We start from the raw sequence: 57,671 nt of genomic DNA, 5'->3' as shown, positions 1-57,671 counted from the left end.
GAGGTAAATCTGTCATTGCAAGAAGAAGACTTCGAGAAAGAAAAAAATTATTAGAAGACATAAAAGATGCTGCAGGGCCTGCAGTATAAAAGATACCTTGTTTTTCACTAGTAAAATCCTGGTCCTTCATTGGGCTGGGATTTTACATTTTAGTAGGGAAGAGGGATGCTGGAAGAGGGACGTAGTGAAAGACGGTTTATAGCTATTTGTTTTATTTCAAACCTTTACTCCAAAAGAATTTATTATAACTTGTATTGATTACAGATCATCAATAACTTCCAGCTCCCTTCTTCCAGCTTCCATCTTTAAAAAATTAAAATTATACATTTTGTTATTTTTATTCTTTCTAAATAAGGATTATCTTTGTGAGATTATAAAACTTTGAAGTAGAAAGAATGAAAAAGCAGTATGCATTCATAGGTCTTTTGGTTTCGGGAGTGATGATTTCCCAGACCGCTAAAGATTCTATTGCCTCTAAAGGTATTGAAGATGTGGTGATTGTAGCCTCCAGAAAACCTACAAAAATCTCTGAAGTTCCGGGAACAGTGTGGGTAGTACAGAAAGAAAAGATTCAGGAACAGGCTAAAAGCGGAGTTCCCATCAAAGAAATGTTGTCGATTCTTATTCCTTCTATGGATATTGGTCCACAGGGAAGAACCAATTACGGGCAGAATATGAGAGGACGTTCTGCGCTTGTGATGATCGATGGTGTTTCTCTGAACAGCATCCGTGCCATCAGCCGCCAGCTGGATGCTATTGATCCCTTTAATATTGAAAGAATAGAGGTGCTTTCAGGAGCAAGCTCAATTTATGGAGGTAATGCGACTGGTGGGATCATCAATATTATTACAAAAATCCCTTCCAAAAAAGGAATCAGTGGAGAGACAGAACTGGGAGTGCGTACCGGATTTATGGGCAAAGACGACCATGATTTCCGTGCAGCTCAGTCTATTGCGGCCAAAGGGGATAAGTTCTTCGGAAGATTGGGAGTAGCTTATCAGCAGAATGGTGGTGTCTATGGCGCCGATCAGAAACAGCTCTTCACAGATATTACCCAGACTGACCTTCAGTATAACCAGTCGATTGACATTTTGGCTACAGGAGGATATCAGTTTAATAATAAACATAAAATAACAGCTTCCCTTCAGTATTACAATTCTAAATTTAATGGTGACCGAAGTTTATTTTTAGGGGAAAACCTGAGTGCATTTACTACAAAAAATGCTTCATTGCTGGAAATGAGAGATGGCTTTTCTTCCGATAAAAATGTAGGAACAGAACGTTATATGGCAACTGTAGCTTATAATGCAAACGGAATCTTAGGCGGGCAGGATTTGTATGTACAATTGGCTACCCGTGGTGAAAAATTAGGATTCTACCCATTTCCTGGAAATGTTACCCTTCAGACAGGAAAAATACCTTATATGTCCTCTTCGCAGCAGGATACCTATTATTCTGGGATTAAAGCTTTACTATCCAAATCATGGCGAGGACTGAATGTTACCTATGGAGCCGATTTCGATTTTGAAAAGTTTGAAGGAACACAATCTGTTTATGATATTGGAAAAACAATGTCTAGCGGAGGCTTAGTCAACGAGACCAAATATAGTTTGGGAAGATACCCAACCAATCACTCACAGAGTTATGCCGGATATGTTCAGGCAAAATATAATATCCTGCCGAAATTACAACTGAATGCAGGAATCCGTTATCAGCATATCAATGTAAAAATGGATGAGTTTGTCGGTTCAGAACAGCAGACACAGATGGCGATGGGGTATGGAAGCTCAGCATCTGCAATTCCGGGAGGTGAAAGTTCTTATAATGTAACCTTAGCCAATGCCGGATTGTTGTATAAATTCAATGAACAGCATCAGATTTGGGGAACATTTTCTCAGGGAGCAAGCTTAGCTGATCCAGCCAAGTTTTATGGAATCGGGCAATATAAACTGGTGGGAACAAATTGGGATGTGGTATCCAGCATCAATGTAAAAGAGCAGCCTCTGCAGGCGATCAAAACCAATCAGTTTGAAGTTGGGTATCGTATCAACAGAGGTGGATTAAAGGCTCAGATTGCGGGATTCCTGAGTAATTCTGATAAAACGGTTGCCGTTGATAAAAAGACCTTCCAGATTCTTGTGAATGATTTGAAATTAAGAAACATGGGAATAGAAGCTGAGGTTTCTTACGCTCTAAACAATGGAGTTTATTTTGGAGCAAGCGGACTTTTGATCAAATCTGAAGGAGATAATAAAGGAGAATGGCAGAAACAGGAAATTTACAATGCCTCTCCTTCAAAATTGGTAACGTATATCGGATATAACATTAAAAACTGGTCATTCAGATTCCAGTCTTTGCAGAATTTCAAACAGAAAGACGAGCTTAATAATGTTGTGGAAGGTTATAATACTTCAGACCTGATGATGGGATACCGATTCAACTGGGGAAAATTCAATCTGGGAATCCAGAACCTGTTTAATACCGATTATCAAACCATCTGGAGCAAGCGTTCCCAGGTATTGTATTCTACGTACGGACTTCCGGAACTGTTTAATTACAAAGGAAGAGGAAGAACATTCAACCTTTCTTACACTTTTGAATTCTAGAAAATAAGATGAAGGTAAAAATGCCTTGATCTGAAAACATATTGTATTTCAAATCCGGTTTCTGATATTGATCGGAAACCGGATTTTAATTAAAAAAATCAGTTATGGCTAAAATTTCAACAGGGTAGGAATCAATGGCATAACGTAAATTTCTTTTAACGCTGAGACTGCAAAGTTTTTTAATCCGACCTGAAAATAATTTCGTTCGCAAAGGCATTTCATTTAGCTAAGATATTACTGTTTCATTGCTGAGTGAAACGCCTTAGCGATCTTAAAGAATACGCGCATCCTTAAAAAATTGCGATCTATTGCGTTATAATAATAGCACCCAACCGCTATTATGAAAAACAACAAGAACCGGTAACTCGAAAACCTGAATCACAAACTTTGAACTTTAGTTTCTGAAGCTGTATCTTTGCACTATGAAAGATTTAATGGGCAGAGCGATCTGGGATTATTATCACAATGAAAATCCGGAGGATCTGCAGACTGAAACGTCAATTTCTGAGCTGGATGAACTTCCGGTGGATTATTTATTCAGAGAGTTTGACGAAATGAATGATATTGAACAGAAAGCACTGGAGTTATCCGAAGGAAAAGTTCTGGATATCGGAGCAGGAGCCGGTTCTCATTCTTTATTCCTTCAAAACGAAAGAAACCTTGATGTGACTGCATTGGATATTTCACCAAAATCTGTTGAGGTTTGTAAACTGAGAGGAATTAAAAAGGTCGTTTGTGAAAATATGCTTGATTTTTCCGGAGAAAATTTTGATACCATTTTATTGTTGATGAACGGTACCGGAGTTTTTGAAAGCCTGGCGAAAATTGATACTTATCTTCAGAAACTGTACACCTTGTTAGATGATAAAGGGCAAGTCCTGATCGACAGTACGGATATCCTTTATATGTTCGACCGTGATAAGGATGGCGGAGTGTATATTCCAGCAGGAGGCTACTACGGAGAACTGGAGTATGTGGTTCATTATAAAGGAGAGTCTGAAGAACCGATTACCTGGCTGTATCTTGACTTCAATACATTGAAAAATGCGGCTCAAAATAACGGCTTCAAAATAGAAAGAGTTTTGAAAGATGAAGATTCTTATTTGGCAAAACTGACTAAGAAATAATTTACAAGAAGCCATTGCAAGCTGAAAGCGAAGCAATCTCAAAATAATAGAGTCATTCTGTAAACCGGGATGACTTTTTTTGTGCTTCTTTCCTAGCCCCGATAGAAACGGTTACCCCACAGCAAGGATTGGAAATCTTTGGTTAAGCTCAGGGTGGCAGCGCGGGCGCGAGGAGTAAAAGTGGATAGCGGGAATCAGCTTCTGATTATGATCTGAATAAGCGAATAACCGTTGATAACGGAAAATAAGAAAACCATTCCTGAAAATTGAAATACATCAGAACAGCAGTTGCAGCACATAAAATTACGGGAAAGACATAAGATTCTGCACGATAAGGAAGTTTTTTGGGAGTGGCTAAAACGCTTATGAGAAGTAAACCTAGAGCTCCCACTGAAAGAACTCCTATTTCCGGACTGTATCTGGATGTTATTCCGAAATCAAAATGGGAAATCAGAACGTATTTTTGAAATACAAAAAAAAGAAAACCAAATACCAGCGTAAAAAAGGCGGCAAGGTATTTTTTGAGTTTGATTAAATTCAGAGATAATAAAATCGCTCCGGGAATCGGACTAAACAAAATACTGCTCACGAGAATAGTTGATCTTGAATAAAGCTTAATGGCATCAGGATCTTCTGTAATATGATCTCTCCAGACTTCTGCCTCTTCTGTACGTTTCGCTTCTTCTGCGTCTTTTTTACGCTGAATCAATTGCAGAACGGCTGTTTTTTCCTGTTCACTGAAAACGCGCCCTCTTTCTTCCAGAATTTCAAAAGCCATCTGAACGGCTTCCGGAACAAAGCGGTTGCCTTCTTTTAAATATCCTTCTAATTCCTGACTGGAAAGCTTTCTTAAAACATTTTTACTGACCATAAACTGTATATAAAAGAAAGGCTGCTTCTAATGAAACAGCCTTTGATCTTTATTGTGAAGTAAATTATCCGATCTCAATACCGTTTTCAACATTGCTGTCGTCCGGTGTTACGAAAGATAATTTTCCGTCTGGTTTTGTTGTTAATAATAACATTCCCTGAGATTCAATTCCTCTGATCTTTCTTGGAGCAAGGTTCAGAAGAATCATTACCTGCTTCCCGATTACTTCTTCCGGAGTGAAGCTTTCTGCAATACCAGAAACAACAGTTCTTACATCTACTCCTGTATCTACAGTAAGTTTTAATAATTTATCTGCTTTTTCTACTTTTTCAGCTTCTGTAATGGTTGCTGTTCTAAGATCTATTTTAGTAAAGTCATCAAATGTGATTTCTTCTTTCATAGGGTTTGCGTTAGAGTTTGTTTTTTTATTGTTTTGTTTGGTGTCTTCCAGTTTCTGGATCTGAGCTTCAATAACATCATCTTCAATTTTTGAGAAAAGGAGAGAGGATTCGTTGATTTTATGACCAGTTTCAATTAATACGGATTGATTTTCAATCGTATTCCAGTCTTTCTTTTCAACATTGAACATGTTCAATAGCTTTTCAGAACTGAAAGGCATGAAAGGTTCAGATAGCTGAGCTAATGCAACTGCTATTTGTGCCCCCACGAATAAAGATTGAGCCGCTTTTTCCGGGTTATCTTTAATGGTTTTCCAAGGTTCTTCTGTTTGAAGATACTGGTTTCCAAAACGAGCAAGATTCATTAATGCCGTTAATGAATTTCTGAACTCATAATTTTCAAGGAATCCTGAAATCTCTTTTGCAGACTTACTTATTTCCTGCAATTCAGGGCTGTTGATATCACCTTGTGGAATAACACCATCATAATATTTGTGAATAAGAACGGCAACTCTGTTGATGAAGTTTCCGAAGATTCCTACCAATTCAGAATTATTCTTAGTCTGGAAATCCTTCCATGTAAAGTTATTATCCTTTGTTTCCGGAGCTGATGAAAGAAGAGCATATCTTAAAACATCCTGTTGTCCCGGGAAGTCTTCCACATACTCATGAGCCCATACTGCCCAGTTTCTTGACGTTGAGATTTTATCGTTCTCAAGGTTCAGGAATTCAAAAGCAGGAACATTTTTAGGCATGATATAATCTCCGTGAGCTTTCATCATTGAAGGGAAAATAATACAGTGGAATACAATATTATCTTTTCCGATAAAATGTACCAGGTCACTGTTTTCACTCTGCCAGTAATCTTTCCAGTCTTTTCCGTTTTTCTCTGCCCATTCTTTAGTGAAAGAAATATAACCGATGGGAGCATCAAACCATACGTACAATACTTTTCCTTCAGCATTCGGAAGTGGAACCGGAACACCCCAGTTAAGGTCTCTGGTCATGGCACGAGGTTTAAGGCCGTCATTCAACCATGATTTAACCTGTCCGTATACGTTAGGTTTCCAGTCGTCTTTATGACCTTCAATGATCCATTCATTGAGGAAATCTTCGTATTCGTTTAATGGAAGATACCAGTTTTTTGTTTCTTTAAGGATAGGAACATTTCCGCTAAGCATTGATTTCGGATTGATCAGCTCAGAAGGAGAAAGGGTAGAACCACATTTCTCACACTGATCCCCGTAAGCATTTTCGTTACCACAATTAGGACAAGTTCCTACAATATAACGGTCAGCAAGGAATTCTCCTGCCTGCTCATCAAAATACTGCTCAGAAATTTCTTCCGTGAATTTTCCTTTCTCGTATAAAACCTTGAAGAAATCCTGACTGGTTTCATAATGGTTTTTAGACGTTGTTCTTGAATATTCATCAAATGAAATTCCAAGGTCAGAAAAAGATTTTTTAATGATCTCGTGATATTTGTCAACGATATCCTGAGGAGTAACTCCTTCTTTTTTGGCTCTTATGGTAATAGGAATTCCGTGCTCATCTGAACCACAGATAAACGCTACATCTTTTCCTAATCTTCTCTGAAATCTTGCGTAAACATCCGCAGGAATATAAACACCTGCCAAATGTCCTATATGAACCGGACCGTTTGCATAAGGCAAAGCTGCCGTAATCATCTTTCTGTTTGACATTTATAGTAAAGTTTTGACTGCAAAGATAAGGAATATCTGTTGAATACCGCTATTGAAGGTATTATTATGCCGAAGAAAGCAATTTTCAAAGGCTGAATATGAAATTAAGTTAAACGGTTGTTTAACCTTTTCTTAATTTAAAACAAATATTATGTAATGCATAGGACGTTCTAAATTATTGGATTTTAAAAAACTAACTAAAATCGGTTTCGTAATATACATAATTTTAACTAAAATTATATTAAATTTATAATAATTCTAATTTTTTTTTAAATTGCGAGTCTGGCTTTAGGCTAAAATAAGACTGAAAACGAAACTATAAAAAAAATAAGATTGTGAAGAATTTTGCAACAGTATTAAAAATCGCACCTGCTTTTTTACTGGCAAGTACAGTAATGCATGCGCAGAAAACGGATTCTCTTCCTCAGGAGAAGAAAATTGAAGAAGTGGTTTTGATCGGATATGGAAAACAGAAAAAATCTGACCTTACCGGTTCTATAACTTCCGTCACTGCTAAAGACTTCAACGGGGGAGCTACTTCCGCCGGGCAGCTGATCCAGGGGAAAACTCCAGGGGTACAGATTACCAATAACAGTGGAGCGCCAGGTTCCGGAACAAAAATCAGAATCAGAGGGACTTCTTCTTTAAGTGGAGAAAACTCTCCGTTGATCGTCATTGATGGTGTTCCTCAGGATTTCGTAGGAATGAATGGTGTTTCGGATCCTCTATCTTTAATTAACCCTAATGATATTGAAACATTTGATATCCTGAAAGATGCTTCTGCAACTGCCATCTATGGTAACAGGGCTTCGAATGGGGTTATTCTCATTACCACTAAGAAAGGAACAGCAGGGAAGTTCAAAGTAAATTTCTCAACAGTGACTTCCGTTTCTACTAAAATGGGTAAAGTAGATGTATTAAATGCTCAGAAGTTCAGAGATTTTGTTAATACTTATGCACCTGCAGGGTACAAAACAAAACTTGGAAATGCCAATACCGACTGGCAGGATCAAATTTACCAGGCAGCATGGGGTACAGATAATAACGTAGCCCTTTCAGGAGGTATTAAAGGTTTGCCATACCGTTTATCATTAGGGTATAATGAGCAGAACGGTATCGTAAAATCAAATTCTTTCCGCAGAACATCCGTAGGATTGAACTTAAATCCTAAGTTCTTTGATAACCATCTATCAGTAAACGTAAACGCAAAAGGAACATTTACCGATAACAGATTTGTAGACGGAGGAGTAATTAAGTCCGCTACTTATTTTGATCCTACTCAACCGGTATATTCAGGAAACTCTAATTATGGCGGTTATTATGAATGGCTGGATTCCGGATCTGCAACAGGATATAATGTAAACGCCAACTCCAACCCGCTTGGACTGATCAATGGGATTAGAGATGTGTCTTCTGTACTCAGAGGATTGGGTAATATTCAGTTAGATTATAAGTTTCACTTTCTTCCGGACCTGCATTTCAATGTGAACGCCGGATATGATTATACCAAAAGTGACGGACATAAATTTAAAGATGCCCGCCTGAGACCAGGTTTCGAAGATAAAGGAAGCTCAAATTTCTATTCTATGGAAAAGAAAAATAAGCTTTTGGAAACCTATTTTAATTATGTGAAAAACATCAGTGCCATCAAAACAGGGGTGGATATTACCGCGGGTTATGCTTATCAGGATTTCAATATTTTACTTCCCGGAGCTATAACGTATAGAGGAACAGGGATCAATTCACAAGACTTGAACTTTGAAACTCAAAATACATTGATTTCATTCTATGGAAGAGCCATTTTTACCATAGATAATAAATATGTTATTTCAGGATCAGTTCGTAAAGATGGTTCTTCAAGATTCTTTAACGGAACCAGAGATAATGTATGGGGTGTTTTCCCGGGAGTTTCCCTGGCATGGAAGCTTAATGAAGAAAACTTCATCAAAAATATATCATCTATCAGTACATTAAAGCTGAGAGCAGGATGGGGTAAAACAGGTCAGCAGGAATTACCTGCACTTAATGGTAACAAGCCGAACAATTACCCGGCCTTTGCAGCGTACAATCCAAGTTATCAGGGAGCAGGATATCAGTTTGGAAATGAATTCTATTTCATGTTCAGACCTGCTAACTATAACCCGAATCTTACCTGGGAAACAACTACTACCAAGAACTTAGGATTAGATTTTGGTTTTAATAAAAACAGAATTACAGGATCAATAGATGTCTTCAGAAAAGATACCAAAGATCTTTTGGTATATGCTGACGAACCTGCGGGAGGCTTAAGCAATGCAAGCTGGCAGAATGTTGGTGATATGAAAAATGAAGGGATTGAAGGAAGTATTACCGTAATCCCGGTTAAAAACCAAAATACAACCTGGGAAGTAAGCTTTAATGCTACTCACTATAAACCGGTGGTCACTAAGCTTAAAGACAGAGCTGATGAATCATTTAATATGGAAGTAGGAGGTATTGAAGGAGGTTCAGGGAACAGAATTCAGGCTCATGCTGTAGGATATGCACCCAATTCATTCTGGGTATACCAGCAGGTATATGATAACAATGGAAAACCTGTTGATGGAGCCTTTGTAGACAGAAACGGAGATGGAGCAATCAATACGAAAGATATGTATTATTACAAATCTACTACACCTGATGCCATTTTAGGTTTCTCTACCAAAGTATCTCATAAGAACTGGGATTTTGCATTAAGCGCAAGAGCTGTATTAGGAAATTATGTCTATAATAATGCTGCTTCAAATAGTTCACTCCAATCAGCATCTACCAACGAATATCTTCAAAACGTATTCTCTACAGCACCTCAGTATCAGTTTGCTGTTCCTCAGTACAAGTCTGATATTTATGTTGAGAATGCTTCATTCCTGAGGCTGGATAATATCAATGTAGGATACAATTTCGGGGAAATTTTCTCGAAAGGAAGCAATCTGAAAATATATGCGATGGCTCAGAATGTTTTTGTGATCACTAAATACTCAGGCGTAGATCCTGAAGTTTTTGGCGGAATAGATAACGGTTACTATCAAATGCCTAAAATTTACTCTTTAGGTCTTAACTTCCAATTTTAAATAAGAATTCAATGAAACTAAATAGAATTAAACTTAAAAATATAGTATTGCCTCTTTCGGCAGTATTTTTATTGACGGCAGCTTCTTGTGTGAAAGATCTTGAAAGAGAACCTATCACAGATGTTACTTCAGCCAGTATTTATAAAGATTTTGCCAATTATAAAAATGTTCTGGCAAAACTTTACGGAGGACTTGCTATGGGAGGTCAGGTAAGTGGAGATGGTGATCAGCCGGATAGTGATATTAACGGAATTAATGGTGGTTTTTCCCAATATACCAGATTAATGTACACCCTGAACGTTGTTACAACCGATGAAGCTGTGATTGGATGGAATGACGGAAACCTTCATACCCTTCATAAAATGACCTGGGATGCTTCCAACGAATTTATTGCGGCGATGTACTATAGAGTATATACAGAAATTGCATTTTGTAATGAATTTCTAAGAAACGTAACAGATGAAAAATTGGCTTCCAATAATATTACAGGAGATAATCTTGCTCAGGCAAAATTAATGAGAGCGGAAGCCCGTTTCCTGAGAGCGCAGTCGTATTTCCATGCCATAGATATGTTCGGGAATGTTCCTTTTGTAGATGAATCCTATTTACCGGGTTCTATCAATCCGCCACAAAGAATAGAGAGAAAAGCATTATTTAATTATATTGAATCTGAATTACTTGCTATCGCAGGAGAATTAAAAGATCCTAAAACCAATGAATATGGAAGAGCTGACAAAGCAGCCGTATGGTCATTATTGGCAAAACTATACTTAAATGCTGAAGTCTATACAGGAACTCAAAGAAATACAGACTGTATCACCTATTGTAACAAAGTAATTGCAGCTGGATATTCTTTAAAACCAAAATATGACGATTTATTCCTTGCGGATAATAATATCAACAATCCTGAACAGATTTTAAGTGTCAATTTTGACGGAATCAATACACAGACCAATGGAGGAACTACTTATCTGGTACATGCTGCAATAGGCGGAGATATGAAAGCTGCTGATTTTGGAGTGAATGGTGGATGGAGTGGTTTAAGAACTACAAAAGCATTTGTAGGCCTGTTTCCAACGAATGGAAGTGATAAAAGAGGAAGATTCTTTACTTCAGGACAGAATTTGGAAATTAATGATTTAGGTTCATTTACAGATGGTTATGCTTTTATCAAATTTAAAAATGTTAAAAGTAACGGATCTGTTGGAGCTCATACCAACTGGGTTGAAGCTGATATCCCATTATACCGTTTAGCAGATATCTATCTGATGTATGCTGAAGCTGTATTGAGAGGAGGAGCTGGCGGAAACCAGGCTACAGCAATCGGTTATATTAACCAGTTGAGAGAACGTGCCTATGGAAATACAAGTGGAGATGTATCTTCTATCAATCTCAACTTTATTTTAGATGAGAGAGGAAGAGAGTTATCTTGGGAAATGACCAGAAGAAGTGATCTTATCCGTTTCAACAAGTATACAACGGGAGATTATCTATGGCCATGGAAAGGAAATGTAAAAGATGGTAAAGCAGTGGAAAGTTATAGAAACCTTTTCCCGATCCCTGCTAAAGACATCGTAGCAAATCCTAATCTGATTCAGAATCCTGGATATTAATTTAAAATCCTGTTAAAAATGAAAAATCTATTCAAAATATTAGCCCTGGTTTTTACCGGACTTTTAGTTTTTTCCTGTGAAAAAGACGAGGATCAGGCCATTATTAATGAAACATCTGCAGGTAAAATAGCTGCCGATAAAAGTGCAATTGTCCTGAATGAGCTTAATGCCAATACTGCAGTAATCAGTTTTACATGGACAAAGCCAACCTTTAATATTGCCGTAGTTCCCAATCAGAAAGTAGAATTCGGAATCAAGGGGAACAGTTTCAAGAAAAGTGCTGCTGTGGACTTTTCCAATGATATGACTTCAGGCTCTGTTACTCATGCAGCAATGAATGCCGCTATGTTTGCTATTGGAGCTACACCGGATGTTGTAAATGATATCGAGGTAAGATTAAAGACTTCTGTAGGATCAGCAGTTTTTTATTCCAATGTCATTGCACTTAAAGTAACTCCTTATACTCCAAATCCGGATTTGGTATATCCTAAAATTAATGTTCCGGGTAGTTATGCCGGAGCAGCAGGGTATGCAAACTGGACTCCTGCTAATTCACCGAACTTGTTTTCTCCAGGAAAAAATGATGAATACAGAGGGTTTATCTGGATCAATACTGTTTCTGGTGATGATGATGGTAAATATAAATTCTCTATCAACGAGGATTGGCCTGGAAATAAAGGAGACGATGGAACCAATACCGGAAAATTGAAGCTAGATGGAGCGAACGTAAAAGCACCTGCAGTAGGAGCTTATTACATTAAGGTAAATTGGGCCGCAAATACTTATTCTTCCGTGTTGGCAAACTTCGGAGTTATTGGTGATGCAACGCCTACGGGATGGGGATCAGATACAGATTTTGTATATAATCCTGCAACCAAAACTTTTGTGATCAATTCTATTGCATTATCAAGTACCGGAGTATTTAAATTCAGAGCCAATGATGATTGGGCAATGAAATTTCAGCCAAAAGATGCAGATCAGACTCTGGTTTCCGGAACTGCTGTTCAATCTTATTTAAGTGCAGAGAACACGGTAACAGGAGATCCTGCCTATAAAGTTTCGCAGGCAGGAAATTATAAAATTGAACTGGATTTGCACAATTCAGCATATTATAAGTTAACCATTACAAAATTGTAAATCAAACTAGAATAAAGCAAAGTGCTGCTTTACCGCGGCACTTTATCTATTTTTTAAGTTAATAAATAGTCATTATGAAGAAAATTACAGTTGGAGCCCTTTTGCTCTCAATGATGTTTACAGGTGTGAAAGCCCAATCTTTAAAATCTCCGGACGGGAAGTTCGAAATGAATTTTCAGCTGAAGGAAGGAGTTCCTTACTATAACCTGAAGTACAACGGTGCAGTAGTAGTAGAAGATTCTAAATTGGGATTGAGATTATTTAAAGACACAGCCATAAAATTCGCTTCTGAGATTGCCAAACCAGAAGATGCAAAATACGATCTGAACAACGGTTTTGCGAAGACAGATGAAAAAAGAGACTCCAAAAATGAAACCTGGCAACCGGTTTTAGGAGAAAAGAAAAATTATATCAACCATTACAATGAACTGGCAGTTACCCTGAATCAGGCTTCTACAGACAGAAGTATTGTAGTGAAATTCAGATTGTTTAATGATGGTTTAGGGTTCCGATATGAATTCCCGCAGCAAAAGAACCTTAATTATTTTGTGATCAGAGAAGAAGATTCTGAAATTGATTTCCCTACCGATATGAAGGCTTGGTGGATGGTAGCAGATTATGACTCTCAGGAATATCAGTATCAGGAAACTAAAGTTTCTGAAATTCCGGCAAAATGGGATAAAGCTTTTGATGCCAATGCTTCCCAGTCTTTGGTGAAAAATGCAGTTCAGTCTCCTTTAATGCTTAAAAAAGAAGGAAAAGAACCTTTGTATATCAATGTTGCAGAAGCTGCAGTGCTGGATTATCCGGCTTCACACCTGGAAGTAGATGCACAGAATTTTAAATTCAAAACGCATTTAACTGCCGACAGACAAGGAGCGAAAGGATATATTCAGACTCCGTCAGTAACCCCATGGAGAACCATTATTGTAGCTCCGAAAGCAGAGCAGGTAATGGATTCTAAAATGATCTTTAACCTTAACGAGCCTACAAAATATACGGATACCTCTTACATTCATCCTACAAAATACATGGGAGTTTGGTGGGAAATGATTATCGGAAAATCACAATGGGCTTATTCTACTGCTGAAAACGTTCATTTAGGGAAGACTGATTTTGCGAAATTGACTCCCAACGGAAAACATGCAGCCAACAATACAAAAGTTAAAGAATATATTGACTTTGCTGCAGAAAACGGGTTCCAGGGCTTATTGATTGAAGGTTGGAATGTAGGTTGGGAAGACTGGTTCGGACACTCAAAAGAATTTGTTTTCGATTTTATTACTCCTTACCCGGATTTTGATATCAAAATGTTGAATGAATATGCGCATTCAAAAGGAATTAAACTGATCATGCACCATGAAACTTCAGGTTCTGCAACGAACTACGAAAGATGGGCAGACAAAGCATTCCAAACGATGAACAAATATGGATATGATGCTGTGAAAACCGGATATGTAGGAGATATTATTCCTAGAGGAGAACATCACTATTCTCAATGGACTATCAACCACTACTATAGAATTGCAGAAAAAGCAAATGACTATAAAATTATGGTTAATTCTCATGAATCTGTACGTCCTACAGGAGAAAGCCGTACTTATCCGAACTATATCTCTGCAGAGGCAGCCCGTGGTACAGAGTATGAAGCATTCGGAGGAAATAAGCCTGATCACCAGACGGTTCTTCCGTTTACAAGATGGATGGGAGGTTCTATGGATTATACACCGGGAATTTTCCAGACGAAGCTAGACTACTATTTCCCTGGAGATAACCGTTTTGTAAAAACTACGCTGGTAAAACAGCTGGCTCTGTATGTAACAATGTACATGCCGCTTCAGATGGCTGCAGATCTTCCTGAAAACTACAAAAAGCATATGGACGCATTCCAGTTTATCAAGGATGTGGCAGCAGATTGGGATGATACCAAAATTTTATCAGCAGAACCTGGTGATTATGTAGTTACAGCGAGAAAAGCAAAGGGTACTGAAAACTGGTTTGTAGGAGGTATTACCGATGAAAACAAACGTGAATACACAGTAGATTTCTCTTTCTTAGACAAAGGAAAAAAATATGAGGCAACCATCTATGAAGATGGAAAGGATGCTGATTATATTGATAATCCTCAAAGCTATAACATCTATAAAAAAGAGATTACAAGCAAGTCAAAAATTAATTTTAAAATGGTAAGAAGCGGTGGTTTCGCAGTTTCAATTAAACCAGTAAAATAATTTTAAAGATACACTAAGGTGCCCTGGTTCATTAATTTCTAATGTTCCGGGGTATTTTTTATTTATCCTCTGTCTGTTGAATGAGTTGGGAATATTGATTTTCAGATTCTGAAATCTGTTCTTTTACTTTCAGAGGTGTTCTGCTTTTTATTTTCTCTTTATATTCTTTCTGATACTGTTTCACAGTTTTTCCAGTGCCGTCATGCCTCCATCCCGGTGAATAAAAAAGATATTTTATCCGGTTTTTGAAGGAAATTCCCGGCTGTCTGATGTCTTTTCCTATTCTTCTCCACTCATAGAAAAGCATGGTAGCAGGATCTTTGGATTTTATTTTGGGATAAACTCCATATTTCACAGGAACTTCAGGATCTTCTTTTTCAAAAGTTCCGAAAATTTTATCCCAGATAATCAGTCCCATTCCCATATTGCGATCCAGATATTTGATGTTGCAGGCATGATGCACCCTGTGATGGGAAGGAGTAACCAGAATGTATTCTAAAAATCCCATACTTTTAATAGATTGGGTATGTACAAATGTGCCGTAGATCTGTATAGAAGAGTAGGCTACCAGAATATGCCATGGATGAAAACCCATGAAAGCTAATGGAGAGAAAAATAAATACCTGTATAATGGCTGAAATACAGGACTTCTGAATCCCGTACTGATATTGAAATAATCAGAATTATGATGGGTAATATGTACTGCCCAGAAAACACGGGAATGATGATCCACATAATGATGAACATAATAGGCGAAATCCTGGGCAAGGAATACCGCAATCCAATACCATATTCCCTCCTGCCAGTCGAAAAGACGATGCTGGTAAAAAAACATCATAACAAATAACGAAAAGCCTTTCATGATGATGTCTAACCCATAATTAAGCAAAGCAAAAAGAACGTTTGTTGCTACATCTTTAGTCTCATAAATTTTCTCTTTATTAAAGTGGCTGTAGGCCATTTCTAAGAAAATAATTGTAGCAAACACAGGAATTGTCCATGTGTAAACAACATCCGGTCCTTCCGTTTTAAATATATTGCTGAAATCCAACATTTTTTCTATAAAACTAAAGATAAAAAGCATGAAAAGTTAATTTTTCACATGAATTTTTTGTGAAAAAGTTAATTATTCTTTATAAAAATTAAAATAAGGATATTTAATCTTGAAATTTTGCATGAATGAAGATCAAAAAAGAGACTTTCTCTTGTATTTTTGAACGTATATATGAAAATTTAATGCTAAATTGAACACTAATATGAAGACAATATATGCAGCATTCGCCCTTTCGATAGCTTCCGTTGCTTTTTCCCAGAAAAATCTGGAAAGAGTAGAACCGGCTTTCTGGTGGAAAGGGATGAAAAACCCTGAGCTTCAGATTCTTGTTTACGGAAAAGAAGTGGGGAATAATGAGATTACGCTTTCAGATGGAATTCAGATCAAAGATATCCGGAAAGTGGATAATCCCAATTATGTTTTTATTACAGTCAATACCAACGAAATAAACGTTCCGAAGTTTACCATCAATATTAAAAAAGGTAAAAAGAATGTTGGCTCATATTTCTATGAACTGAAACAAAGAAATCCGGGATCTGCAAACCGCGGGTCTTTTACTTCAAAAGACTTCATGTATCTGATCATGCCGGATCGTTTTGCCAATGGGGATGAGAAGAATGATTCAAAACCGGAACTGACTGAAAAAGCAGATCGAAGCCTGCCCAATGGCAGACATGGTGGAGATCTCCGTGGAATCCTTAACAACCTTGATTATATTCAGAATCTGGGAGCTACCGCTGTCTGGCTTACTCCTGTGAATGAAGACAACGAAAAAGTGTATTCCTATCACGGCTATGCCCAGACCGATCTGTATAAAATAGATGGCCGTTACGGAACGAATGAAGACTATAAAACTCTATCTCAGGAGCTGAATAAACGAAATATGAAACTGGTGATGGATTATGTGACCAATCACTGGGGAGGCTCACACTGGATGATTAAAGATCTTCCTTCCAAAGACTGGATACACTGGTTTGATGAAGGAGAAAAAGGATTTAAACGTTCTAATTATAAAACAACAACGCAATTTGATACCAATGCTTCAGACATTGATAAAAAATATGCACTGGACGGATGGTTTGATACGACCATGCCTGATATCAATCAAAAAAATCCATTAGTCCTGAAGTATTTAATCCAAAATGCAATCTGGTGGATTGAATATGCTGAACTGGGAGGATTTCGTGTAGATACTTATCCTTACAATGATAAAGAGGCCATGGCAAAATGGGCTAAGGCGATCACCGATGAATATCCCAAATTCAATATTGTAGGAGAAACCTGGTTGTATACAGCTGCACAAATTGCAGCTTGGCAGAAAAATTCTAAAATAGGAGAGATAGAAGGATACAATTCAAATTTACCCTCGGTAATGGATTTTATGCTCTTTGAAAATATGCCCAAAGCTCTTAAAGAAAAAGAAGGCTGGGATAAAGGAATGATCCGCATTTACGATTCTTTTACCAGCGATTTCCTTTATCCGGATATCAATAATATTTTGGTTTTCTTTGAAAATCATGATACCGAAAGATGGAATGAAATCTTCAATGCAAGTCCCGATGCTTATAAAATAGGACTTGCTATGATCTCCACAGTAAGAGGAATTCCACAGATCTATTACGGATCAGAAATAGGAATGAGAGGAGATAAGAAGAAGGGAGGTGATGCAGATATCCGAAGAGATTTTCCGGGAGGCTGGAAGTCTGATAAACAAAATGCTTTCAATTCATCCTCTCAAACCCCGGAGCAAAAAGAATTTTTCCATTTTACTCAGAAACTTCTGAACTGGAGAAAGGGTAAAGAGGTGATTCATACCGGGAAAACTAAAAATTTCGTTCCTCAGGACGGGGTTTTTGTGTATTTCAGATATAATGAAAAAGAAAGTGTAATGGTAGTGATCAACAATAATGAAAAAGATCAGCCGTTAGATCTGAAACGTTTTGCAGAATCACTTAATGGATTTACAAAAGGAAAAGACATTATTTCAGGAAAAGACATTTTATTACAAAACAGCATGAATATTCCTGCGAAAACACCATTGATTATTGAACTAGAAAAATAATAATTACCTATGAAAAAACTAACGACTGCTTATACATTGATCCTTTTTTTACTGGGATTTTCTTCATTTACCGCACAGTCGAAGACCGGATTTGAAAAAGAAAAATCGGAAATAAGTACCATGCTTGATGCATTCAACGCAGCTGCTGCAAAAGCAGATTACAATGCTTATTTTAATCTATTTGCAGATGAATCTACCTTCATTGGAACAGATGCTACAGAAATCTGGGATAAAAAAGCATTTATGGTCTGGGCAAAACCTTATTTCGACAAAAAGAAAACCTGGAATTTTAAAGCCCTTAAAAGAAATATTTATTTCAGTAAAGATGGGAAACTGGCATGGTTTGATGAATTATTGGATACTCAAATGAAAATTTGTAGAGGTTCCGGAGTGGTAGAGAAAATTAACGGAAACTGGAAGGTTAAACAGTATGTTCTTTCTGTGACGGTTCCTAATGAGGTGGTAGATAAAGTGGTGACTGAAAAAGCCCCTATCGAAGATGCACTAATTCAAAAACTGAAGTCGTAATGGCAGAAATGGTAGGGCGATATGATTCGGGGCCATTTGGAAAAAGAAAAAAGCCAAACTTATCCATGCTCCAGATTATTAACATGAGTATGGGATTCCTTGGAATTCAAATGGCGTTCGGATTACAAAATGGAAATGCAAGCCGTATTCTGGGTAATTTAGGGGCAGATGTTCACGAATTGTCATGGTTCTGGCTCGTTGCTCCCGTTACAGGTTTGATTGTTCAGCCCATTATCGGGCATATGGGAGACAATACCTGGAGTCCGTTGGGAAGAAGGAAACCTTATTTCCTGATTGGAGCTGTTTTGTGTGCAATAGGATTGGTTTTACTTCCTAATGCAGCTTCCGTTACCCAGATGTTTGCCGCCAATGCGCTTTTGTTAGCTGTAATATTCCTCGCCATGATGGATGCATCGGTGAATATTGCTATGGAACCTTTCAGAGCGTTGGTAGGAGATATGCTCCCGAAACATCAGGGAACGATAGGATTCTCAGTACAGACCATTCTGATTGGAATTGGGGCAGTACTGGGTTCTTATCTGCCGGATTGGCTTACAAAAATGGGAATTTCCAATGAAGCACCGGCTGGATTTGTAGCGGATAACGTAATTTATTCTTTTTATATAGGTGCAGGACTGCTGATCATCTCAATTTTGTACACCATCATGACAACCAGAGAATATTCTCCACAGGAATTTGCTGATTTTGAAGATGGAAAAGAAGTTGAAAAGCAGGAATCCAAGTTTTCAGATATTTTCAAAGATTTTGCAGCGATTCCTGCACAAATGAAAAAGTTGGGAATTGTTCAGTTTTTCTCATGGTTTGCACTATTTACCATGTGGGTATTTACGACCAGTGCCCTGGCAACCCATCATTTTGGACTTTCCCCGGAAGATACCCATTCCAAGGCATTTAATGACGCGGGAGATCTTACCGGAAAACTTTTCGGAATGTATAACCTTTGGGCAATTCCGTTTGCTTTTCTGTTGACCCCTATTGCTAAACTGATTGGTAAAAAACAAACCCATGCTTTAGCCTTGTTGTGTGGAGGATTGGGACTTGTTTCAATGTATTTCATTAAGGATGTCAGCAATCTATGGATCTCAATGATCGGATTAGGTTTTGCCTGGGCAAGTATTCTGGCGATGCCTTATGCAATGCTTATTGAAGTAATTCCACAAAGAAAAATGGGAGTTTATATGGGAATATTCAATTTCTTTATTGTTATTCCGCAGATTATCAATGGTTTATTCGGAGGTCCTGTGGTGAGTGGTATTTTCGGAAAACAGGCGATGGATTATGTGGTCGTGGGAGGCGTTTGTATGCTGATAGGAGCTGTAGTAACCATGATTTTTGTTAAATCTGAAGATGAAACCCCTAAGGAAATTGAAGAAGAAATCAAGCAGGTGCATTTTTAAATTAGAAACTAGAAGTTAGAAGTTAGAAGTTAGAAGTTAGAAGTTAGAAGTTAGAAGTTAGAAGTTAGTTGCGCTGAAAACTTTAATTTAAATATAAAAAAATATAGCAAAATTCAATAGAAACGGGCTTTAGCCCGTTTTCTCTTTCAATATTTATTGATTGGCTTTAGCCAAAACCTATCTTTTTTTTGTAATTTTTTTAAAACTAAAATTGTTTATCATGAAGCTTAATTTTTTGACTAAGTTTTTTTCGTCTATAAAACAAAAGGATAAGGCTGAAAATGAAAATGTTGCTGGAATTAAAGATATCACTGAAAATTTAGAAGATAACGGCTTCACTCAGGAAGAGTTACTTGAATACGATAAGCACGTACATCTCTATTATACTTATATGATTAATTCACTGATTCTTTATACCTATAATGTAGACCAATTGGATGAAATGGCTCCCATTTTAATAGATCCACTGGCAGAACTGTATGAAGAGCTTGATTATGCATTCCTCCCTGTTTTATTTAATACCATTTTCAGAAATAAACTCATTGACGATTCTTTTAAGAAAGACCTGCTGAATTTTAAAAAGAAAGTGGATGATATCCCTGTGGAAATTTGGGACTGGGACTTTTTAGACCATCATGAAACTTGGAAAAATATAAGACTTGAAGCCGAAATGCTTCTAAATAAACTCAATATTGAAACAAGAACTTATAATACAGATTATACCACAATTCTTTTTAAAAAATAAGAACAACAAATTCAATAAGAGTGGGCTTTAGCCTGCTTTTCTATAGATGTCTTTCCATTGGCTTTAGCCATAACTTAAAATCTATCATTCATATTTATTCGGTTTTTTGATCTTCAGAATATAATAATCTCCCACAGATTTTCACAGATAGCACGGATCTTTGTATTAATTTATAATAGATTTAATCATGGAGTAAGAAATATCCCGTATAAAATTTTATCGCAGATAAAATCTTTGCGCCTTAAAAATATTATAGAATATGAAAATCGCGTCATTTTGCGTAATCTAACCTATAAATGACCTCTATTTTCCCAGGCTTTCTCAACCTTTTACTGTTCTAATTTCCTTTCTTAACCTACATCAACTTTTTAAACACCTACATCCCGTACATTTGTACTATAAATAATCACAGAAAATGAAAACAGTATATCATAAAGCAGATTCAAGAGGCCATGCCAACCACGGATGGTTAAATTCTTACCATACATTCAGTTTTGCCAACTATCAAAACAGAGACAGAACGAACTTTGGAGTTTTAAGAGTATTGAATGATGACACCGTTTCTCAGGGAATGGGCTTCGGAACACACCCACACAGGGATATGGAAATTATTTCAATTCCCTTGGAAGGAGACCTGGAACATAAAGATTCAATGGGAACTACAGCGGTGATCAGAAAAGGAGAAATTCAGGTGATGAGTGCAGGAACCGGTGTTATGCACAGCGAATACAATAAAAATAAAGATGAGGAGGTGAAATTCCTTCAGATCTGGGTTTTTCCAAAAGAACAGAATGTTGAACCACGATACGATCAGAAAAGCATCAAAGAAGGTGAAAAAATCAATGGATTTCAACAGATTTTATCTCCAAATAAAAATGATGACGGAGTTTGGATTCATCAGGATGCATGGTTTAATCTCGCCAACTTTAAAAAAGGAAGCGGTAAAAATTATATGCTGAACAAAAAAGGAAACGGAGTCTATGCATTTGTGTTGAAAGGAAGTGCAAAAATGGGAGACCGCGTTCTGAATGAAAGAGACGGATTAGGAATCTGGGATACTCAGAGTTTTAATATCGAAGCCGTGGAAGATACTGAAGTATTATTAATGGAAGTTCCAATGGAACTGCCGTCTTATCTTAAATAAAAAACTAAATTTGTAATCTTAAAAATAAACCTCACATATGAAAATTTTAGCAATAGCAGGAAGCAACTCAGACGTTTCAATGAACAAACAGTTGGTTGCCTATGCATCTACATTATTTGAAAATGCAGAAGTAGAAGTAGTGGATCTGAATCCTTTCGAAATGCCAATCTATAAACATGAAAGAGAATTAGCAGGTGGAGTTCCTCAGGAAGCTCATGATTTTGCAGCTAAAATTGATGGTGCGAATGTATTGTTGGTCGCTTTGGCAGAACACAATGGAACCTATTCTACAGCATTCAAAAATGTGTTCGACTGGGTATCAAGAATCAAAGACAGAACAGTTTGGAATGAAGTGCCCATGTTATTGATGTCTACATCTCCGGGAGGTAGAGGTGGAGCAGGAGTTTTAGATGCTGCATCAAAGCGTTTTCCTTTCCACGGAGGAAATGTGGTGGAAACTTTTTCACTTCCTTTCTTTAATGATAACTTTGATAAAACCACTCAACAGATTTCTAATGAAGAGAAAATCAATGAGTTGAAAGAAAAAATAAAGAAGATTGCGGCCATTGAAACCATCCTTGAAAAATAGAATTTGAATATTCATTTAAAATTACTATTTTTGCAAAAAGAAAAGAGATGAAAATTCAGACCTCCTATAAACAATGTTTTTCTCATAAAGGGAAAGTTGTGGGCTCTGAAATTCTGAGATAAAATAACGGCCGATAATCTGAAAAGATTGTCGGCTTTTTTGTTTTCTAAAATCGAGTATAAAAGTAATTGAAATATTAAAAGATAAGAAGACTCCAGAAGCCGTTACTAGATCATAAATAGTATGAAATCTGAAATCTGAAATCTAAAAATCTAAGCAGACATGAGCAACACTTACAAATCAGCAGGAGTAGACAAAGAAGAAGGATACAAAACGGTTGACAAGATCAAAAAAGCGGTCGGTGAAACCCACAATTCCAATGTATTGAATCATTTGGGAAGTTTTGGTGCTTTCTATGAAATCGGTGGATATAAAAATCCGGTTCTTGTATCAGGAACAGATGGAGTAGGAACAAAGCTGAAAGTAGCTTTAGATACCAAAAAATATGATTCTATCGGGGTAGATTGCTTCGCAATGTGTGCCAATGATATTCTTTGCCACGGAGCAAAACCTTTATTCTTCTTAGATTATCTGGCTTGTGGAAAACTTGATTCAGAAATCGCTGCAGAAATCGTTTTAGGAATGGTGGAAGCGTGTAAGGATAACAACTGTGCACTGATTGGTGGAGAAACTGCTGAAATGCCGGGAATGTACCAGCCTGGAGATTATGATGTTGCCGGATTCTGTGTAGGAATCGTAGAAAAAGACCAGATCATTGACGGTTCTACCATCAAAGCAGGTAACAAAATTATTGCATTGCCAAGCTCAGGATTCCACTCAAACGGATTCTCTTTAGTAAGAAAAGTATTCCCGAACTTTGAAGAAGAGTTTGAAGGAAAACCTTTATATGAAACACTTCTTGTTCCTACAAGATTATACTATAAAGATATTCATAAAGTATTGGAAGAAGTAAAAGTAAGCGGAATTGCTCACATTACAGGAGGTGGTCTTTATGAAAACGTTCCAAGAATTATTCCTGAAGGACTTTGTGCTTCTATTGACGAATCAAAAATCAGAATTCCTAGCGTAATGCTTGAGTTGGAAAAAAGAGGTGGAGTAGCCCGTGAGGAAATGTACGGAACATTCAATATGGGTGTAGGGATGGTAATCGTTGTAGATGCTGAACATGCTGAAAAAGTATTACACCTTTTAGATGATGCTTACGAAATCGGAGAAATCACAGAAGGAGCAGAAAAGATAGATTTGAAATTTTAAATGACATCAGATTTCAGACTCTAGACATCAGGCTGTAAGTCTGTAATCTTAAATCTGACATCTAACATCTGAATAATGAAGAACATCGTTGTACTCGTATCCGGTTCAGGAACCAATCTGCAGAGAATCATTGATACCATTGATAATGGAGAAATCCAGAATGCAAAAGTATCTTTAGTGATTGCCGACAGAGAATGTTTCGGATTGGAAAGAGCAAAAAACCATAACATAGAAAACGTTCTGATTCCGAGAGGGAAAAACTTCAGCAGCGAATTGAGTAAAATCATCCCGGAAAATACAGATTTAATTGTATTGGCAGGGTTTTTATCCATTCTGAAACCTGAGTTTTGTGAAAACTGGAACGGAAAAATTATCAACATTCATCCGGCATTACTTCCGAAATTTGGAGGAAAAGGAATGTGGGGACATCATGTTCATAACGCTGTGATTGAAGCTAAAGAAGTAGAGAGTGGGGCGACTGTACATTTTGTAACGTCGGGCATTGATGAAGGAGAACCTATTCTTCAGAAGTCTTTTGAAGTGACTGCTGATGATACTCCTGAAACACTGGCTCAGAAAGTCCACCAGATTGAATATGAGATATTTCCTATAGCGATCAATAAGGTCCTGGGAAATAAATAATATAACAATTTACCAGTTTACCAGTTTAGCAATGTTAAAGGTATTGTTATATTGCTAAACTGATACATTGTTACATTAATAAAAAGAAATCTAAGTAAAAATAAAAGTAAGTTCGGAGGTGAAAGACCCGGACACAGTTTGAAATAGCTGTAAAAAGTAAAAAATTGAAAGTAAAATGAGTAAAAAGAGAGTTTTAATCAGTGTTTCTGACAAAGGTGGATTAATTGAATTCGCGCAGTTTTTGGAAGCTCAGAATTATGAGTTGATCTCTACAGGAGGAACGTTCAAACATTTGAAAGACGCTGGTTTAAATCCTATTCAGATTGATGAGGTAACCAATTTCCCTGAAATGTTGGATGGAAGAGTGAAAACTTTACACCCAAAAGTTCACGGAGGATTGTTGGCTGTTCGTAGCAACGAAGAGCACATGAAAACCGTTCAGGAACACGGAATTGGTCTGATTGACATGGTAATCGTAAACCTTTACCCTTTCTTTGAAAATGTAAACAAAGACATTTCTTTACATGAAAAAGTAGAGTTTATCGATATCGGAGGCCCTTCAATGCTTCGTTCTGCAGCTAAAAACTTTGATTCTGTAACGGTAATCACTGATGTTGAAGATTATGCAGCAGTGAAAATCGAAATGGAGCAAAACGGGGATACTTACATTGAAACCCGTAAAAAACTGGCAGGAAAAGTATTCAACCTTACCTCTGCATATGATGCCGCAATTTCAAGAATGCTTTTAGATGAAGAATATCCTACGTATTTAAATGCTTCTTATAAAAAAGTTGCTGACTTAAGATACGGAGAAAACCCTCATCAGACAGCTGCTTACTACGTTTCTACTTTCGAGAATGGCGCGATGAAAGACTTTGAACAGCTGGGTGGTAAAGAACTTTCTTTCAACAATCTTCGTGATATGGACCTTTGCTGGAAAGTAGTGACTGAGTTCAAAGAAGAAATGGCTTGTTGTGCCGTAAAACACTCTACCCCTTGTGGAGTGGCTATCGGAACTTCAGCATTGGAGACGTACCAGAAAACATTCGAATGTGATCCGGTTTCTATCTTTGGCGGAATTGTTGCAATGAACTATAAAATTGATGCAGCAACAGCGGAAGAATTAAACAAAACTTTCCTTGAAATTGTAATGGCTCCTGAATTCGATGAAGAAGCTCTTGAAATTTTAAGAAAAAAGAAAAACCTGAGAATCATCAAAATCGTAAACCCTGTTTCTGACAAACAGACTTGGGTGAAAGTAGACGGTGGTATCCTGGTTCAGGATAATGATACTCACTTCTCTGACGATATTAAAGTTGTTACAGAAGTACAGCCTACAGAAGAGCAGAAAAAAGCATTACTTTTCTCTCAGAGAGTAGTAAAATATGTGAAGTCTAACGCAATTGTAGTTTCCAACGGAATTCAGGCATTCGGTATCGGTGGCGGACAGGTAAACAGAATCTGGGCGACTCAGCAGGCTATCGAAAGAGCAAAAGAGAAATTCTCCGGAGATTTAGTATTGGCTTCAGATGCATTTTTCCCTTTCCGTGATGTGGTAGATTTCTGCGCTCAGGAAGGTATCAAGGCGATTATTCAGCCAGGTGGAAGTGTAAAAGATCAGGATAGCGTAGAAGCTGCAAATGAGCACGGTATTCCAATGATGTTTACAGGGGTTAGACACTTTTTCCACTAATTAAAATAGAATTAAAAAATAATTAGGGATTGTATTTTTAGCATTCAAAATTATATATTTGTAAAATAAGACTAGATAATAAATAAAGTATGAGAATATTAATCATAGGTGAAGGCGGTAGAGAATCTGCTTTAGCGGCAAAGCTTCAGAATGACTCAAGAATTTCTAAAATGTTTTTTGCCAACGGGAATGCTACTACCGATGTAATAGGGAAAAATGTTCATTTATCAGAAATCAAAGAACTTAGAGATTTCGCTATTAAAGAAAAGATTGATCTTACGATCGTAGGTCCGGAAGCTCCTCTTGTAGCGGGTATCAAGGACGAATTTAAAAAGCATGATCTTAAGGTTTTCGGGCCTACTCAAAAAGTAGCAAGCCTGGAAGGAAGTAAAGCTTTCTCTAAGAAATTTATGCAGACCTATGATATCAAAACAGCGAAGGCTGTGGTATTTGATTCATATAACGAAGCTAAAGAATATGTGCAGACACAGCAGTATCCTTTGGTAATCAAGGCTAGTGGTTTAGCTGGTGGTAAAGGTGTGGTTATTTGTGACACCCTTGAAGAAGCTGAAGCTACCATCCATGATTTCATGATCAGAAGAATCTATGGAGATGCTGGTATTCGTTTAGTTATTGAAGAATATTTACAAGGTTTTGAAGCTTCTATCATTGCTTTCTCTAACGGTGATAAATTATTCCCGTGTGTAGCAGCAAAAGATTATAAAAAAGCTGGAAACGGAGATACAGGACCCAATACAGGAGGTATGGGTTCGGTAGCACCAAGCCCGGAATTTACTCAGGAACATTATGCAGATTTTGAGAAAAATATCTTAGAACCTACCATTACAGGTCTTAAAGCTGAAGGTTTCGGATTTAAAGGAATCATCTTCTTCGGATTGATGGTAACGAAAAACGGAACTTACCTTCTTGAATACAACATGAGATTTGGAGATCCTGAAACTCAGGTATTGATGGCATTGATGGAAAACAATCTTCTTGATGTGATCCAGGACTGTATGGAAGGAAAAGACATTGAACTTAAATTTAAAGATGAAAAAGCCGTTTGTCTTGTAATGTGTTCAGGAGGTTATCCGAGAAACATCGAAATTGGTTTCGAAATTACAGGAGAAGAGAAGCTGAAACATAGTAAACTATTATACGCCGGAGCAGTTAGTAAAGGAGATAAAGTGGTTTCCAATGGCGGTAGAGTACTGAACATTGTGGCTACAGGAGCTACCTACGAAGATGCCCGCAAAAAAGTTTACGAAGATGCAGGTCATGTACATTTCGATTACGGCTTCTACAGAGACGACATCGGAAAGTTTTAATAAAATCATGAAAAAAGATTTGGATACATTCCAAGTCTTTTTTTGTAAAACAGTTAATAATTAGAAGTTAGACGCTAGAGGTTAGAAATTAGTTGCTGAAAGTGAAATTGGGAAGTTTTTTCCAAGCCAGAAGCCATTAGTCAATGCCATTAGCTCTATCATTTATCAATCATCATTTATCAATTATCAAAATGAACAACGGTATTATTATTTTAGATTTCGGATCCCAGTACAACCAACTTATCGGAAGAAGAATCCGTGAGATGGGCGTGTACTCTGAAATCTTACCTTACAATACACCATTACAAGATATTTTAGCAAAACAGCCAAAAGGAATTATCCTTTCCGGTGGACCAAGTTCTGTGAATGCAGAAAATGCTCACCTGGTTGAAAAAGAATTATACGAACAGGGAGTTCCTGTTTTGGGAATCTGCTATGGAATGCAGATGACTGCTCACCTTTTAGGAGGAAAAGTAAATAAAGGAGAAAAAGGAGAATATGGTAAAGCCAACCTTGAGATCGTTAAAGAAAGCTCTTTATTAAAAGGAGTGACTCAGAACTCTGTTGTTTGGATGAGCCATTTTGATGAAGTAGGAGAATTGCCTGCAGGTTTTGAATTAAACGCAAAATCAGGAGTAATTGCTTCCATTTCTAATGAAGAAAGTAAAATCTACTGCGTTCAGTTCCACCCTGAAGTTTCTCATACTGAAGAAGGAGGGAAAATGCTTGAAAATTTCGTTTTCGGAATCTGTAACTCAGAGAAAAACTGGAAACTGACGAACTATATCGAAAAAACAGTTGAGGAAATCCGTGAGAAAGTAGGAGACAACAAAGTAATCCTTGGTCTTTCAGGAGGAGTAGACTCTTCTGTAGCCGCTGTTTTGATCCACAAGGCTATCGGTGATCAGTTGACTTGTATCTTCGTAGATACGGGATTATTGAGAAAGGATGAAGGGAAGAAAGTAATGGATCAGTATGGAGAGCATTTCCATATGAACATTAAAATGGTAGATGCTCAGGAAAGATTCCTTACAAAATTAGCTGGTGTTGACGATCCTGAAGCAAAAAGAAAAATCATCGGAAACGAATTTATCCATGTTTTTGATGAAGAATCTCACAAAATTGAAGGCGCTAAATTCCTTGCACAAGGGACTATTTATCCGGATGTTATCGAAAGCCAGTCTGTAAACGGACCCTCTGCAGTAATCAAGTCTCACCATAACGTTGGAGGACTTCCTGAAGATATGGAGTTCGAATTATTAGAGCCTCTGAGAGAGCTTTTCAAGGACGAAGTAAGAAGAGTAGGAGAAGAATTGGGTATTCCTCATCACATGGTGTACAGACACCCTTTCCCAGGTCCTGGATTAGGAATCAGAGTATTGGGCGCTGTAGATGCTGAAAAAGTAAGAATCCTTCAGGAAGCTGATGATATCTTCATCGAAGAATTATATAAAAATGACCTTTACGAAAAAGTATCTCAGGCATTTGTAGTTCTTCTTCCGGTAAAATCTGTAGGAGTAATGGGAGACGAAAGAACTTACGAATACACAGCTGTAGTTCGTTCTGCCAATACCATCGACTTTATGACAGCAACGTGGAGCAGACTTCCTTACGAGTTCTTAGATACTGTTTCCAGCAGAATCATCAACGAAGTAAGAGGAATCAACAGAGTAGCTTACGATATTTCAAGCAAACCACCTGCAACTATTGAGTGGGAATAATTTTTGACTTGAATTTTAAATACAAATCCTACCCGCTTTGGGTGGGATTTTTTTTGTTAAAACTGTTTTAATGAAGAAATGATCAGTAAAATATTTAAAGCAATTAACAAGCAATATACCAATTTGAAGAGTATATGCTTGTGGAAGATAAGATAATTTAAAAATACTAATCCGGCTAAATATAAATAAACAAGGGTTTTAACTTCCTGAGCTTTTATTTCAGATGCCGAAAATAGGTTTACGTTATGGGAGAGATTGACTATTGAATTTGAATAAAAAATTCTTAGAATAAAAATAATGGTGATGCTTATGAGTAAAGTTACTGCGTATGGTTTCATCAGCTAATAAAAATTTAATATAATCATTACTCTCCGATAAAAGGTATAAATATATTGAGAATATCAATATTTACAGCATGAATTAACAGGCCGCTCCTCCGGAGCTATAATTTTAAAACAAATATGTCCTATTAACAGCTTAGCTCCTAGTGGAGCTGGATTTGATCCCGTTGGGATCTGCTGTTAGTAGAAAAAAAGAAGTTCCCATAAAAATAAAGCTCCAGAGGAGCGGCCTGCTAATTATGCTTTAATTTAATCGGACAAGAATGATTTTTAATTTACATTGTAAAAATAAAAATCTTCAGCAGAAAAAGTATTCAAGTTTTCCATAAAATCAAAATAAGCATTATAAATATCAGGATTTACAGACAGATATGGATGAGATAGAGTATTGACCACAATGTATTCTATATCATGAAATGTATGAAGAAGATTTTTTACTTGTAAAGCATATTGACTCTCTATGAAAATCAGAGGATAATTCAAACAGATATATCCTATGGGCTTATTTCCTAAGTGCAGAGCCGTAATTTTTTCTGTATCCATTTCTATATGAATGTCATAATGAAATGAAAGTACCTCCACTACAGAGCTGAAATCAGAATGTTTCCAGTAATTATTTGAGTGAACTGCTGTTTGTAAAGTTTCGGTAATATCCACTGTTAATTTTTATATAAATGGTTGGAAAGTACTTTTATATAAGGATTTAAATAAAATATTTTTCCTAAATTTAAGTAAAATTACATCAAATGCAAATAGAAACAAGAAACCTGACTCTTCAGGATTATGATGAACTGGCGGAAACGATGAAAAGGGCCTACCCGCAAATGTCGGAGTCCATTTGGTCCAAAAAAAGTATTGATAAACTGACAAAAATGTTCCCCAACGGACAGATTTGTATTACGGTAGACGGTAAACTAGCTGCTGTAGCACTTTCTATTATCGTTAATTACGAAGAATTCGGGGATGATCATACCTATAGCGATATCACCGGAAATTATACATTCAATACCCATACTTCAACGGGAAATGTCCTTTACGGAATAGAAGTTTTTGTAGATCCGGAATTTCGTGAACTCCGTCTGGGAAGAAGGTTGTATGATGCAAGAAAAGAACTTTGTGAATTACTAAACCTCAAGTCTATTGTTCTGGGCGGAAGAATCCCGAATTATCACAAATACAGCCACGAGTTTTCTCCACGAGAATATATCCGAAAAGTAAGAGATAAAGAGATCTATGATCCGGTATTGTCTTTCCAGCTTTCCAATAATTTTCTTCCGATAAGAATCCTGAAAAAATACCTTCCTGAAGATGAAGCATCGAGAGAAAATGCAGTTCTTTTGCAGTGGAACAATATCTATTACAGCCGAAAACCGAATACCATGCAGGACAGTATTATCCGTCTTGGGTTGGTACAGTGGCAAATGAGAACCTTCAAAGATATTGATGCTTTTTATGAACAGGTAGAATTCTTTGTGAATGTGATGGGAGATTACAAATCAGATTTTGTTCTTTTCCCGGAACTGTTCAATACCCCTTTACTGGCTCCTTTCAATAATCTTTCCGAAAGGGACAGTATGATAGAACTGGCTAAGCTTACCGAACAGATCAAGAATAAAATTTCAGAATTAGCGATCAGCTATAATGTGAATATTATTTCAGGAAGCATGCCTGTTTTTGATAATGAGAATAATGATTTATATAATGTAAGTTATCTTCTTCACCGCGATGGCCGTATGGATGAATACAGAAAGATTCACATTACCCCGAACGAAAAAAGATACTATGGGATGAAAGGAGGAAATGAAATTAAAGTTTTTGATACTGACTGTGGTAAAATAGGTCTTGTCATCTGTTATGATGTAGAATTCCCGGAATTACCAAGGATTTTAGCTGACCAGGGCATGAAAATCTTATTCGTTCCTTATCTTACGGATACCCAGAATGCCTACATGAGAGTGCGTCACTGTGCTGCTGCGAGAGCCATAGAAAATGAATGTTATGTAGCCATTGCAGGTTGTGTAGGAAACCTTCCCAAGGTAAATAATATGGATATTCAGTTCGGGCAGGCTGCGGTATTTACCCCTTCTGATTTCGCGTTTCCGTCCAATGCAGTGAAAGGAGAAGCGACTCCGAATACAGAAATGACTCTGATTGTTGATGTTGATCTGAATTTACTGAAAGATCTTCATCACAACGGTTCTGTTCAGGTAATGAAAGACCGAAGAAAAGATCTTTATGAAACTTACCTTAAATAAAACAATTCCGGGGCAGCTAGCTGCCCCGGAATTTTAATTATTTAAACAGATTAAACTATCCTTTCTTAGCTGATTCTCTAATTAAATCCTGATTGTTTTTATAAACCTCAAATTGTTCAGGACTTAAGATCTTTTTAAAATCTTTATCCAGTGCTTTAAAATCACTGATAATAACCTTTTTTGCCTTATTGCTGTCTGCATCTGCAGGACCTGCATTTTTCTTATTAAGACGCTTTCCAAAATCTTTCTGAACTTCCTGAACTCCTTTGAAGTTGATTTCATAGGCCTGCTCAACTTGTCTTTCAGTAAGATCCAGAATCGGGACCATCAGCAATGTTCTGAAAAGCGCAATTTTTTCTGCCCTGTCCTGTTTTACCACTGCCATCTGTTCCGGGGTAAGGATTTGTCCCAATGCCTGATGACGCTGGGCAATGATACCTACAAACTCATCAGCAATTACTTTGTTGTTTTGGGAACTGCTATTATCGCCGGCTTTGCTGTCAAGAGCAATAAGCGCATCTGCGGTAGTTTTATTGATTTCTTCAATTTTACCCATCTGCGATTCTGTAAGGCCTAAATAACTCATTTCTTTTGTAGCTACTTCGGCAATAGAATGAGCTGATGCTACCTGAGCTTTTACTTGTGTTGTAAACACGACTGCTGATAGTATAAGACCAGCTGAAATAATTTTTTTTAACATAGTGTTGTAATTAGATTAATGGTTTGTTATTAATTGAATATGATTATGAATTTAATTCTCGTTTTAAAGGGTTTTTATGTAATTGTTTGATAATTAAATGTTTGGGTTTGTGTTTTTTGTTGTTTTAGATAGAAATAACATGCCATAAATTTTGTCACATAGGCATTTTTTGGAGCAAAAAAAATACCCAAAGAATATTTCTTCGGGTAGTGTATAATTCTGTATAAAATCTGATTTTACATATACTGAGGGCATACTACAGCAGGGCAAATCAATCCTGGACATTTTGGTCTTCCGTCTGTAGGGCAGCATTGGTATGAGCAGTTTCCAATAATGATTCCGCTTCCTGCAATCCCTTTTAATTGTTCTCTTGAAAGTTTGTTGTTACGTAAATTTTTCATGTTCTAATACTTTTGGTTTGTTTTATTTGTACGTTGTAAATATAGATAATTATATTAAATTTTATCACTAATTATTGAATTTTGATATTATGATTGTTGTTTTATCTGTAAAATGTTGATTATGTGTTTTAATTTTTAATTTTGTGACGTAATGTTGTTATCACGATTCTTTTCATAAAGGAACAATTTTTGGAGTAAATTGCACTTACTATTGATAGACTATGTTTGACAAGCCGCAAAGAAAACTGAAAAGATCCGCAAGACTGATTTCCGTACTGAGTAAATATGGATTCAAAGATATGCTGGCAAGGATGAATGGAGGAAACAAGCAGGACGAAACTGCCAATTCGGATGAAATTATTTCTAAAGGAACCGTTTATGAAAGAATAAGACTGGCTCTTGAGGAACTGGGCCCTACCTTTGTAAAGCTTGGCCAGACATTCAGTAACAGGGAAGATCTTTTACCGCCGGAACTGATCCAGGAGCTGCAGAAGCTTCAGGATAAAGTGGAAACAGTAGATATGGACGTAGAAGAAGCGCTCGAAAGTGAATTCAATATTTCCGTGAAAGATTATTTTCGTGAAATCCAGAAAGAACCTATCGCTACAGCTTCCATTGCCCAGGTGTATAAAGCTGTTTTGAATGATGGCAGCCCGGTAATTTTAAAATTGAGAAAACCCGACGTACAATCTGTTATTGAAGACGACCTACTTTTGATCAAAGACATTGAAAAGCTGATATCTGCCTATTCGGAAATAGGAGAAAAACTGAATCTGAAGCAGGCTATTTCTACCTTTGAAAGATCTTTACTGGAAGAAGTTTCCTTGACTAATGAAAGGAACAATATCCTGCAGTTCCGACTGAATTTTAAAAATAATAAAGAAACCTATGTTCCAAAAGTCTACGAAGAGTTTTCCAACAATAATATTCTTTGTATGGAATTCATTGATGGGATCAAGGTTACAGATAAATCCCTTCTATTAGCCAATGGTATTGATCCTGTAAAAGTTTCTGAAGCAGGATTAAGGTTGTTTGTTTCTCAGATCTTAGATTACGGATTTTTCCATGCCGATCCTCATGCCGGGAATATTCTGGTAAAGAAAGATGGTAAAATCGTTTTTATTGATTTCGGGGCGGTTGGGAAAATTCAGCCTAATGATAAAGAAATTCTTGAAAGTCTTATCGTAAGTTTTGTAGCCAAAAATTCACATAAAATAGTTCGTTCCCTCAAAAAAATGGCCATCAGTTATGAGATCCCCGATGAAAGACGGTTTGAAAATGATGTGGAAGAAATCCTGAATTTTGTACACAGCTCATCATTACAGGATATTAATGTGCAGGTGATCATTAACAAGATGAAAGATATTTTGAAGGACAACAGACTTTATATGCCGGATTATTTCTATCTTTTATTCAAAGGGATAAGCCTGATAGAAGGAGTTGGAAGGAGTATTAATCCTGATCTGGATATCGTGAAAAGTCTTCATCCTTACACGAAAAAGATTTTCACCAAGAAAATAAACCCTAAGAATCTTTTAAAAACAGGGATGGACCGGATGATGAATTTTACGGATAATGTAGATGAAATCCCGAAAGAGCTTCGTTCTGTTCTTCAAAAGCTAGATGAAAACAAATTTACAGTATCCAGTGAGATCAAAAATATAGACAAAACCAACCAGCTGATCAAATCAAGTGTTGTCAATCTGATTCTGGCTATGGTTTTAGGAGCCAATATCATTGCAACAGCTATTGTTTTTTCTTCAGAATCCGGACCAAGAATTGGGGAGTTGTCTTTGGTGGCAGTTCTGGGCTTTATTTTCTCAATGATATTAGTTCTGATACTTTTGCTAAGAGTTACAAGAAAGTAAGCCGCATATAAAAACCAAAACCTACAATGAAAACACTTATTATAACTGCAATAACCTTCTTCAGTTCGTATTGTTTTGCTCAGCAAGGAAATGAAGAAAAAGTCCAGGGAGATTTTGACGGAAACGGAACAAAAGAATATGCCTATACAAAAGTAAGTGACTGCGGTGATGAATGTGAAGGAAAATGTGAGACCACTATTTACTTCAGCGATAAAAGTATAGCCTCTATAATTGTTTCGCCAGCCAATCAGGGAAGTTTGTACAATTTGGGAGACCTTAATGGTGACGGGAAAGATGAGATTGGTTTTTATCCCAATTGGTGTACCAGTTGCTGGCATCCATTCTACGTGTATACTTTAAGTAAAGCAAGCTGGAAACCATTATTATCACCTATTTCAACACATTGTAATCAGTGGGAAGAGGATAAGTTTCCCATCAAAAAAGATCCGAAAAAGAAAGGTTATGTTATTGTTACCTCGAGCAAATGGGAAGATGATGACATTAAAATCAAGGTCAATAGTGTAAAAGTAAATTAAGGAGTTGATTTGTTGCTGGTTGCTAGTTAATCAGTTATTTTTCCTGATAACTCAAGTTTTTTGTTTTTTATCTTGGAGCAAATTAACAATTCACTTGCGAAGCAAAATTCACTATTGACCAATTCCTTACTCCTAATTTTCAACTTCTAATTAAATGCCTATCTTTGCAAAATGGAAAAACTCACTTTTGCGGATTTTGACCTTCCGGTTAAAATTCTTGATGTTTTAGCGGATTTGGAATTATTTGAACCTACCCCGATTCAGGAGAAGAGCATAAAACCTATTCTTTCAGGAAGAGATGTTATGGGAATTGCCCAAACAGGAACCGGGAAAACATTAGCTTATCTTTTACCCGTTCTGAAAACATGGAAATACAGCAAGACAGGAAATCCAACTGTTTTGGTGCTTGTTCCTACAAGAGAATTGGTGGTTCAGGTAACTGAAATTCTTGAAAAACTGACAGAAAACATTACGGCAAGAGTAATCGGAATATATGGTGGGAAAAATATCAACACGCAAAAGCTATTGTTCAACAATGGTTGTGATATTTTGGTAGGAACACCGGGAAGAGTGATGGACCTTTCCATAGACAACGCCATCTCTCTGAAAGAAGTACAGAAACTGATCATCGACGAATTTGATGAGATGCTTAACCTAGGTTTCAGACCACAGCTTACACACATTTTTGAAATGATGAAAGAGAAGAGACAGAATATTCTTTTCTCTGCAACGATGACGGAAGCTGTAGATGAAATGTTGGATGTATATTTTGCAAATCCAATAGAAATTTCATTGGCAAAATCAGGAACTCCGCTTGAAAAAATCGAACAGACTGCCTATAAGGTTGAAAACTTTAATACCAAAATCAATTTACTTGAACATTTGCTGAAAAATAATGCAGATATGTCTAAAGTATTGATTTTTAATAATAATAAAAGGCATGCCGACCTGCTCTTTACTAAGATTGATGAGCTTTTCCCTGGTCAGTTTGATGTAATTCATTCCAACAAATCTCAAAACTACAGACTTAAGGCTATGAAAAGCTTTGAGAACGAAGAAGTAAGAGGTTTGATTACTACGGACGTAATGGCAAGAGGTCTTGATATTTCAAGCATTACCCATGTGATCAACTTTGAAACGCCAGATATTCCGGAGCAATATATCCACAGAATTGGTAGAACGGGTAGAGCAGACAAAGACGGAAAGGCAATTACTTTTGTTACTAAAAAAGAAGAACCTTTGATTCTTGATATTGAACTACTGATGGATAAGGAGCTGAAGTATAATGAATTCCCGGAAGACGTTAAGATCAATCCTAAAAAGATTGCAGCTGAAGAAGACCAGATTGTCATGAAGAATCCTGCTCAGGTAAAACTGAATGATGGAGGAGGCGCATTCCATGAGAAGAAGGCTAAAAATACAAAAGAAAACTGGGGCGGTCCTTCCAAAAGAAAAGCACCTAAGAAGTTTGGAGCGAACAGATCTCAGCAAAAAGCAATATCGAAATCGAAAAGAAAGAAATAAAATAAAAACTCCCAACCTAATCTAGAGTGGGAGTTTTTATTTTTTAATCAAATTGAATGTTATTGTTCTTTAAAATTTCCTTAAACTTATCTGTTTTGCCTTCTTCTTTCATAATTTTGTAAATATATCCGATCATTTTTTCGGCATCTGATCGGTAAGGAGATTTCTGTTCGGAATAGAGCCTGTAGGCTTTACAAATATTGTCAAGACCTTTCTCATTATTCTTCAGATGAGTAAAATAGACCTGTCCCATTCCATAATAAACTTCCGGATCACCGGGATATACTTTATCAAAATTGTTATAGGCATCAATAGCTTTCTGGTATTCCTTCTTATAAACATACGTTATTGCTATGTTCTGCAAAGGCATTTTACCTTTTGGATCGGCAGCCAATGACTGTTTATAAGCATTAAGAGCTTTATCATATTCTCCAACTCTTCTATAACAGATTCCCAGGTTATCCCATGCATAAATGAATTTTGGATCAATCTTTACGGCCTGCTCATAATTCTGAATGGCCTCCTTCCAGTTTTCTTGCTTGGATGCGTCAACGGCTTTCTGGTAGAAATTAAGTGCTGTATCATTCTTTGAGAACTTGTCATAGCTGGTTTCAGTAGTTTGGGTAGCTTTTTGTACGCTTTCGCAGTTTTGCATCAGATAACGCTCAAGCTCATTATAGCTGTCCTTATACTGTTGTGAATTCTTATTCGTATTAAAAGTCAGGTTAATCTCTTTTTTTCCATTCACTTCCGTTGTATTTTCTGCCTGTTTTTCTGCTCCTTTCAAAAGGGTTGATATCTGAAGTGCTCCTGTATATTTGTCAATACATTCATGAACATCTTTTATGATATCTTCCTTCTTTCGGTTTGACAGAGCAATAGAATCAGCACATTTACAGGCTTTTTCTGAGAGTTCCTGAAGAATCGTTTTTTCATTAGTTTTCTTCTGAGAAAATGAAAGAGAATACAGTAAAATAAAAAATAAAGTGGTTATTGGTTTTTTTATCATGGGTTGTAGTTTATTTCAGATAAGGAGTGATTATCTTCGTCCAGATTCTGTATCCTTCAGGCTTAAAATGAAGCATATCTTCTACAAAAATATCTTTTCTTACATTTCCGTCAGCATCTTCCATTGCTTTCGTTACGTCAATGAATTCAGCATTGGGCTCTTTCTTCATAAAAGCAGCAATTTTTTTGTTGGCAATTTTCATCTGTGGCCAGATCACTTCTCTGCTCGGAGAATATTTAATGGAGATATAATCCACCTGAATATTAGGAAATCTTTCACGTATTTTTTTATAAAAAGCTTTATAGCGGTTTACCACTACTTTTGCTTTCAGCTGATGATTGTCTGCAAAATCATTTTCCCCACAGTAAATGATGATCTGTTTGGGCTGATAAGGAGCTAAAAGATCATTTGCAAAATCATTAAGATCAGTAAGCCTTGAACCTCCGAATCCTCTGTTGATAATTGTTTTGCCTGGAAAATAATCTGCTATATCAGTCCATTTTGTAAATGATGAACTTCCCAGAAACAGGATTGCATCCTTTTGAGGCGGGTTTTGCTGATCCAGTTTTTTAAACTCCTGGATATCCTGCCAGAACATCGGTTTTTTTTCCTGAGAAAAGGCAATAGCAAAATACAGCAATAGAAATGCTGATAGAATCTTCTTCATTATATTCAGTTTTAAATTAGATATAAAAGTAATAAAAAACTCCCGATTAGCGGGAGTATATGATTTATCTTTTGTAAGTAACGTAAGGAATGTCAGGAATTTTATCTCCATCCATATCAAAGATCCCTGATTGCTGGGCAAGTTTAAGTTCTTTGCCTGTCAAAACATCAATTCTGTAGTTTACAGAACCTTCGTCACCAAGTTTAATTCCAATCACTTTTGAATCAGCATCGTAGGTATATCTTCCTTCAGTTTTTTCCGATGGGGTACAATCTGCACCTGTTCCCGTATATGCTGTGTAGCTTACATAATAGTCTGTTCTTAAGAAAAGAGTATTTTTAGCTGCACATCCTGTTAAAGTTTCAGTATAAAGCACTGTTTTATTATCTTTTCCGGAAATTACTTCCCTTTTAACTTCCTTCCAATCTCCCTTCATGATATCCATGTCGTAAGCTTCGAGATTGTCATCTTTACAAGAAGTAAGTGCCAGGGCAGAAAAGGCAAATAAAAGTAGCTGTTTTTTCATTTTCACAAATTTAAGAATATGCTAAAATATAAATAAATTTGAAATATCTATAATGAAATAATGATTTTTTAAACAAATGTTTGTAAATTAAATAATTTTGAGAAGGTTATCGGTATTTTAACTGATATAAATCACTCAGGAAATGAAAAATTGATTTTAAAAAGGTAAAGAGAGTATAGTAGCTGCTAAAATCAAAAGAAGCGGGTGGAAACCCGCTTTCTATATAAATTAATGGCTGATCCGGCTTTGGCCGAATCATAAATTGCTATATTAACTTCAAACTTTAAACCTTGAACTTTAAACCTTGAATTTAAAATCTTTAGTAGCTCATTTCTACAATTTTATAAGCATCTTTTGGAGTCAGTTTTTTGTATTCTCCAAGCCCTAACCAGTTTCTGTCTGTAAAGGCTTTTTCAACCTTTTCAGCAGTTCCTTTGAAGTCTTCTGTATATTCAGAAAGTTTGGTTTTGATATGAAGGCTGTGGAAAAATTCTTCCATTTTTTTGATCCCCAGTTCAGCTTTCTCTTCTACAGTTCCGTCTTTGATTCCCCAAACTCTTTCAGCGTACTGAGCCAGTTTGCCCTTTTTATCTTCAAAGTTGTAACGGTAATGTGAAGGCGCAATAATAGCTAGTGTTCTTGCATGATCAATACCGAAATAAGCAGTCAGTTCATGTCCCATAGCGTGTACTGCCCAGTCCGTAATGACTCCTTTCTGGATCAATCCGTTCAAAGCCATGGTACAGCACCACATAAAGTTTCCTGCAGCATCATAATTGAAATCATCGGCCAATACTTTTGGAGCGGTATCCTGCAGACTGATCAGAATGCTTTCTGCAATTCTTTCTTGAAGATCAGCAGAAGAAGGAGCGGTCATATATTGTTCCAAAACATGGGTATAAGCATCAGTAATTCCGTTCACGATCTGATTTTTTGGGATAGATCGGATAACTTCCGGATCCAATACAGAAAACTGAGGGAAAAGTCCGGGTCCTCCTGAAGATAATTTTTCATTGGTTTCCCTTCTGGATATTACGTAACCGGAATTCATTTCTGACCCCGTTGCCGGCAGTGTTAAAATACTTCCGAAAGGCATTCCCTGACCTTCAAATGTTCTTACCGACTTTCTCAGAATATCCCATGGCTCACCATCATAATTCGCAGCTGCAGAGATAAACTTCGTTCCGTCAATCACAGATCCACCGCCTACAGCAAGAAGGTAAGTAATGTTTTTTTCTTTGATAAAGCTCAGAGCATTGATTAAAACTTCGTATTCAGGATTGGCAGGAACTCCGCCAAACTCATACACTTCATGATCTTTCAAAGCCTCTTTTACCTGGTCATAAACACCATTGTTTTTGATGCTTCCACCACCATAAATCATTAATATTCTTGCGTCTTTAGGAATTTCGTTGGAAATTTTAGCGATTTCGCCTTTCCCGAAAAGTATTTTTGTTGGGTTTTTAAACTCGAAATTAAGCATTGTTCTAAATTTATTTTAAGTCAAATTTACGGAATGAAAAAGGAAATGTGAGTTAATGAAATTTTAAAATTGCTATTATTCAATTTTATGAAAACTATTTATGCCTTATTATTTTTCCCAAAAATCATTACAAAGAAGAACAGTTTTCATCTTTTGCATAAATACCGTTGCTCTTCGCTTCAATTTTTCCGGTCCTTCTGTTGATTTTTACCAAAAAAGATTCTTTTACAGCCGGACAACCCTTAGACTGCATAAGATACATAGAAATATGACGGTCTTCTATCTTATAAGCTCCGGTAAATCTGTTGGTGGTATCAACGGAGTAGCCATATGTTTTTGCCAGTAAAATAGCTTCAGGAAGATTGTCTACCGTTCCGATAAAATCTCTCAGCTGCTGCTCATTGGAAAAATAAACCGATCTTTCGTTTTTGCATGCAAGAACGTATGAAAAACAGTTGTTCCCTATACATTTCTGGAAAAAACCTCTTTCCGGAACAGGTTCATTGATGGTCATGAAATCAGGAGCCTGACTTTCATAAATTATGGCTTTTTCATAATCCAAGTCATTGCTGAGAACGCGCCAGTAAGCATAGTCTTTATCCGGCACAATGAAGGGATAGAGATATTCTACGGTGTCAAGAATATCGGGAATTTTTTTATAATCATCGGGAACCTTGGCCTGACTGTAAAGCAGATTAGAGAGAATCAAGGAAAATGCGATGATGAGTTTCATAGAGAATGTGTTTCCGGTGCAAATGTAAGAAAGAGAATTATTCCAATACAATTTTATAATATCCTTTTTCAGCAGTTACATCAATATCTATACCTGTAAACGTTAATTTATTAATTTGATAGCCATCACACCCTCCATTAAATTCCGATGATTGTATTGAAAAGTCTAAGTCTTTAATATTAGAAAAGAATTTATATTTTTTTGTTCCATTATAAGCACCTACATTTTCTACAATGATCATATTGTCGGATGTTTTGGACAGTTGGATGCTATTGTTATCTTCGTCCTGAACTGAATAAGTGGTCAATGTTCCATTGGCAATAAGATTTTCATCATTAGAATCCACAAACTTAAAAAGGACTGGAAGAGGTGCGTTATAACAATCTTTTTCACATGAGATGAAAAGAAGGGCTATGAGTAGAAAGGTAAATATTTTTTTCATGGATGATGGATGGTGTGAAGAGTAAAATTACTATTATTTTTTTGCATTTTGGTCTCAATTTTTGTCATTTGTCAATTAAATTAATTTCAAAATCACTTACATTTGTTACTATGATACACGACCAACGCGCAGAAAAATTCAGGCAGATTGTGGAAAATAAGTTCCAGATCTACAATTCATTATTTATGAGCCTGCCTTATGATAAAATGACGAACATCGGGATGCTGCTTCCGTTTCTCTATGAAGAAAGCAGAACTGGATATGAAGCAGGGAAAACTCCTGAAGATATCGTCGAAGAATTCTTTAAAAATCATACCGATCTTCAGAATGAAGAGCAGAAATTGGAACTGCTTTTTAAGATCATCCAATATATAGAAAGACAGGTTGTTTTGTTTGACAGTATTGAAGATGCAGCATTTCCAAACCTGCATTCTGAAAGTGATAATGGGACGGTGACGAACCTCTTTGAACGTTCTTTTCAGGATCATAAAATTGAAAAAGTACGTGAAAAATTAAAGGATTTTAGTGTAAAGGTTGTATTTACAGCGCACCCTACTCAGTTTTATCCGAGTTCAGTACAAAGGATTATCCAGGATTTAAGAGGAGCCATTACCGGTGATTCGGTGACACAGATTGATATGCTTCTGCAGCAGCTGGGGAAGACTCCTTTTGTCAATAAAGAAAAACCTACTCCGATAGATGAAGCGCTGAGTATTATTTCCTACCTGAGATATGTGTATTATGATACCATTGGTGAACTGTTTACGAAAATCAAAAAGACTTTCGGGAACGGGCATTTTCACCTTCATGAAGATATTATCCAACTGGGCTTCTGGCCTGGAGGAGATAGGGATGGTAACCCTTTTGTCACTGCGGATGTAACGAAAAGAGTAGCTGAAGAACTTCGTTCAGCAATCCTCAAATCTTATTACAGCCATTTGAAATTTATCAGAAGAAGATTAAGTTTCCGTGGGGTGGCTGAAGTTTTAACACAGTTAAGTGAAGAGTTATATGCTGCAATTTTTGATGGAAAAAGCATTCAAGCAGAAGATATTTTAACGAAAGCTAATGAAGCGGAAAAAATATTAATCAACGAACATAACTCTTTGTTTTTAGATCTTTTGGTAAATTTCAGAGACCGTGTGATGATCTTCGGAACTCACTTTGCAACATTGGATATACGCCAGGATAGTAGAATTCATCAGAAAGTTATTGATGAGGTATACGCAAAAGTGTACGGAAATGAAAAGGCTGAATATGAAGAGAAATTCAATAAACTGATTCAGGTTTCAGAAACGGTAAATACTGAAGATTTTGAAGATATTGTAAAAGATACCCTGTTAACGGTTTCACAGGTCTCAGAAATCCAGAAGTTAAACGGGCTTCGGGGAATGAACCGCTATATTATTTCCAATTCTGATGCCGTAAAGGATGTGATGAATGTTTATGCATTCTTTAAAATCTGTGGTTATAAAGATGAAGCAATCAATATGGATATTGTTCCGCTTTTTGAAACTATGGAAGGTCTTGCCAACGCAGAGCACGTAATGAACGAACTGTATCATAATCCTGTCTATAAAAAACACCTTGAAAAAAGAGGGAACCAGCAGACGATTATGCTTGGATTCTCAGATGGAACGAAAGACGGTGGATATTTAAAAGCCAACTGGGAAATTTATAAAGCGAAAGAAGTATTGACTAAACTCTCCGAGGAGAATAATATCAAAGTTGTGTTTTTTGATGGTAGAGGAGGTCCGCCTGCAAGAGGAGGAGGGAAAACCCACGATTTCTATGCTTCTCAAGGAAAAACGATTGCCAATAATAAAATTGAACTTACGATCCAGGGGCAAACTATTACCAGTATTTTTGGAAATAAAGAACAGGCAAAATACAATTTTGAACAACTTCTGACAGCCGGAGTGGAAAATGACGTGTTCAAAAACGCAAAAAAAGACCTTACTGAAAAGGAAAGGGCTTTGATCATAGAACTGGCAGATATCAGTTACCAAAAATATTCAGACTTAAAAGCACATCCAATGTTTGTTCCTTACCTTCAGGAAATGAGTACGCTTGAATACTATGGAAAAACCAATATAGGAAGCCGTCCTTCAAAAAGAGGAAATGGCAGCGAATTGAAATTTGAAGACCTGAGAGCCATACCATTTGTAGGTTCATGGTCACAGCTAAAACAGAATGTGCCTGGATTCTTTGGGTTTGGATATGCTATGCAAAAGATGAAAGAGCAGGGTAGATTTGAAGAAGTAAGAGAACTGTACAAAGGTTCGGATTTCTTTAAAACCTTGGTTTTGAACTCGATGATGAGTATGAATAAATCTTATTTCCCTTTGACGTATTACATTAAAAACAATCCGAAATTCGGAGCATTCTGGAATGTTCTTTTCAATGAATATGAACTTTCCAGAGATATCATGCTCGAGTTGACAGGATTTAAAATGCTTCAGGAAGAAGATCCTTTGTCCAGAAAGTCTGTGAAAATCCGTGAAAAGATTGTTCTGCCATTATTGAGTATTCAGCAGTACGCTTTAATGAAAATTCAAAAAGGAGAAGGAAATAAAGAAGCTTATGAAAAGCTGGTAACCCGTTCTTTATTCGGGAATATCAATGCAAGCAGAAACTCAGCTTAAGTTATTTTATACAAATGTTTTGTACATATTGTACAATAATATATCAATAGGAATGGGCTTTAGCCCATTCTTTTTTTTATTAACCAATCCATCGGCTTTAGCCAAAATATATATGTGGTTGTAGAAGAATATCTCTCGCCTATTCAACATTACATGCAGTATCAGAATCTGCTTAATCTGTTTAATTTGCGAGAGATAAAATAGCTATTCCTTTAAGAATTTTTCATACAAAACCTTATCCTTCGTCTGAATTTTCAGATAATAGGTTCCTTTGGGAAAATCCTCCACTTTTATAGATTTCTGATTATAATTTTTTCTGACGAGTCTTCCCAGGTTATCATAAATTTCTAAAGACAGTATTTCCTGTTCTGAAGCAATGTTCAGAATATTTTTAGCAGGATTCGGAAATATAGAGCATTTTTCTTTCTTTACAAGTTCAGAGGTATTCAGAACGAGGTTGTATAAGTTTCCGAAATTAAGAATACCATATCCTATCTGATCTGAATGGGCAGGATACAGTGAAGCGGTCTGTCTCAGTCTTGTTCTGATCTGTTCCCTGTTCATCGTTGGAAATGCCTGAATAAGACAGGCTACTCCTCCGGCAGCAATAGGCGTTGCAATAGAAGTTCCGTTCACGATTAAGGTAGCATTATCATAAACTGTTGTAGTTCCAGTTCCTAGAGTGCTTCCATCAGGTTTTACGATCCCGAGAGCATTAGGCCCATAAGAAGAAGAAGGAGAGGCATTTCCGGCAGCATCTACATTTCCAATAGAGAATACTTTTGAATTGTCAGAAGGTGTCAAAAGGTAATGCCATGGCTGTTGTCCGGAATTACCTGCAGCAGCAAGTACAAAAATCCCTTTCTCAGCAGCAATGCCTGCTCCGCGTGCAATGAAAGAAGTATTTCCGTTCATATCGGCATACGTATAATTGTAACGGCTTTCATCAAAAACATTGTAACCTAATGATGACGTAATAATTTCCACCCCTTTTCTGTCCGCTTCTTCAGCAGCCTCAATCCAGTAGAGTTCTTCTTCAGGAATTTCTACAGCAGCATTTTCACTGCGGTAAAGATAAAAATCAGCATCAGGGGCTGCTCCTACAAAAACATCTTGCAGATATCCGCCGATAACTCCTAAAACAACAGAACCATGAGGACTTAGAGCCGTATTGTAAATATCTCCGGTTTTGGTAACAAAATCATAAGATGCTTTGATATGATTATTTGTCCACAATCTTGCAAAAGCAGTTCCCGTATTCACTGTGGGAAATCCGGCATCAATCACCGCTATAGAAATCCCTGTTCCGGTGTAACCTGCCAGATGAAGCGGCCGAATATTAACCTGGTCAATTTGTGCAGAACCGGAACCATAATTAAAGTTCGTGAGTGTTTTATTGACACTGGCATCATCTTTCCATTTTCCAGGTGCTGTTTTTACGGTTGTTGAACTGTTTCTTGCAAAACTTTCTACAGACAAAACAAAGGTTTGAGACTGCAACAACGTTTTTTGAGCTGGAGTGGCATTTACTGCAGCTCCGTTAAGCCATTTTGAATAATCTGTAACCGTAAATCCTAAATTTTGAAGATTCTGGAGATAAGACTGTTCAATAGGGGCATCCTGATCATTGAGCGGTATTCCCAGTGCGGTACGCCTGTTGAGTGATTTCTGGCTGAGTTCTGACAGCGGATTTGCGTAAAAAGCTGCTTTATTAGGCTTATCCGTGAAGTAAACAAAAACGAGCTCCGTTTGTGCTGAAACGGTTAGGTAACCTGTTAGGAAACAAAAGAGTAAAAGTTTTTTCATAAAATTTATTTGTATAAAGATAAAAACAAAATCAATAAAATTTTTGATAGGATTTTAAATTCCTTATTTTTACAGAAATATTTATTATATGAAAAAAATTCAGATGGTTGACTTGCAAAGTCAGTATTACAAAATAAAGAATGATGTAGACAATGCAGTGTTGAATGTAATGGATTCTGCGGCATTTATTAACGGTCCTGAAGTAAAGTCTTTCCAGAATGAATTGGAGTCTTATTTAGAAGTAAAACATGTGATCCCGTGTGCCAATGGTACAGATGCATTACAGATTGCCCTGATGGCTTTAGATCTGAAAGAAGGAGACGAAATTATTACAGCTGATTTTACTTTTGCTGCAACAGTAGAAGTAATTCACCTGCTTAAATTAAAATCTGTATTGGTGGATGTGGATTATGATACATTCACGATTTCTACAGAACAGATTAAAAAAGCAATTACCCCAAGAACAAAAGCAATTATTCCGGTACATATTTTCGGACAGTGTGCCAATATGGAAGAGATATTGAAAATTGCTGAAGAGCACAACCTATATGTTATCGAAGACAATGCTCAGGCAATCGGTTCAGAATATACATTCTCTGATGGAACCGTAAAGCAGGCAGGAACAATGTCTACAGTAGGAACAACATCTTTCTTCCCTTCAAAGAATCTTGGATGCTACGGAGACGGAGGTGCTATTTTTACCAATAATGATGAGCTTGCTCACCGTTTGAGAGGGATCGTTAACCATGGTATGTATGAAAGATATTACCATGATGAGGTAGGAGTAAACTCCCGTTTGGATAGTATTCAGGCTGCGGTTTTAAGAAAGAAACTTCCTCACCTGGATTCTTACAACGAAGCAAGAAGAAGAGCTGCAGACTTTTATGATGAAGCATTTGGAGGAAATCCAAATATTCTTACTCCAAAAAGAGCAGAAAATTCTACACATGTATTCCACCAGTATACTTTAAGAATTCTGAATGGAAAACGTAATGAGCTTCAGAAGTTTTTGACGGAAAAAGAAATTCCTGCAATGATCTACTATCCGGTAGCATTAAGAAAACAAAAAGCTTACTATCAGGAAAGTAATGATGCAGATTTTGTGAATACTGATAAACTTTTGGATCAGGTAATTTCTTTACCTATGCATACAGAATTAGATGAAGAGCAGCTGAAATATATTACAGATGCTGTTCTTGAGTTTATGAAATAGATATGCTTCACGAAGAAAGAATATTGAAGCATAAGTTCGCTTATTTTTTTACAATTATTTTCGTTCTTGCTTGGATTATTTATTATGGAGCAGTAGTTATTAATATTCTGCTTAAAGGATACAGAGTAAAAGATGAATATACTGGATTTGAAATACCCTATTATTCATTAACATTTATAATATTTACATTATTAATTATGACCTTTATAAGTATTTTTAAAGAATCAAATAAAATGTTCTTGTATCTTAATATCTCTATGTTTTTAATAATGATTGCAGGGTTGGTTACTTTTTATGCCAAGTTGGGAGAGACTTCAGCAAAGTCTATTTATTCACTTTTAATAACAATAGCAGTATTGGTTATCGGACCCGCAATTTTAATTAATTATTTAAAACATAATCCGGCAAAAAGCGAAATATAAGATATAGGGAAACACAAAGATTAAAAAATAAAAATGGCAATACTTGTTACCGGCGGACTTGGATATATTGGTTCTCACACTGTAGTAGAACTTCTTAATAACGGCTTTGAAGTAGTTATTGTAGATGATTTATCCAATTCGGAGAGGTTTATTTTAAAAAATATTGAGGAAATTACAGGTAAGAAGCCGGTTTTTTATCCTTTTGATTTGAGAAGAAAAGAACTTCTCACTCAGGTTTTTGATGCTCATCAGATTGATGGATGTATCAATTTTGCTGCTTCCAAAGCGGTGGGTGAGAGTCAGGTAAAACCTGTGGACTATTATGAGAATAATTTGTTCTCTTTGATTAATATCCTTAAGGAATTTAAGGAAAGAGAGATTTCTAATTTTATTTTCAGTTCATCTTGTACAGTATACGGACAGGCAGATGAAATGCCGATACATGAAAACACTCCGTTGAAAGTACCTGAAAGTGTATATGGGAAGACAAAGCAAATGGGAGAGCAGATCCTGATTGATTTTGCCAAAGCCTATCAAAGTAAAGTATCATTATTAAGATATTTTAATCCAATCGGAGCGCATCCTTCCGGAAAACTGGGAGAGTTGCCGATCGGAATTCCTAATAATTTAGTACCTTATGTGATGCAGACGGCTTCAGGAGTACGTGAAAAACTGAACATCTGGGGTGACGATTATACTACAGAGGACGGAACAGCCGTTCGTGATTATATCTATGTTGTAGACCTGGCGAAGGCACATGTTGCAGCATTAAAAAAACTGATGAAAGATCCATCAACGGATGCTGTGATTGATATCTACAACCTGGGAACAGGAAATGGATCATCTGTGCTGGAGGTGGTAAAGGCATTTGAAAAGGCCAATAATGTAGAAGTGCCTTATCAGATCTGCGCAAGAAGAGAAGGGGATATTACTATCGCATATGCCAATCCTGAAAAAGCGGAGAAAGAACTTAACTGGAAGTCTGAAACGTCTCTGGAAGAATCTTTAAGAACCGTTTGGGAATGGCAGAAATATTTAAACAGTAGAAATTCATAAACATACGTATTGAGAAATCGTAATGTTGTATGAAACAATAATTTAAAAGATAATAAAACAAATTACAAAACACCTTCCCTGAAATTCAGTGCTTTATTTTTTAAGAACATGTATTTCAGCGAAGCTTTAATTTACAATTAATATGAAGACACAGAGAATAGGTATTACATTTTCATCATTTGACTTATTACACGCAGGTCACATCAAAATGCTTGAAGAAGCTAAAACAGTATGTGATTATTTAATCGTGGGGCTTCAAATCGACCCGTCACACGATCGTCCCAACAAAAATAAGCCAAGCCAGACTATTGTTGAAAGATATATTCAACTGAAAGCAGTGAATGCTGTAGATGAGATCATTCCTTATTATACAGAAGAAGATCTTTTGGATATTCTTAAATCATTTGTAATTGATGTAAGAATTATCGGAGATGATTATATGGACAGAGATTTTACAGGTAAAAAATACTGTGAAGAAAAGGGAATTGAGCTTTTTTACAACAAAAGAGACCATAGGTTTTCCACCAGTGATCTGAGAAGAAGAATCTACGAAGCTGAAAAAGAAAAATACTCGAAAGCAGAACCTGTAAAATAACAGGAATAAAAAAATCCCGAAAGTAACTTTCGGGATTTTTTGTTGTATTACATTGGACCGCCTTGCTGGTCGTCTCCTGCTGCATTGGAATTGATATCCTTTTTCTTTTTAGGCTGTTCAATTTTCTCTCCCTGCTTGAATCTGTAAGTTAATGATATAGCAAACTGTCTTGGCTGCCATTGCATATAGTTTCTTCGTGTATAATCCTCATTGAAACTGAATACTTCTCTGCTTCTTGTGTTGAATATATCCTGAATATTGAAGGAAATTGTTCCGTCTCCTTTCCATATTGTTTTAGAAGCACCAAGGTTCAGCGCATACATATCCTGAGTATTTTGGTTGGCCGATTTCTGCGCCCCTCTATAGAATCCTTGCAATTGTACGCTTAACGTTTTGTCAAGCCTGAATGTTGTATTCAGACGTGCTCTGGTAGAAAATCCGTTTCCTGTAAAATCCATATTACGGGTTTGCTGCTGCTTATTTTTATCAATAGCATCATAATAAGCAATTCCGCTGGTTTTATATCCGAACATGTCAAGACTTCCCATTATTTTCAACCAGGCGAAAGGATCGTAGGTGAAGTTCAGGTCCAAACCGTAACGATCATCACTTCCTAAGTTGATCGGTTTTGTATAGAATACTCCCAGGCTTTCATCAGGTCTGTATACTAGCATTTTAGTATCATCAGTGGCATGTCTGTAGTATAGGGTAGGATTAATGGTAAACTTTTTTCTCGTAATATTATATCCTACTTCAAATGAATCTACATACGATGGGTTCAAATCTATGTTTCCTTCAAAAATATTCTGGCTGTTGCTGTAATTTGGGAAAGGAACCATGAAGAATGATCTTGGTCTGTCTATTCTGCGGGAATAATTAAGCAAAATCTGATTGTTTTTAGAAACATCATAGCTTAAGAATACACTCGGAAATAAATTATTGTAGTTTTTAGTTTTATCGATCCTTTTGTCATTAGGATTTTGATTGATATAATTGATGCTTACATTTGAAAGCTCATCTCTTAATCCCAGCTGATAAGCAAATTTTTCTCCGATTTTACTTTTAAACTGCAAATAGAAAGCATTGAAAACTTCCTTATAGTCGGTATTGTTGTTATAGCTAGGAATATATGGATTGTTGGAAGTACTGCTTACAAAGTTATCATACGTATTATCATTAACATCCAATCTGTATCCTGCTTCAAGCTTTGATTTTTCTCCTATTGGTAGTTCATAATCAGCCTTACCAATGATTGTTTTGCTTGATGAATGTCTTCGTGTAACATCTTGCACATCAGGACGAAGGTCATAGGTTTCAAGAATGTCTGCATTATTATTACTTCTGTTCTTTTGCAAGCTCAATGATACGGCTAAATTCTGTCCTTTATCATCAAATTTGTGATCCAATCCCAAATCTCCCTGGAAAGCAAGATTATTGAATACACTTTTAGAATCTCTTCTTCCGGTAGGGTTTAATAAATTCCATTGCCCTGCAATAGTGCTTGGGTCCGGGGAATCTCTGAAGAACCTGTAAAAGCTGTCATAAGTATCCAGAAGTTCATTTCCGTCTCCTTCAAATGTTCTCACCAATCCTGTGAAATTGATTGATGTCTTATCAGATAAGTCATGTACAAAACCGGCACTTACATTATAATTTTTATTATAAGTTTTATTGGTTGAGTTCTGCAACTGATGTGCAAGAACATCGTTGGGCTGCTGAAAAGGAAGGATTTTAGGGAATGTAAGGTTATGATAAGTCGTTTCCGAATTATTCTTGGTTTTATTTTCTGTGTAGCCACCGCCACCGTTCAGAAACCAGGTCCAGTTGTTTTTTCTCCAGCTTAGGTTGGTATTAAGAGAAGTTCTTGGAAAATATCCTAACGATCCTACCACGCTTCCGTTAAATCCAACTTTTTTGCTTTTTTTAAGGATGATATTCAGAATACCGGATGTTCCACTCGCTTCAAATTTAGAAGAAGGGTTGGTAATTACCTCAATTCTTTCAATCTGGTCAGCAGGAATACTTTGTAATGCATTGGCTCCATCGTCAATTCCCAATAGGGCAGAAGGTTTACCATTGATCAGAAATTTTACATTGGTACTTCCTCTCATAGAAACGGTTCCGTCTGTATCTACAGAAACTGAAGGAACATTCGTTAAAACATCCTGAAGGTTTCCTCCTTTGCTCACGATGTCCTGTGAAGGATCATATGTTTTTTTGTCAAGTTCTACTTTATAAGGTTTGGCTGCTGAAGCGGTAATAACAACACCTTGTATTTCTTTTGTTTTACCATCCACAGTAGAGGTAGGCTCTGCTTCAATAGATAGCGCCCCGATATTCCCTGCTGCAGCAATATTTTTGCTGACTACACTTTTTTTGTAATCAATCGCTTCTACGGTAATATCATAATCTCCCGGCATAAGCTGAAGCTGATACTGTCCCTTTTCATCAGTCAGTACAGCATCACTTAACGTTTTGTTCGCTTTATTACTGAAAGTTACAGAAGCGTAAGGAACCGGCTGATTTTTTTTGTTGACAATGATTCCTGAAACTCCAGCCTTCTCCTGTGCAAAAGCCATCGCTGCTGCTGAAAGTACTAATGTAAGTCCTAACGTTTTTCTGGTGAAAATATTGACAATTTCTGTCTTATTCTTCATAGGTTATTTTTTTGTATAAGATCGTGAAAGAATAACCCTTAATATTTTGAATGTCCATATCAATTTGATCTTCAAAACATTATGGTTTTATGTTTTTTTCTAACTGTATAAATTTTGAGGTGCTTTCTAAACTTATTTTATATTTTTTGAGTTGAGCCAGTCCTGATAAGCTTTTGCATTCACCGCGTGCTCTTCTGCACTTGCTGTAAACTTATGGTATCCAAATCTTGCTGGGTCAGCACACATAAATATATAATTGTTGTTTTCAGCATTTAAAACAGCATCTACTGAATTTTTATCCACTACGCAGATAGGCCCCGGAGGAATCCCAGCATTGGCATACGTGTTATAAGGTGATGGTGTAGATAAATGCTTATATAATACCCTTTTTATAGGTTCTTTAAAATTAGTCTGCTTATTGATTGCATAGATTACCGTAGGATCAGACTGAAGCTTCATTCCTTTTCTGTAACGGTTTAAATATAATCCGGCAATCGTTTTCATTTCATCCTTTTTTCCTCCGGACTCCTTATAAACAATAGAAGCCAAGGCATAAATCTGATCTCTTGTAAGGCCAGACTGCTGTTCTTTGTTTTTTCTTTCGCTCGTCCAGAAATCATTATACTGATTCTCGAACTTGGAAAAAAATTCTCTTGGGCTTACCGTCCAGAAAAAATTATAAGTATCAATGAAAAAGTATTTTTTTAAATCTTCAACATTTTTATAGCCTTTCTCCTGCGCAACGGCATCCAGATCATTCACAAAATGCAGTGAATCAATTTCTGTTTTTTTAGTCACCTTACCGATCATTTGATACATATCCCCAAAATCACCGATTCTGTAAGAATTTGCGGCTTGGTTACCTGCTTTGATCATATTGACAAGGTTCTTGTTGCCTGTTCCCCGTTCGATATGATAACGCCCTGCTTTAAAATTGGTATCAAGACCTTTCTCTTTAGCTACCGCTTCAAATGACTCCCTGTCTTTAATATAAGGAGCAATAGAGTCTAGGATCTGTTTAAAGCCTGCTCTGTGAGGAATCAGGACATAACCGTCCTTTTCTACATTATTCCCTAAATATTTATTATAAAATCTCAAACCAAAAAATCCTGCGACTACAAAAATCAGCAGAATGACAATGAGAATTGCTTTTTTCATTCTTATAAATGTTGATTAAAAGTTTTTTGTTTTTAAAGAAGATCAGTCTTACCTCTAAAAACTTGCTTTGCAGGACCTTCCAGCCAAATGTTCTGGAAAGCATCACCGCTTTTTTCAGCATATACTTTAAGATTTCCGCCTAAAGTTTTAACTTTTACAGAGGTTAGATTATGTTTTTGCAGAAAAGTTAAAGCAGAAGCTGTAACTCCTGTTCCACAACTGTAAGTTTCGTCCTCAACGCCTCGTTCATAGGTTCTTACAAAAATCTCATTATCGGAAATTTTTTCTATAAAGTTCACATTGATTCCTTTTTCTTTATATTTTTCAGAATTTCTGATGCCATATCCTTCGTCATACACGGGATAATCCTTCAGGTTTTCTACATATTTTACATAATGGGGAGATCCGGTATTCAGAACGAAGTCATTTCCGTCATGTGAAACGGTATCTACATTGATCATTTTTAATTTAATGATCCCGTTATGGATTTCAGCTTCATGTTCGCCGTCTGTTGCAATGAATTTGCATTTATCTTCAAAAATGTCCAGGAAAAAAGCAAAAGCAACAAGACATCTTCCTCCGTTTCCGCACATAGTACTTTCTCCTCCGTCAGAATTGTAGTACACCATTTTGAAATCATAGTCAGGATCGTTTTCCAATAGAATAAGACCGTCAGCACCAATTCCGAAGCGTCTGTCACATAATTTTTCAATAAGGCCTTTATCTTTAGTAAACTGCAGATCACGGTTGTCTACCATTACAAAATCATTTCCTGTTCCCTGATATTTATAAAATTCCATATTTTTTTGTTAAATGAAGCAGCAAAATTACTATATTTTAAATGAAAAACGAACAGTGTTAACTGTTCGTTTTGTTATTTATAATCGTTTTATCTAAAGCCTCCGCCACTGCTTTGCTGTCTGCTGGAACTGTTGGAACTGCTGCTTTGGCTGCCTGAGCTGTTTCTGAATCCACCACCTGAAGATTCTGATCTGCTGCTGCTTCCGGAATTTCTGAAACCACTGTTATTCTGGCTTCCCTGGTTGCTCTGATTGCCGCTGCTTTGATTTCTGAATCCGCTGTTACTGTTGGAGTTTCTGAATCCGCTGTTGTTTTGATTACCCTGATTGTTTTGAGAACCACTATTTTGGTTTCTGAATCCACTGTTGCTGTTGGAGTTTCTATTATTATTGAATCCTCCGCTATTATTATATGAACCGTTACTGTTCGTTGTACGTGTATTCTGGAATCCGTTTTGAGGTCTTGAAGAAGAAGAAGATCTTCTTTCTACATAGACTTTTCTTCTGGAGTTATTATAATTGTCATAGTAATAAGGAATTCCATTATCATAGTAGTAATTAACGTTGTTTCTGTAATAATAGCCGTCATTACCATAATATCCTCCATTTCCGTAATATCCGGAAGGAGCATAATAATACCCATTGTTATAGTAAGGATCACCATAACCATAACCTCCATTATTGCTTCCGTATCCGTCGGTATATGCTAAACAAGATGTTAAACTGGCAATAGCAAAAATACTGACTGCTATTTTAAATAAATTTTTCATGACTTTATTGTACTTTTTTTTCTTTAAAACTTTTTTTCCAATTGACGTATCCTAAGATAGCCATTATAGTAAATACCAAATATTGCACCGAAGTGATTCCAAGTCCCTTAAAAATCATCATAGGAATGCAAATTAGATCCCCGATAATCCAGAAAATCCAGCTCTCAATGCGCTGTTTGGCCATCAACCACATTCCTACCAAAAATATTGAGGTTGTGAAAACATCCATCCAGTTTGCCCAGTCCAGATGATACAATCCGAGACTGGTTCCTTCCATAGAAAATTGATTATCAATATAAGGTTTGTAATAGTAAATAAGGGTAACAAGTGCCAGACTCAGTATAAAAAGCAAGCCGGCATAGATCCATTCTTTTTTGAGAGCCCAGGTGACATCAACATGAATATGATCTTCTGAATTCCTGGCCCATAAAATCCATCCGTAGATACTCATTACAGTATAATAAACGTTGATCAGGCAGTCTCCTAGCAGACCGAAATTGAAAAGAATATAAACATAGATCAGCGTAGAAATAATGCCGGTAGGATATACCCAGATGTTCTTTTTTATCGAAAAATACACACTCAGAGTTCCTAAGATGGCTCCCGAAGTTTCCAACATAATCTGTAAAGTATCATAGCCTTCATAAGGCTTTATGAAAAGATCATATAAATTCATACCCTCAAAAATAAAGAAATTTTACTTTTTTTAGAAGTTCCTTACAGGTTATCAAATATAATATCGTTCCTGCAAAGTTTTCCGATTTGTGAAAATTCAATGGGGAAGTGATGATTACTCAGAAATTCTGTTTATTTAGGACGGTAAAGAGGTTGTAAGATTATAATGACATTACCGACGTTTTCAAACTACAACCATCATGATATATCTCTACATTCTTTTTTTTTGTAAGAATATAGATTACGGCATATTTGTATTATTACTGACTTCCTGGTTCTGTGGTTGAGAATCAGAACGGGAAAACTTCATGTTGGTGAAATACTATGAATAAGGTGCTGGTCAGGTTTTTAAAGTCTTTAATGTAAAATAAATGATGAAATTTTAACGATTAACGTGAGAGTTTCTAAATTTTTTATATTTTCGTAAATCCTTAATAAATAAAAAAACATGTCGAAAATTTGGGTTAAAAAGCCACTAAGTGCCTATGAGGCAGATATGAAGAAAAGTGAGCTGAAAAAAGTCCTTGGAAAATGGAGTTTAACAGCAATTGGAGTGGGTGCTATCATCGGTGGTGGAATCTTTGTTCTTACGGGAACGGGAGCCTATTATCATGCAGGACCAGCACTTGCCATTTCCTTTATCATTGCAGGTATTGCCTGTGTTTTTGCTGCATTATGTTATGCAGAGTTCGCATCCATTATTCCTGTAGAAGGTTCAGCTTATGCTTATGCGTATGGAACTGTAGGAGAAATTTTTGCATGGGCCATGGGGTGGTGCCTCATCCTCGAGTATGCCATGGCGAGTATGGCCGTCTCCGTGAGTTGGTCCGGATATTTTAACAAGTTTTTGAAAATTTTTAATATTCATTTACCTGCCTATCTGACATCAGATCCTTCAAGTTATACCGGAGATGGTTTTTCAATGAACCTGCCTGCATTCATTCTTGTTCTTTTAATTACAGCATTATTGGTAAAAGGGACTAAAGAAGCAGCAGGAGCTAATAACCTGATCGTATTAATGAAAACTTCTGCCGTTATTTTTGTAATTATCGCTGGGGTGTATATTATTTTCTCTAATACTGATCTTTATAACGCTGTAGATGGTGTTAAAAACTGGAAGCCTTTTATTCCAGATCCAATACAGATTAAAAACTCTGAAGGTGATCTGGTCTCCGCTTATGGTATTAAAGGTATTATTTCCGGAGCAGCTGCTATTTTCTTTGCTTATATTGGTTTTGATGCTGTTTCTACACAGGCTGGAGAGGCTATTAATCCTAAAAAAGATGTTCCTTTTGCAATTATTGCTTCATTATTAGTGTGTACGGCTTTGTATATCTGCGTATCTCTTGTATTGACAGGGATGATGCATTATACAGACTTTAATCCTGAAGGGAAATATCCTGATGCTATTAAAGCTCCTGTAGCGTATGCTTTCGAAATTGCCGGAAAACACTGGGCGAGTAATGTTGTCACAATTGCAGCTACTGTAGGATTAATTTCTGTAGTAATGGTAATGATGATGGGACAGTCAAGAATATTCATCGGAATGGCAAAAGACGGATTGATTCCTAGATTCTTTGGTGATCTTCATCCAAAAACAAAAACCCCTTATAAAGGGATCATTTTGCTAGGAGTTGTAGTCGCATTGATTGCTGCATTTACACCAATTTCGACATTGGCAGATATGACAAGTTTCGGAACCCTCTTTGCATTTACACTGGTTTGTATTGCTGTTTGGGTAATGAGAAAAAAAGAACCTAATTTGATCAGACCTTTCAAAGTTCCTGCTTATAAAATAGTAGTAGCATTGGGTGTATTCATCAATATTTACTTGATCTTTAACCTAAGTGCTCATGCATTGGAACTTTCCGCAGTATGGTTGTTCTTAGGAGGTTTAGTATACTTCCTTTACGGAAAATCAAACAGTAAATTGAACAATCCTGAAAAATATCAGAACCAAGATTAATAATAATATAAACCGCTTCGGCGGTTTTTTTTGTCCCAAAGATTATAATATGAAAAATATTTTCACCCTTTTATTTCTGTCCTTAGGACTTACTGCATTTTCCCAACAGGTGGAAAGCATTGAAACAATTCTTACTGATAAAATCAGTATCAGAGCACTTGAGTTATATGAGAATAAGGTCTGGTATAGCGGTACAGATTCTAAATTCGGGTTTGTAGATCTGAAAGATTATAAAAATCAGAAGCAGATAAAACTTTCCGAAGATAAACTTCAGTTCAGGACGTTGGCACAGGATAAAACCTCTTTCTATGCCATCAACATTGAAAGTCCTGCTTACTTCTTTAAAATTGATAAAAAAGATCTGAAATCACAGATTGTCTTTAAAGATACTGCTAAAACTGCTTTTTATGACGCTTTACATTTTGTAAAGGATGGATACGGGATAACGT

General features: G+C 36.5%; 47 protein-coding genes (2 of these 47 cut by a window edge). 29 read left to right on the top strand and 18 right to left on the bottom strand.

Translation table 11 applies throughout. The features are described from left to right. From JOE44_RS08390 to JOE44_RS08380, 3 genes are all read left to right on the top strand, one after another. Positions 1 to 89 carry the final stretch of an MFS transporter gene (locus JOE44_RS08390; protein WP_209785194.1) on the top strand. 1,504 nt of this gene lie to the left of the window's left edge, so only the last 89 of its 1,593 coding nucleotides appear in the window; its start codon lies beyond the left edge, outside the window; the stop codon is at positions 87 to 89. Positions 90 to 395: 306 nt separating this feature from the next. After that, positions 396 to 2,606 carry a TonB-dependent receptor gene (locus tag JOE44_RS08385; RefSeq protein ID WP_209785193.1) on the top strand — a complete coding sequence of 737 codons (2,211 nt, stop codon included), beginning with the start codon at positions 396 to 398 and terminating at the stop codon, positions 2,604 to 2,606. Positions 2,607 to 3,028: 422 nt separating this feature from the next. Next, complete coding sequence (locus tag JOE44_RS08380) at positions 3,029 to 3,733, top strand: class I SAM-dependent methyltransferase (RefSeq protein ID WP_209785192.1); 705 nt, start codon at positions 3,029 to 3,031, stop codon at positions 3,731 to 3,733. Positions 3,734 to 3,938: 205 nt separating this feature from the next. On the opposite strand, the gene JOE44_RS08375 is transcribed toward JOE44_RS08380, so the two are convergent. Both JOE44_RS08375 and metG read right to left on the bottom strand, forming a co-directional pair. Then, positions 3,939 to 4,604, bottom strand: a complete 666-nt coding sequence (locus JOE44_RS08375) for a hypothetical protein (protein WP_209785191.1) — start codon at positions 4,602 to 4,604, stop codon at positions 3,939 to 3,941. Between the two features lie 64 nt (positions 4,605 to 4,668). Further along, on the bottom strand, positions 4,669 to 6,705 hold the full coding sequence (gene metG / locus JOE44_RS08370; protein WP_209785190.1) for a methionine--tRNA ligase: 2,037 nt from the start codon (positions 6,703 to 6,705) through the stop codon (positions 4,669 to 4,671). A gap of 335 nt (positions 6,706 to 7,040) precedes the next feature. Between metG and JOE44_RS08365 the strand changes: the two genes are divergently transcribed. The 4 genes from JOE44_RS08365 to JOE44_RS08350 all read left to right on the top strand — a co-directional run bounded on the left by JOE44_RS08365 (position 7,041) and on the right by JOE44_RS08350 (position 14,775). Continuing rightward, positions 7,041 to 9,794 carry a SusC/RagA family TonB-linked outer membrane protein gene (locus tag JOE44_RS08365; RefSeq protein ID WP_209785189.1) on the top strand — a complete coding sequence of 918 codons (2,754 nt, stop codon included), beginning with the start codon at positions 7,041 to 7,043 and terminating at the stop codon, positions 9,792 to 9,794. A gap of 11 nt (positions 9,795 to 9,805) precedes the next feature. After that, the gene (locus JOE44_RS08360) at positions 9,806 to 11,407 is read left to right on the top strand and encodes a RagB/SusD family nutrient uptake outer membrane protein (protein WP_209785188.1); all 1,602 of its coding nucleotides are present in this window, start codon (positions 9,806 to 9,808) and stop codon (positions 11,405 to 11,407) included. 18 nt (positions 11,408 to 11,425) lie between these two features. After that, positions 11,426 to 12,544 carry a SusE domain-containing protein gene (locus tag JOE44_RS08355; protein ID WP_209785187.1) on the top strand — a complete coding sequence of 373 codons (1,119 nt, stop codon included), beginning with the start codon at positions 11,426 to 11,428 and terminating at the stop codon, positions 12,542 to 12,544. Between the two features lie 74 nt (positions 12,545 to 12,618). Continuing rightward, positions 12,619 to 14,775 (top strand): glycoside hydrolase family 97 protein, encoded by a 2,157-nt coding sequence (locus tag JOE44_RS08350; RefSeq protein WP_105683597.1) that lies wholly within the window; start codon positions 12,619 to 12,621, stop codon positions 14,773 to 14,775. A gap of 58 nt (positions 14,776 to 14,833) precedes the next feature. Here the strand turns inward: JOE44_RS08350 and JOE44_RS08345 are convergent, their stop codons facing one another. Then, positions 14,834 to 15,829, bottom strand: coding sequence for a sterol desaturase family protein (locus JOE44_RS08345; protein ID WP_209789134.1), 996 nt, complete (start codon positions 15,827 to 15,829; stop codon positions 14,834 to 14,836). Positions 15,830 to 16,031: 202 nt separating this feature from the next. Here JOE44_RS08345 and JOE44_RS08340 point away from each other — a divergent pair, with 202 nt between their 5' ends. The 11 genes from JOE44_RS08340 to guaA all read left to right on the top strand — a co-directional run bounded on the left by JOE44_RS08340 (position 16,032) and on the right by guaA (position 28,974). Continuing rightward, positions 16,032 to 17,891 (top strand): glycoside hydrolase family 13 protein, encoded by a 1,860-nt coding sequence (locus JOE44_RS08340; protein WP_209785186.1) that lies wholly within the window; start codon positions 16,032 to 16,034, stop codon positions 17,889 to 17,891. A 9-nt stretch (positions 17,892 to 17,900) separates the two neighbouring features. After that, positions 17,901 to 18,419: a nuclear transport factor 2 family protein gene (locus JOE44_RS08335; RefSeq protein ID WP_209785185.1), complete on the top strand. Its 519-nt coding sequence runs from the start codon at positions 17,901 to 17,903 to the stop codon at positions 18,417 to 18,419. Then, positions 18,419 to 19,837, top strand: a complete 1,419-nt coding sequence (locus tag JOE44_RS08330; protein WP_209785184.1) for an MFS transporter — start codon at positions 18,419 to 18,421, stop codon at positions 19,835 to 19,837. Before JOE44_RS08335 ends, JOE44_RS08330 begins: the two co-directional genes overlap by 1 nt. Before the next feature lie 220 nt (positions 19,838 to 20,057). Beyond that, on the top strand, positions 20,058 to 20,582 hold the full coding sequence (locus JOE44_RS08325) for a hypothetical protein (protein ID WP_209785183.1): 525 nt from the start codon (positions 20,058 to 20,060) through the stop codon (positions 20,580 to 20,582). Positions 20,583 to 20,997: 415 nt separating this feature from the next. Further along, a complete protein-coding gene (locus JOE44_RS08320; RefSeq protein ID WP_209785182.1) occupies positions 20,998 to 21,726 on the top strand; it encodes a pirin family protein in 729 nt (242 codons plus the stop codon). 37 nt (positions 21,727 to 21,763) lie between these two features. After that, on the top strand, positions 21,764 to 22,315 hold the full coding sequence (locus tag JOE44_RS08315; protein ID WP_209785181.1) for an NAD(P)H-dependent oxidoreductase: 552 nt from the start codon (positions 21,764 to 21,766) through the stop codon (positions 22,313 to 22,315). A 282-nt stretch (positions 22,316 to 22,597) separates the two neighbouring features. Continuing rightward, a complete protein-coding gene (gene purM / locus JOE44_RS08310) occupies positions 22,598 to 23,590 on the top strand; it encodes a phosphoribosylformylglycinamidine cyclo-ligase (protein ID WP_209785180.1) in 993 nt (330 codons plus the stop codon). Between the two features lie 75 nt (positions 23,591 to 23,665). Continuing rightward, on the top strand, positions 23,666 to 24,232 hold the full coding sequence (gene purN / locus JOE44_RS08305) for a phosphoribosylglycinamide formyltransferase (protein ID WP_209785179.1): 567 nt from the start codon (positions 23,666 to 23,668) through the stop codon (positions 24,230 to 24,232). Between the two features lie 175 nt (positions 24,233 to 24,407). After that, on the top strand, positions 24,408 to 25,925 hold the full coding sequence (gene purH / locus JOE44_RS08300; protein WP_209785178.1) for a bifunctional phosphoribosylaminoimidazolecarboxamide formyltransferase/IMP cyclohydrolase: 1,518 nt from the start codon (positions 24,408 to 24,410) through the stop codon (positions 25,923 to 25,925). An 89-nt stretch (positions 25,926 to 26,014) separates the two neighbouring features. Continuing rightward, the gene (gene purD, locus JOE44_RS08295) at positions 26,015 to 27,253 is read left to right on the top strand and encodes a phosphoribosylamine--glycine ligase (protein WP_209785177.1); all 1,239 of its coding nucleotides are present in this window, start codon (positions 26,015 to 26,017) and stop codon (positions 27,251 to 27,253) included. A 191-nt stretch (positions 27,254 to 27,444) separates the two neighbouring features. After that, positions 27,445 to 28,974, top strand: coding sequence for a glutamine-hydrolyzing GMP synthase (guaA, locus tag JOE44_RS08290; protein WP_209785176.1), 1,530 nt, complete (start codon positions 27,445 to 27,447; stop codon positions 28,972 to 28,974). A gap of 611 nt (positions 28,975 to 29,585) precedes the next feature. Here guaA and JOE44_RS08285 read toward each other — a convergent pair. Beyond that, on the bottom strand, positions 29,586 to 29,972 hold the full coding sequence (locus tag JOE44_RS08285) for a hypothetical protein (RefSeq protein WP_209785175.1): 387 nt from the start codon (positions 29,970 to 29,972) through the stop codon (positions 29,586 to 29,588). A gap of 89 nt (positions 29,973 to 30,061) precedes the next feature. On the opposite strand from JOE44_RS08285, the gene JOE44_RS08280 reads away from it, so the two are divergent. Further along, the gene (locus tag JOE44_RS08280) at positions 30,062 to 31,570 is read left to right on the top strand and encodes a carbon-nitrogen hydrolase family protein (RefSeq protein WP_209785174.1); all 1,509 of its coding nucleotides are present in this window, start codon (positions 30,062 to 30,064) and stop codon (positions 31,568 to 31,570) included. A 55-nt stretch (positions 31,571 to 31,625) separates the two neighbouring features. Here JOE44_RS08280 and JOE44_RS08275 read toward each other — a convergent pair whose 3' ends face one another. Continuing rightward, positions 31,626 to 32,270: a hypothetical protein gene (locus JOE44_RS08275; protein ID WP_209785173.1), complete on the bottom strand. Its 645-nt coding sequence runs from the start codon at positions 32,268 to 32,270 to the stop codon at positions 31,626 to 31,628. 236 nt (positions 32,271 to 32,506) lie between these two features. Then, a complete protein-coding gene (locus JOE44_RS08270; RefSeq protein WP_209785172.1) occupies positions 32,507 to 32,671 on the bottom strand; it encodes a hypothetical protein in 165 nt (54 codons plus the stop codon). A gap of 221 nt (positions 32,672 to 32,892) precedes the next feature. Here JOE44_RS08270 and JOE44_RS08265 point away from each other — a divergent pair, with 221 nt between their 5' ends. The 3 genes from JOE44_RS08265 (at position 32,893) to JOE44_RS08255 (ending at position 36,599) form a co-directional block, all read left to right on the top strand. Further along, complete coding sequence (locus JOE44_RS08265; protein WP_209785171.1) at positions 32,893 to 34,539, top strand: AarF/UbiB family protein; 1,647 nt, start codon at positions 32,893 to 32,895, stop codon at positions 34,537 to 34,539. 26 nt (positions 34,540 to 34,565) lie between these two features. Next, positions 34,566 to 35,075, top strand: a complete 510-nt coding sequence (locus tag JOE44_RS08260) for a hypothetical protein (protein ID WP_209785170.1) — start codon at positions 34,566 to 34,568, stop codon at positions 35,073 to 35,075. 171 nt (positions 35,076 to 35,246) lie between these two features. Then, positions 35,247 to 36,599 (top strand): DEAD/DEAH box helicase, encoded by a 1,353-nt coding sequence (locus JOE44_RS08255; protein ID WP_209785169.1) that lies wholly within the window; start codon positions 35,247 to 35,249, stop codon positions 36,597 to 36,599. A gap of 43 nt (positions 36,600 to 36,642) precedes the next feature. Here the strand turns inward: JOE44_RS08255 and JOE44_RS08250 are convergent, their stop codons facing one another. From JOE44_RS08250 to JOE44_RS08225, 6 genes are all read right to left on the bottom strand, one after another. Further along, a complete protein-coding gene (locus JOE44_RS08250) occupies positions 36,643 to 37,608 on the bottom strand; it encodes a tetratricopeptide repeat protein (protein WP_209785168.1) in 966 nt (321 codons plus the stop codon). Between the two features lie 10 nt (positions 37,609 to 37,618). Continuing rightward, positions 37,619 to 38,275 (bottom strand): GDSL-type esterase/lipase family protein, encoded by a 657-nt coding sequence (locus tag JOE44_RS08245; RefSeq protein WP_209785167.1) that lies wholly within the window; start codon positions 38,273 to 38,275, stop codon positions 37,619 to 37,621. A gap of 64 nt (positions 38,276 to 38,339) precedes the next feature. Next, positions 38,340 to 38,801, bottom strand: a complete 462-nt coding sequence (locus tag JOE44_RS08240; protein WP_209785166.1) for a lipocalin family protein — start codon at positions 38,799 to 38,801, stop codon at positions 38,340 to 38,342. A 319-nt stretch (positions 38,802 to 39,120) separates the two neighbouring features. Continuing rightward, positions 39,121 to 40,284, bottom strand: a complete 1,164-nt coding sequence (locus JOE44_RS08235) for an iron-containing alcohol dehydrogenase (protein ID WP_209785165.1) — start codon at positions 40,282 to 40,284, stop codon at positions 39,121 to 39,123. Positions 40,285 to 40,411: 127 nt separating this feature from the next. Then, positions 40,412 to 41,017 carry a hypothetical protein gene (locus JOE44_RS08230; protein WP_245169739.1) on the bottom strand — a complete coding sequence of 202 codons (606 nt, stop codon included), beginning with the start codon at positions 41,015 to 41,017 and terminating at the stop codon, positions 40,412 to 40,414. 37 nt (positions 41,018 to 41,054) lie between these two features. Continuing rightward, positions 41,055 to 41,459: a hypothetical protein gene (locus tag JOE44_RS08225; protein ID WP_209785163.1), complete on the bottom strand. Its 405-nt coding sequence runs from the start codon at positions 41,457 to 41,459 to the stop codon at positions 41,055 to 41,057. A 110-nt stretch (positions 41,460 to 41,569) separates the two neighbouring features. Between JOE44_RS08225 and JOE44_RS08220 the strand changes: the two genes are divergently transcribed. Beyond that, positions 41,570 to 44,104 (top strand): phosphoenolpyruvate carboxylase, encoded by a 2,535-nt coding sequence (locus JOE44_RS08220; RefSeq protein WP_209785162.1) that lies wholly within the window; start codon positions 41,570 to 41,572, stop codon positions 44,102 to 44,104. A 204-nt stretch (positions 44,105 to 44,308) separates the two neighbouring features. On the opposite strand, the gene JOE44_RS08215 is transcribed toward JOE44_RS08220, so the two are convergent. After that, positions 44,309 to 45,910, bottom strand: coding sequence for a S8/S53 family peptidase (locus JOE44_RS08215; RefSeq protein ID WP_209785161.1), 1,602 nt, complete (start codon positions 45,908 to 45,910; stop codon positions 44,309 to 44,311). Positions 45,911 to 45,998: 88 nt separating this feature from the next. On the opposite strand from JOE44_RS08215, the gene JOE44_RS08210 reads away from it, so the two are divergent. The 4 genes from JOE44_RS08210 to JOE44_RS08195 all read left to right on the top strand — a co-directional run bounded on the left by JOE44_RS08210 (position 45,999) and on the right by JOE44_RS08195 (position 49,196). Continuing rightward, positions 45,999 to 47,123 carry a DegT/DnrJ/EryC1/StrS family aminotransferase gene (locus JOE44_RS08210; RefSeq protein ID WP_209785160.1) on the top strand — a complete coding sequence of 375 codons (1,125 nt, stop codon included), beginning with the start codon at positions 45,999 to 46,001 and terminating at the stop codon, positions 47,121 to 47,123. 2 nt (positions 47,124 to 47,125) lie between these two features. Next, entirely contained in the window at positions 47,126 to 47,545 is a 420-nt protein-coding gene (locus tag JOE44_RS08205; protein WP_209785159.1) for a hypothetical protein, read from the top strand. A gap of 33 nt (positions 47,546 to 47,578) precedes the next feature. Further along, complete coding sequence (galE, locus tag JOE44_RS08200) at positions 47,579 to 48,601, top strand: UDP-glucose 4-epimerase GalE (protein ID WP_209785158.1); 1,023 nt, start codon at positions 47,579 to 47,581, stop codon at positions 48,599 to 48,601. A 142-nt stretch (positions 48,602 to 48,743) separates the two neighbouring features. Further along, complete coding sequence (locus tag JOE44_RS08195) at positions 48,744 to 49,196, top strand: adenylyltransferase/cytidyltransferase family protein (protein ID WP_105683567.1); 453 nt, start codon at positions 48,744 to 48,746, stop codon at positions 49,194 to 49,196. 47 nt (positions 49,197 to 49,243) lie between these two features. Here JOE44_RS08195 and JOE44_RS08190 read toward each other — a convergent pair whose 3' ends face one another. From JOE44_RS08190 to pnuC, 5 genes are all read right to left on the bottom strand, one after another. Continuing rightward, positions 49,244 to 51,853, bottom strand: a complete 2,610-nt coding sequence (locus JOE44_RS08190) for a TonB-dependent receptor (RefSeq protein WP_209785157.1) — start codon at positions 51,851 to 51,853, stop codon at positions 49,244 to 49,246. A gap of 132 nt (positions 51,854 to 51,985) precedes the next feature. Continuing rightward, positions 51,986 to 53,011 (bottom strand): endolytic transglycosylase MltG, encoded by a 1,026-nt coding sequence (mltG, locus tag JOE44_RS08185; protein ID WP_209785156.1) that lies wholly within the window; start codon positions 53,009 to 53,011, stop codon positions 51,986 to 51,988. 32 nt (positions 53,012 to 53,043) lie between these two features. Then, a complete protein-coding gene (dapF, locus tag JOE44_RS08180; RefSeq protein WP_209785155.1) occupies positions 53,044 to 53,811 on the bottom strand; it encodes a diaminopimelate epimerase in 768 nt (255 codons plus the stop codon). A gap of 89 nt (positions 53,812 to 53,900) precedes the next feature. Then, positions 53,901 to 54,581 (bottom strand): hypothetical protein, encoded by a 681-nt coding sequence (locus JOE44_RS08175; protein WP_209785154.1) that lies wholly within the window; start codon positions 54,579 to 54,581, stop codon positions 53,901 to 53,903. 4 nt (positions 54,582 to 54,585) lie between these two features. Continuing rightward, complete coding sequence (gene pnuC, locus JOE44_RS08170; protein ID WP_209785153.1) at positions 54,586 to 55,257, bottom strand: nicotinamide riboside transporter PnuC; 672 nt, start codon at positions 55,255 to 55,257, stop codon at positions 54,586 to 54,588. Between the two features lie 447 nt (positions 55,258 to 55,704). On the opposite strand from pnuC, the gene JOE44_RS08165 reads away from it, so the two are divergent. Further along, entirely contained in the window at positions 55,705 to 57,222 is a 1,518-nt protein-coding gene (locus JOE44_RS08165; protein WP_209785152.1) for an amino acid permease, read from the top strand. 49 nt (positions 57,223 to 57,271) lie between these two features. Beyond that, positions 57,272 to 57,671 carry the 5' portion of a glycosyl hydrolase gene (locus JOE44_RS08160; RefSeq protein WP_209785151.1) on the top strand. The gene runs 632 nt beyond the window's last position, so only the first 400 of its 1,032 coding nucleotides appear in the window; its start codon is at positions 57,272 to 57,274; its stop codon lies off the right edge, out of view.

The organism is Chryseobacterium sp. PvR013 (assembly GCF_017833095.1).
GTDB lineage: Bacteria > Bacteroidota > Bacteroidia > Flavobacteriales > Weeksellaceae > Chryseobacterium > Chryseobacterium culicis_A.
This window is presented reverse-complemented; position numbering and strand designations above follow the sequence as displayed.

Bases quoted from the DNA above. Each gene is read 5' to 3' on its own strand.
- purN (WP_209785179.1), top strand. From the start codon at position 23,666: ATGAAGAACATCGTTGTACTCGTATCCGGTTCAGGAACCAATCTGCAG.
- JOE44_RS08175 (WP_209785154.1), bottom strand. From the start codon at position 54,581: ATGAAAAATTTATTTAAAATAGCAGTCAGTATTTTTGCTATTGCCAGT.
- galE (WP_209785158.1), top strand. From the start codon at position 47,579: ATGGCAATACTTGTTACCGGCGGACTTGGATATATTGGTTCTCACACT.
- purH (WP_209785178.1), top strand. From the start codon at position 24,408: ATGAGTAAAAAGAGAGTTTTAATCAGTGTTTCTGACAAAGGTGGATTA.
- JOE44_RS08345 (WP_209789134.1), bottom strand. From the start codon at position 15,829: ATGTTGGATTTCAGCAATATATTTAAAACGGAAGGACCGGATGTTGTT.
- JOE44_RS08235 (WP_209785165.1), bottom strand. From the start codon at position 40,284: ATGCTTAATTTCGAGTTTAAAAACCCAACAAAAATACTTTTCGGGAAA.
- JOE44_RS08225 (WP_209785163.1), bottom strand. From the start codon at position 41,459: ATGAAAAAAATATTTACCTTTCTACTCATAGCCCTTCTTTTCATCTCA.
- JOE44_RS08255 (WP_209785169.1), top strand. From the start codon at position 35,247: ATGGAAAAACTCACTTTTGCGGATTTTGACCTTCCGGTTAAAATTCTT.
- JOE44_RS08350 (WP_105683597.1), top strand. From the start codon at position 12,619: ATGAAGAAAATTACAGTTGGAGCCCTTTTGCTCTCAATGATGTTTACA.
- JOE44_RS08335 (WP_209785185.1), top strand. From the start codon at position 17,901: ATGAAAAAACTAACGACTGCTTATACATTGATCCTTTTTTTACTGGGA.
- JOE44_RS08240 (WP_209785166.1), bottom strand. From the start codon at position 38,801: ATGAAAAAACAGCTACTTTTATTTGCCTTTTCTGCCCTGGCACTTACT.
- purM (WP_209785180.1), top strand. From the start codon at position 22,598: ATGAGCAACACTTACAAATCAGCAGGAGTAGACAAAGAAGAAGGATAC.
- JOE44_RS08315 (WP_209785181.1), top strand. From the start codon at position 21,764: ATGAAAATTTTAGCAATAGCAGGAAGCAACTCAGACGTTTCAATGAAC.
- JOE44_RS08385 (WP_209785193.1), top strand. From the start codon at position 396: ATGAAAAAGCAGTATGCATTCATAGGTCTTTTGGTTTCGGGAGTGATG.
- JOE44_RS08380 (WP_209785192.1), top strand. From the start codon at position 3,029: ATGAAAGATTTAATGGGCAGAGCGATCTGGGATTATTATCACAATGAA.
- JOE44_RS08270 (WP_209785172.1), bottom strand. From the start codon at position 32,671: ATGAAAAATTTACGTAACAACAAACTTTCAAGAGAACAATTAAAAGGG.
- JOE44_RS08360 (WP_209785188.1), top strand. From the start codon at position 9,806: ATGAAACTAAATAGAATTAAACTTAAAAATATAGTATTGCCTCTTTCG.
- JOE44_RS08325 (WP_209785183.1), top strand. From the start codon at position 20,058: ATGAAGCTTAATTTTTTGACTAAGTTTTTTTCGTCTATAAAACAAAAG.
- JOE44_RS08265 (WP_209785171.1), top strand. From the start codon at position 32,893: ATGTTTGACAAGCCGCAAAGAAAACTGAAAAGATCCGCAAGACTGATT.
- dapF (WP_209785155.1), bottom strand. From the start codon at position 53,811: ATGGAATTTTATAAATATCAGGGAACAGGAAATGATTTTGTAATGGTA.
- JOE44_RS08190 (WP_209785157.1), bottom strand. From the start codon at position 51,853: ATGAAGAATAAGACAGAAATTGTCAATATTTTCACCAGAAAAACGTTA.
- purD (WP_209785177.1), top strand. From the start codon at position 26,015: ATGAGAATATTAATCATAGGTGAAGGCGGTAGAGAATCTGCTTTAGCG.
- JOE44_RS08165 (WP_209785152.1), top strand. From the start codon at position 55,705: ATGTCGAAAATTTGGGTTAAAAAGCCACTAAGTGCCTATGAGGCAGAT.
- JOE44_RS08355 (WP_209785187.1), top strand. From the start codon at position 11,426: ATGAAAAATCTATTCAAAATATTAGCCCTGGTTTTTACCGGACTTTTA.
- JOE44_RS08375 (WP_209785191.1), bottom strand. From the start codon at position 4,604: ATGGTCAGTAAAAATGTTTTAAGAAAGCTTTCCAGTCAGGAATTAGAA.
- JOE44_RS08205 (WP_209785159.1), top strand. From the start codon at position 47,126: ATGCTTCACGAAGAAAGAATATTGAAGCATAAGTTCGCTTATTTTTTT.
- JOE44_RS08320 (WP_209785182.1), top strand. From the start codon at position 20,998: ATGAAAACAGTATATCATAAAGCAGATTCAAGAGGCCATGCCAACCAC.
- JOE44_RS08220 (WP_209785162.1), top strand. From the start codon at position 41,570: ATGATACACGACCAACGCGCAGAAAAATTCAGGCAGATTGTGGAAAAT.
- JOE44_RS08210 (WP_209785160.1), top strand. From the start codon at position 45,999: ATGAAAAAAATTCAGATGGTTGACTTGCAAAGTCAGTATTACAAAATA.
- mltG (WP_209785156.1), bottom strand. From the start codon at position 53,011: ATGAAAAAAGCAATTCTCATTGTCATTCTGCTGATTTTTGTAGTCGCA.
- metG (WP_209785190.1), bottom strand. From the start codon at position 6,705: ATGTCAAACAGAAAGATGATTACGGCAGCTTTGCCTTATGCAAACGGT.
- pnuC (WP_209785153.1), bottom strand. From the start codon at position 55,257: ATGAATTTATATGATCTTTTCATAAAGCCTTATGAAGGCTATGATACT.
- JOE44_RS08260 (WP_209785170.1), top strand. From the start codon at position 34,566: ATGAAAACACTTATTATAACTGCAATAACCTTCTTCAGTTCGTATTGT.
- JOE44_RS08215 (WP_209785161.1), bottom strand. From the start codon at position 45,910: ATGAAAAAACTTTTACTCTTTTGTTTCCTAACAGGTTACCTAACCGTT.
- JOE44_RS08195 (WP_105683567.1), top strand. From the start codon at position 48,744: ATGAAGACACAGAGAATAGGTATTACATTTTCATCATTTGACTTATTA.
- JOE44_RS08340 (WP_209785186.1), top strand. From the start codon at position 16,032: ATGAAGACAATATATGCAGCATTCGCCCTTTCGATAGCTTCCGTTGCT.
- guaA (WP_209785176.1), top strand. From the start codon at position 27,445: ATGAACAACGGTATTATTATTTTAGATTTCGGATCCCAGTACAACCAA.
- JOE44_RS08245 (WP_209785167.1), bottom strand. From the start codon at position 38,275: ATGAAGAAGATTCTATCAGCATTTCTATTGCTGTATTTTGCTATTGCC.
- JOE44_RS08275 (WP_209785173.1), bottom strand. From the start codon at position 32,270: ATGTTAAAAAAAATTATTTCAGCTGGTCTTATACTATCAGCAGTCGTG.
- JOE44_RS08250 (WP_209785168.1), bottom strand. From the start codon at position 37,608: ATGATAAAAAAACCAATAACCACTTTATTTTTTATTTTACTGTATTCT.
- JOE44_RS08280 (WP_209785174.1), top strand. From the start codon at position 30,062: ATGCAAATAGAAACAAGAAACCTGACTCTTCAGGATTATGATGAACTG.
- JOE44_RS08230 (WP_245169739.1), bottom strand. From the start codon at position 41,017: ATGAAACTCATCATCGCATTTTCCTTGATTCTCTCTAATCTGCTTTAC.
- JOE44_RS08330 (WP_209785184.1), top strand. From the start codon at position 18,419: ATGGCAGAAATGGTAGGGCGATATGATTCGGGGCCATTTGGAAAAAGA.